The sequence below is a fragment of the Streptococcus gallolyticus subsp. gallolyticus DSM 16831 genome (assembly GCF_002000985.1).
Lineage (GTDB): Bacteria > Bacillota > Bacilli > Lactobacillales > Streptococcaceae > Streptococcus > Streptococcus gallolyticus.
Map to the genome: position 1 here is coordinate 1,980,153 of NZ_CP018822.1, position 57,671 is coordinate 2,037,823.

The 57,671-nt window shown below is 37.3% G+C and carries 60 protein-coding genes and 1 pseudogene (2 of these 61 cut by a window edge); 14 read left to right on the forward strand and 47 right to left on the reverse strand.

Features of this window, described 5'->3' with window-relative positions; genetic code table 11:
* The 4 genes from BTR42_RS09810 to BTR42_RS09825 form a co-directional block, all read left to right on the forward strand.
* On the forward strand, nt 1–285 hold the 3' end of the coding sequence (locus tag BTR42_RS09810) for an ABC transporter ATP-binding protein (protein ID WP_077497523.1). Its footprint begins 498 nt before the window's first position; only the last 285 of its 783 coding nucleotides appear in the window; its start codon lies beyond the left edge, outside the window; its stop codon occupies nt 283–285.
* A gap of 21 nt (nt 286–306) precedes the next feature.
* The gene (locus BTR42_RS09815) at nt 307–1,239 is read left to right on the forward strand and encodes an ABC transporter substrate-binding protein (protein ID WP_012962382.1); all 933 of its coding nucleotides are present in this window, start codon (nt 307–309) and stop codon (nt 1,237–1,239) included.
* A 77-nt stretch (nt 1,240–1,316) separates the two neighbouring features.
* Nucleotides 1,317–2,339: a FecCD family ABC transporter permease gene (locus tag BTR42_RS09820; RefSeq protein WP_077497525.1), complete on the forward strand. Its 1,023-nt coding sequence runs from the start codon at nt 1,317–1,319 to the stop codon at nt 2,337–2,339.
* Nucleotides 2,336–3,337 (forward strand): FecCD family ABC transporter permease, encoded by a 1,002-nt coding sequence (locus BTR42_RS09825; RefSeq protein ID WP_077497527.1) that lies wholly within the window; start codon nt 2,336–2,338, stop codon nt 3,335–3,337. The genes BTR42_RS09820 and BTR42_RS09825 overlap by 4 nt, the downstream gene beginning before the upstream one ends.
* Before the next feature lie 541 nt (nt 3,338–3,878).
* Here the strand turns inward: BTR42_RS09825 and BTR42_RS09830 are convergent.
* Nucleotides 3,879–4,535: a DUF1803 domain-containing protein gene (locus BTR42_RS09830; protein ID WP_077497529.1), complete on the reverse strand. Its 657-nt coding sequence runs from the start codon at nt 4,533–4,535 to the stop codon at nt 3,879–3,881.
* On the reverse strand, nt 4,528–5,043 hold the full coding sequence (locus tag BTR42_RS09835) for a YiiX/YebB-like N1pC/P60 family cysteine hydrolase (protein WP_077497531.1): 516 nt from the start codon (nt 5,041–5,043) through the stop codon (nt 4,528–4,530). Before BTR42_RS09835 ends, BTR42_RS09830 begins: the two co-directional genes overlap by 8 nt.
* A gap of 109 nt (nt 5,044–5,152) precedes the next feature.
* Between BTR42_RS09835 and yaaA the strand changes: the two genes are divergently transcribed.
* A complete protein-coding gene (gene yaaA / locus BTR42_RS09840) occupies nt 5,153–5,884 on the forward strand; it encodes a peroxide stress protein YaaA (protein WP_077497533.1) in 732 nt (243 codons plus the stop codon).
* 78 nt (nt 5,885–5,962) lie between these two features.
* Here yaaA and BTR42_RS12700 read toward each other — a convergent pair whose 3' ends face one another.
* From BTR42_RS12700 to BTR42_RS09860, 5 genes are all read right to left on the reverse strand, one after another.
* Nucleotides 5,963–6,106, reverse strand: a complete 144-nt coding sequence (locus BTR42_RS12700; protein WP_167367614.1) for a hypothetical protein — start codon at nt 6,104–6,106, stop codon at nt 5,963–5,965.
* Between the two features lie 64 nt (nt 6,107–6,170).
* Nucleotides 6,171–7,103, reverse strand: coding sequence for a manganese-dependent inorganic pyrophosphatase (locus BTR42_RS09845; RefSeq protein ID WP_009854777.1), 933 nt, complete (start codon nt 7,101–7,103; stop codon nt 6,171–6,173).
* A gap of 149 nt (nt 7,104–7,252) precedes the next feature.
* A complete protein-coding gene (locus tag BTR42_RS09850) occupies nt 7,253–7,900 on the reverse strand; it encodes a hypothetical protein (protein WP_012962389.1) in 648 nt (215 codons plus the stop codon).
* Between the two features lie 53 nt (nt 7,901–7,953).
* Complete coding sequence (gene pflA / locus BTR42_RS09855; RefSeq protein WP_012962390.1) at nt 7,954–8,742, reverse strand: pyruvate formate-lyase-activating protein; 789 nt, start codon at nt 8,740–8,742, stop codon at nt 7,954–7,956.
* A 73-nt stretch (nt 8,743–8,815) separates the two neighbouring features.
* A complete protein-coding gene (locus BTR42_RS09860; protein ID WP_009854780.1) occupies nt 8,816–10,147 on the reverse strand; it encodes a hemolysin family protein in 1,332 nt (443 codons plus the stop codon).
* A 209-nt stretch (nt 10,148–10,356) separates the two neighbouring features.
* Here BTR42_RS09860 and BTR42_RS09865 point away from each other — a divergent pair, with 209 nt between their 5' ends.
* On the forward strand, nt 10,357–11,145 hold the full coding sequence (locus BTR42_RS09865; protein ID WP_077497535.1) for an ABC transporter ATP-binding protein: 789 nt from the start codon (nt 10,357–10,359) through the stop codon (nt 11,143–11,145).
* A gap of 34 nt (nt 11,146–11,179) precedes the next feature.
* Here BTR42_RS09865 and BTR42_RS09870 read toward each other — a convergent pair whose 3' ends face one another.
* The 9 genes from BTR42_RS09870 to BTR42_RS09910 form a co-directional block, all read right to left on the reverse strand.
* Entirely contained in the window at nt 11,180–13,204 is a 2,025-nt protein-coding gene (locus tag BTR42_RS09870) for a cation:proton antiporter (protein ID WP_231873052.1), read from the reverse strand.
* Between the two features lie 49 nt (nt 13,205–13,253).
* Nucleotides 13,254–13,508, reverse strand: a complete 255-nt coding sequence (locus tag BTR42_RS09875; RefSeq protein WP_012962392.1) for a hypothetical protein — start codon at nt 13,506–13,508, stop codon at nt 13,254–13,256.
* A 5-nt stretch (nt 13,509–13,513) separates the two neighbouring features.
* Nucleotides 13,514–14,077: a tRNA 5-(aminomethyl)-2-thiouridylate-methyltransferase MnmM gene (gene mnmM, locus BTR42_RS09880; protein WP_077497539.1), complete on the reverse strand. Its 564-nt coding sequence runs from the start codon at nt 14,075–14,077 to the stop codon at nt 13,514–13,516.
* The gene (mnmL, locus tag BTR42_RS09885) at nt 14,074–15,015 is read right to left on the reverse strand and encodes a tRNA modification radical SAM protein MnmL/YtqA (protein WP_061458356.1); all 942 of its coding nucleotides are present in this window, start codon (nt 15,013–15,015) and stop codon (nt 14,074–14,076) included. The genes mnmM and mnmL overlap by 4 nt, the downstream gene beginning before the upstream one ends.
* Before the next feature lie 121 nt (nt 15,016–15,136).
* Nucleotides 15,137–15,793, reverse strand: a complete 657-nt coding sequence (locus tag BTR42_RS09890; protein WP_009854785.1) for a phosphatase PAP2 family protein — start codon at nt 15,791–15,793, stop codon at nt 15,137–15,139.
* 121 nt (nt 15,794–15,914) lie between these two features.
* Nucleotides 15,915–16,328, reverse strand: a complete 414-nt coding sequence (locus BTR42_RS09895; protein ID WP_061458358.1) for an EamA family transporter — start codon at nt 16,326–16,328, stop codon at nt 15,915–15,917.
* A gap of 539 nt (nt 16,329–16,867) precedes the next feature.
* Nucleotides 16,868–17,437: an ECF transporter S component gene (locus BTR42_RS09900; RefSeq protein WP_009854787.1), complete on the reverse strand. Its 570-nt coding sequence runs from the start codon at nt 17,435–17,437 to the stop codon at nt 16,868–16,870.
* Nucleotides 17,438–17,873: 436 nt separating this feature from the next.
* Nucleotides 17,874–18,419, reverse strand: coding sequence for a tRNA (cytidine(34)-2'-O)-methyltransferase (locus tag BTR42_RS09905; protein WP_009854788.1), 546 nt, complete (start codon nt 18,417–18,419; stop codon nt 17,874–17,876).
* Between the two features lie 401 nt (nt 18,420–18,820).
* Nucleotides 18,821–19,576, reverse strand: a complete 756-nt coding sequence (locus tag BTR42_RS09910; RefSeq protein ID WP_077497541.1) for an SDR family NAD(P)-dependent oxidoreductase — start codon at nt 19,574–19,576, stop codon at nt 18,821–18,823.
* A gap of 201 nt (nt 19,577–19,777) precedes the next feature.
* Between BTR42_RS09910 and BTR42_RS09915 the strand changes: the two are divergent.
* Nucleotides 19,778–20,139, forward strand: a pseudogene (locus tag BTR42_RS09915) (MerR family transcriptional regulator).
* A 43-nt stretch (nt 20,140–20,182) separates the two neighbouring features.
* Here the strand turns inward: BTR42_RS09915 and BTR42_RS09920 are convergent.
* Entirely contained in the window at nt 20,183–22,030 is a 1,848-nt protein-coding gene (locus tag BTR42_RS09920; RefSeq protein WP_013643353.1) for an APC family permease, read from the reverse strand.
* A 257-nt stretch (nt 22,031–22,287) separates the two neighbouring features.
* Between BTR42_RS09920 and trkA the strand changes: the two genes are divergently transcribed.
* Both trkA and BTR42_RS09930 read left to right on the forward strand, forming a co-directional pair.
* On the forward strand, nt 22,288–23,637 hold the full coding sequence (gene trkA / locus BTR42_RS09925) for a Trk system potassium transporter TrkA (protein ID WP_009854792.1): 1,350 nt from the start codon (nt 22,288–22,290) through the stop codon (nt 23,635–23,637).
* A 3-nt stretch (nt 23,638–23,640) separates the two neighbouring features.
* Nucleotides 23,641–25,080 carry a TrkH family potassium uptake protein gene (locus tag BTR42_RS09930; RefSeq protein WP_009854793.1) on the forward strand — a complete coding sequence of 480 codons (1,440 nt, stop codon included), beginning with the start codon at nt 23,641–23,643 and terminating at the stop codon, nt 25,078–25,080.
* Between the two features lie 20 nt (nt 25,081–25,100).
* Here BTR42_RS09930 and yidD read toward each other — a convergent pair whose 3' ends face one another.
* The 14 genes from yidD to BTR42_RS10000 all read right to left on the reverse strand — a co-directional run bounded on the left by yidD (nt 25,101) and on the right by BTR42_RS10000 (nt 35,078).
* A complete protein-coding gene (gene yidD / locus BTR42_RS09935; protein ID WP_077497544.1) occupies nt 25,101–25,364 on the reverse strand; it encodes a membrane protein insertion efficiency factor YidD in 264 nt (87 codons plus the stop codon).
* Complete coding sequence (locus BTR42_RS09940) at nt 25,361–26,086, reverse strand: pseudouridine synthase (protein WP_009854795.1); 726 nt, start codon at nt 26,084–26,086, stop codon at nt 25,361–25,363. Before BTR42_RS09940 ends, yidD begins: the two co-directional genes overlap by 4 nt.
* Nucleotides 26,087–26,167: 81 nt before the next feature.
* Nucleotides 26,168–26,734, reverse strand: a complete 567-nt coding sequence (gene scpB / locus BTR42_RS09945; protein WP_009854796.1) for an SMC-Scp complex subunit ScpB — start codon at nt 26,732–26,734, stop codon at nt 26,168–26,170.
* A gap of 55 nt (nt 26,735–26,789) precedes the next feature.
* Entirely contained in the window at nt 26,790–27,494 is a 705-nt protein-coding gene (locus tag BTR42_RS09950) for a segregation/condensation protein A (RefSeq protein ID WP_009854797.1), read from the reverse strand.
* Nucleotides 27,494–28,234 carry a site-specific tyrosine recombinase XerD gene (gene xerD, locus BTR42_RS09955; RefSeq protein WP_077497545.1) on the reverse strand — a complete coding sequence of 247 codons (741 nt, stop codon included), beginning with the start codon at nt 28,232–28,234 and terminating at the stop codon, nt 27,494–27,496. The genes BTR42_RS09950 and xerD overlap by 1 nt, the downstream gene beginning before the upstream one ends.
* A complete protein-coding gene (gene cbpB / locus BTR42_RS09960) occupies nt 28,227–28,694 on the reverse strand; it encodes a cyclic-di-AMP-binding protein CbpB (protein WP_009854799.1) in 468 nt (155 codons plus the stop codon). Before cbpB ends, xerD begins: the two co-directional genes overlap by 8 nt.
* A complete protein-coding gene (locus BTR42_RS09965) occupies nt 28,691–29,212 on the reverse strand; it encodes a metallophosphoesterase (RefSeq protein ID WP_061458362.1) in 522 nt (173 codons plus the stop codon). Before BTR42_RS09965 ends, cbpB begins: the two co-directional genes overlap by 4 nt.
* Nucleotides 29,194–30,210 carry a nucleoside-triphosphate diphosphatase gene (locus BTR42_RS09970; RefSeq protein WP_077497547.1) on the reverse strand — a complete coding sequence of 339 codons (1,017 nt, stop codon included), beginning with the start codon at nt 30,208–30,210 and terminating at the stop codon, nt 29,194–29,196. The genes BTR42_RS09965 and BTR42_RS09970 overlap by 19 nt, the downstream gene beginning before the upstream one ends.
* A gap of 17 nt (nt 30,211–30,227) precedes the next feature.
* Complete coding sequence (gene racE, locus BTR42_RS09975; RefSeq protein WP_013643356.1) at nt 30,228–31,037, reverse strand: glutamate racemase; 810 nt, start codon at nt 31,035–31,037, stop codon at nt 30,228–30,230.
* Between the two features lie 172 nt (nt 31,038–31,209).
* On the reverse strand, nt 31,210–31,452 hold the full coding sequence (locus tag BTR42_RS09980) for a YneF family protein (RefSeq protein WP_012962405.1): 243 nt from the start codon (nt 31,450–31,452) through the stop codon (nt 31,210–31,212).
* Between the two features lie 172 nt (nt 31,453–31,624).
* Nucleotides 31,625–32,869 (reverse strand): diaminopimelate decarboxylase, encoded by a 1,245-nt coding sequence (locus BTR42_RS09985; protein WP_061458364.1) that lies wholly within the window; start codon nt 32,867–32,869, stop codon nt 31,625–31,627.
* Between the two features lie 124 nt (nt 32,870–32,993).
* On the reverse strand, nt 32,994–33,686 hold the full coding sequence (locus tag BTR42_RS09990; RefSeq protein ID WP_009854805.1) for a Bax inhibitor-1/YccA family protein: 693 nt from the start codon (nt 33,684–33,686) through the stop codon (nt 32,994–32,996).
* 48 nt (nt 33,687–33,734) lie between these two features.
* Complete coding sequence (locus BTR42_RS09995) at nt 33,735–34,238, reverse strand: HD domain-containing protein (protein WP_012962407.1); 504 nt, start codon at nt 34,236–34,238, stop codon at nt 33,735–33,737.
* Nucleotides 34,239–34,337: 99 nt separating this feature from the next.
* The gene (locus BTR42_RS10000) at nt 34,338–35,078 is read right to left on the reverse strand and encodes a TrmH family RNA methyltransferase (protein ID WP_077497549.1); all 741 of its coding nucleotides are present in this window, start codon (nt 35,076–35,078) and stop codon (nt 34,338–34,340) included.
* Between the two features lie 35 nt (nt 35,079–35,113).
* Between BTR42_RS10000 and BTR42_RS10005 the strand changes: the two genes are divergently transcribed.
* Both BTR42_RS10005 and yidC read left to right on the forward strand, forming a co-directional pair.
* A complete protein-coding gene (locus tag BTR42_RS10005) occupies nt 35,114–35,392 on the forward strand; it encodes an acylphosphatase (protein WP_009854808.1) in 279 nt (92 codons plus the stop codon).
* Between the two features lie 89 nt (nt 35,393–35,481).
* Nucleotides 35,482–36,402 carry a membrane protein insertase YidC gene (gene yidC / locus BTR42_RS10010; protein ID WP_009854809.1) on the forward strand — a complete coding sequence of 307 codons (921 nt, stop codon included), beginning with the start codon at nt 35,482–35,484 and terminating at the stop codon, nt 36,400–36,402.
* Nucleotides 36,403–36,492: 90 nt separating this feature from the next.
* Here yidC and greA read toward each other — a convergent pair whose 3' ends face one another.
* The 15 genes from greA to BTR42_RS10085 form a co-directional block, all read right to left on the reverse strand.
* Nucleotides 36,493–36,975 carry a transcription elongation factor GreA gene (gene greA / locus BTR42_RS10015; protein ID WP_003066170.1) on the reverse strand — a complete coding sequence of 161 codons (483 nt, stop codon included), beginning with the start codon at nt 36,973–36,975 and terminating at the stop codon, nt 36,493–36,495.
* An 83-nt stretch (nt 36,976–37,058) separates the two neighbouring features.
* Complete coding sequence (mltG, locus tag BTR42_RS10020) at nt 37,059–38,780, reverse strand: endolytic transglycosylase MltG (protein WP_039694029.1); 1,722 nt, start codon at nt 38,778–38,780, stop codon at nt 37,059–37,061.
* 97 nt (nt 38,781–38,877) lie between these two features.
* On the reverse strand, nt 38,878–39,372 hold the full coding sequence (locus tag BTR42_RS10025; RefSeq protein ID WP_077497551.1) for a GNAT family N-acetyltransferase: 495 nt from the start codon (nt 39,370–39,372) through the stop codon (nt 38,878–38,880).
* Between the two features lie 52 nt (nt 39,373–39,424).
* On the reverse strand, nt 39,425–40,756 hold the full coding sequence (gene murC / locus BTR42_RS10030) for a UDP-N-acetylmuramate--L-alanine ligase (protein WP_009854812.1): 1,332 nt from the start codon (nt 40,754–40,756) through the stop codon (nt 39,425–39,427).
* Nucleotides 40,757–40,790: 34 nt separating this feature from the next.
* Entirely contained in the window at nt 40,791–41,387 is a 597-nt protein-coding gene (locus BTR42_RS10035) for a divisome accessory protein ZapJ (protein ID WP_077497552.1), read from the reverse strand.
* Nucleotides 41,388–41,656: 269 nt separating this feature from the next.
* Nucleotides 41,657–44,746 carry a pilus expression-regulating Snf2 family helicase gene (locus BTR42_RS10040; protein WP_077497554.1) on the reverse strand — a complete coding sequence of 1,030 codons (3,090 nt, stop codon included), beginning with the start codon at nt 44,744–44,746 and terminating at the stop codon, nt 41,657–41,659.
* A 143-nt stretch (nt 44,747–44,889) separates the two neighbouring features.
* Entirely contained in the window at nt 44,890–46,200 is a 1,311-nt protein-coding gene (gene der / locus BTR42_RS10045) for a ribosome biogenesis GTPase Der (RefSeq protein ID WP_077497556.1), read from the reverse strand.
* Between the two features lie 151 nt (nt 46,201–46,351).
* Nucleotides 46,352–47,254: a primosomal protein DnaI gene (dnaI, locus tag BTR42_RS10050; RefSeq protein ID WP_009854816.1), complete on the reverse strand. Its 903-nt coding sequence runs from the start codon at nt 47,252–47,254 to the stop codon at nt 46,352–46,354.
* Between the two features lie 10 nt (nt 47,255–47,264).
* Entirely contained in the window at nt 47,265–48,422 is a 1,158-nt protein-coding gene (locus BTR42_RS10055) for a DnaD domain protein (RefSeq protein ID WP_074658080.1), read from the reverse strand.
* Nucleotides 48,406–48,903 (reverse strand): transcriptional regulator NrdR, encoded by a 498-nt coding sequence (gene nrdR / locus BTR42_RS10060; RefSeq protein WP_009854818.1) that lies wholly within the window; start codon nt 48,901–48,903, stop codon nt 48,406–48,408. Before nrdR ends, BTR42_RS10055 begins: the two co-directional genes overlap by 17 nt.
* 189 nt (nt 48,904–49,092) lie before the next feature.
* On the reverse strand, nt 49,093–50,577 hold the full coding sequence (locus BTR42_RS10065) for a sensor histidine kinase (RefSeq protein ID WP_012962415.1): 1,485 nt from the start codon (nt 50,575–50,577) through the stop codon (nt 49,093–49,095).
* Complete coding sequence (locus tag BTR42_RS10070) at nt 50,577–51,269, reverse strand: response regulator transcription factor (protein ID WP_009854820.1); 693 nt, start codon at nt 51,267–51,269, stop codon at nt 50,577–50,579. The genes BTR42_RS10065 and BTR42_RS10070 overlap by 1 nt, the downstream gene beginning before the upstream one ends.
* Nucleotides 51,270–51,506: 237 nt before the next feature.
* Nucleotides 51,507–52,043, reverse strand: coding sequence for a YceD family protein (locus tag BTR42_RS10075; protein ID WP_013643366.1), 537 nt, complete (start codon nt 52,041–52,043; stop codon nt 51,507–51,509).
* A 141-nt stretch (nt 52,044–52,184) separates the two neighbouring features.
* Nucleotides 52,185–53,087, reverse strand: coding sequence for a zinc metalloprotease HtpX (gene htpX, locus BTR42_RS10080; RefSeq protein ID WP_009854824.1), 903 nt, complete (start codon nt 53,085–53,087; stop codon nt 52,185–52,187).
* A 126-nt stretch (nt 53,088–53,213) separates the two neighbouring features.
* On the reverse strand, nt 53,214–53,765 hold the full coding sequence (locus tag BTR42_RS10085; RefSeq protein WP_012962418.1) for a LemA family protein: 552 nt from the start codon (nt 53,763–53,765) through the stop codon (nt 53,214–53,216).
* 330 nt (nt 53,766–54,095) lie between these two features.
* Between BTR42_RS10085 and rsmG the strand changes: the two genes are divergently transcribed.
* The 3 genes from rsmG (at nt 54,096) to ktrA (ending at nt 56,935) form a co-directional block, all read left to right on the forward strand.
* On the forward strand, nt 54,096–54,809 hold the full coding sequence (rsmG, locus tag BTR42_RS10090; RefSeq protein WP_043913877.1) for a 16S rRNA (guanine(527)-N(7))-methyltransferase RsmG: 714 nt from the start codon (nt 54,096–54,098) through the stop codon (nt 54,807–54,809).
* A 69-nt stretch (nt 54,810–54,878) separates the two neighbouring features.
* Nucleotides 54,879–56,252: a TrkH family potassium uptake protein gene (locus BTR42_RS10095; RefSeq protein ID WP_013643370.1), complete on the forward strand. Its 1,374-nt coding sequence runs from the start codon at nt 54,879–54,881 to the stop codon at nt 56,250–56,252.
* A gap of 11 nt (nt 56,253–56,263) precedes the next feature.
* Nucleotides 56,264–56,935, forward strand: coding sequence for a potassium uptake transporter gating subunit KtrA (gene ktrA, locus BTR42_RS10100; RefSeq protein WP_012962420.1), 672 nt, complete (start codon nt 56,264–56,266; stop codon nt 56,933–56,935).
* A gap of 52 nt (nt 56,936–56,987) precedes the next feature.
* On the opposite strand, the gene BTR42_RS10105 is transcribed toward ktrA, so the two are convergent.
* Nucleotides 56,988–57,671 carry the 3' portion of an energy-coupling factor transporter transmembrane component T family protein gene (locus BTR42_RS10105; protein ID WP_077497558.1) on the reverse strand. The gene runs 147 nt beyond the window's last position, so 684 of the gene's 831 nt are visible here — the last part of the coding sequence; the start codon falls outside the window, past its right edge — the gene reads right to left on this strand; it ends in the stop codon at nt 56,988–56,990.

Sequence of the window (57,671 nt, forward strand, 5' to 3'; positions counted from 1 at the left end):
ACAACTTATCTAGATATGAACCACCAGCTGGAAATCTTGGAATTACTCCAAGAACTTAACCAAGATACCCAGAAAACTATTATTATGGTTTTGCACGATTTGAACTTATCAGCACGTTTTTCTGACGAATTGATTGCCATGAAAGCTGGCGCGATTAAATATCACGGTAAGGTTCAAGACATCATGACAGCAGACATTTTACGTGATATTTTTAATATCGAAGCCCATATCGTTCAAGACCCTATCCACAATCATCCTATTTTGCTGACTTATCAGCTAACATAGATTTTTATTAGGAGAATAGACATGAAAAAGTTTTTCGCCGTTTTAACGACTTTTCTAGCAACATTTTTACTCGTTGCTTGCCATAATACATCATCGACTTCAGATGATACCGAGTTATCTAGCATGCCTAAAATTACTGGATTTTCTTATGAAGGAGATATTCCTAAAAATCCTCAAAAGGTCATTAATTTTGCCTACTCATACACAGGTTATTTATTAGAACTCGGTGTCAATGTTTCAAGTTATTCACTTGATTTAGAAAAAAATAGCCCTGCTTTTGGTGATCAATTAGCTGACGCTGTCCAATTAACATCAGATGATACCGAAGCTATTGCTGCCCAAAAACCAGACCTTATCATTGCTTTTTCAACAGATGAAAATCTTGATGATTTGAAAGCAATTGCTCCTGTTTTAGTCATTGAATACGGTAAAAGTGATTATTTGGAAATGATGACTAATCTCGGAAAAGTTTTTGATAAAGAAAATGAAGCACAAGAATGGCTTGATAACTGGGAAACTAAAACTGCTGAAGCTAAAGAAGAACTGAGTCAATACATTGATTCATCAACGACTTTTACGGTTATGGATTTTTACGACAAAGATATCTACCTTTATGGTAATAACTGGGGACGTGGTGGTGAGTTGATTTATGATTCGCTTGGTTATGCTGCACCACAAAAAGTCCAAGATGATGTTTTCCCTGCTGGCTGGTTTGGCATTTCACAAGAAGTTCTTGGAGATTATATCGGAGACTACGTTGTTCTTAATGTTAGTGACGACACTAAAGAAGCGGCAGCTTCCCTAAAAGAAAGCGATGTTTGGAACAATATTTCTGCTGTGAAAAATAATCACGTTTTAGAAGTTGATGAAAGCCTCTTCTACTTCTCAGACCCAATGTCGCTTGATAAACAGCTGGATGCTTTTGTATCAGCAATCAAGCAAGCTAATAGTTAAACTCACTTACCAGCTGAGAACTGCCTGCAATCCATACGCTAGGCAGTTTTCGCTGATTTCTCTGAAAGGGAAAGACAATGAAACAACTGTACCTTCTTTTTCAAAAGAATAAACGTTTAAGAGTGTGGCTTCTTTTTTTCAGCCTATGTTTTCTTTTTATCCTTGGTTGGTATTTAAGCCTTCGCTTTGGTGCGGTAGCTTATTCTAATGCTCAATTAATGAGTGTTTTTAGACACCCTTTAACTGATTCTAGCTTACAAGATGTGATTTTTGATTTGCGGCTTCCAAGAACCATTGCTGCTATTTTAGTTGGGGCTGCCATGGCACAAGCTGGTAGCATTATTCAAGGCGTTACTCGTAATCCTATTGCTGACCCTGGTTTGCTTGGCATTAATGCTGGCGCTGGTTTAGCCTTGATTGTAGGTTATGCCATTTTTGGTAGTATGCATTACAGTTTGATTTTAATCATTTGTCTGTTTGGTGCGATTTTAGCTGCTATTTTAGTATTTGGAATAGCTTATCATCCTCGAAAAGGATACCAACAACTTCGACTCATTTTAGCAGGTGCTATGATTTCAACCCTATTTTCATCACTTGGTCAGGCAATAACGATGTATTTTGATTTGTCAAAAGCAGTTATCGGTTGGCAATCTGGTGGCTTAGCACAAATAAATTGGAAAATGTTGGGAATTATTGCGCCTTTTATTATCCTTGGCTTGCTATTAGCGCAGCTTTTTGCGCGTCAATTAACCATTCTAAGTCTTGATGAAACAGTTGCTAAAGCTCTGGGGCAACGAACTTTTGCCATGACCATGACTTTCCTTGCTATTGTGGTTATCTTATCGGCTGCCGCCGTGGCTCTTGTTGGCAGCATTGCATTTGTCGGGCTTATCATTCCTCATTTTGTCAAAATGTTTGTGGCGAAAGATTATCGGATTATCCTTCCTTTAACAGCATTTGCTGGGAGCACTTTTATGCTTTGGGTCGATTTGATTTGCCGTACAATCAATCCGCCAGCAGAAACGCCAGTTAGTGCGATTGTTAGTATCGTTGGCTTACCATGCTTTCTGTGGTTGGTGCGAAGGGGGGAAAATTTATGACATCTGGAAAGAAGGTAGCTTGTCATTTCAGCGTTCTCATTTTTCTGTTATGTCTTATTTTCCTGCTATCCTTATCTCTAGGATATGCTAATTCCTCACTTCTAGAGGTTTGCAAGGTCTTTTTAGGAAAATCAGATGCAACCATGTCTTTCATTGTCACGCAAATCAGACTGCCGCGCATTTTGGCTTGTATGCTCAGTGGCGGCTCGCTTGCCATGTCAGGTGTCTTGCTTCAAACACTCACTAAAAATCCCTTAGCCGATTCAGGTATTTTAGGAATAAATGCAGGAGCTGGGCTCGTGATTGCGATTATGGTTGGGCTTTTGGATGTTACCAATTCAATGATGATTGCGCTTATGCCATTTTTAGCCATGTTAGGTGGTATTCTGACCATTTGTACTGTTTATTTTGTTTCACGTCAGAAAAATCAGCCGATTAGTCCGACACGCCTTATCATTACAGGTGTTGGGATTTCTAGCTTGCTTTCAGGTATCATGATTTCAATCATTGCTAACCTTGATACGAGTAAGACGGATTATATCGTCTCATGGCTAAGCGGAAAAGTAAGTGGTGGCAATTGGCAGACATTGATGATTTTAGCACCGCTGCTATTAGTCACTTGGCTACTAACTTACATTCAAAGTTATGCACTAAATATTATGAGCCTTAACGAAGAAACAGCTATCGCTTTAGGTTTAAATCTAAAACGAGAACGTCTCTACACACTAATATTCTCGACTGCCTTGGCGGCGCTTAGTGTTGTTCTTGTGGGCAATATTACATTTATCGGTCTGCTTGCTGGTCACATCACGCGCCAATTATTAGGAAGCGACCACCGCATTAGCCTTCCGTCTAGTCTGTTAATCGGAATGATTATCTTTTTAATCGCCGATACGATTGGACGTGTTTTCTTAGTCGGCACAGGAATTCCAACAGGACTTGTCGTTGCCGTTATCGGAGCACCTTATTTTCTCTATCTAATGATAAAAACAACGTGAATTGTCCAATGGACTTAACTCGATTTTTAATTCTCATGCTGAAGAAAAAGTCTTTTTTGATACTTCCCTTAGGTGGTGTGGACGGCAGCGACTTCCTGCGGAATTCCATACCTAAGTTTTGAGCCTAAAGTCTCAAAACTTCCGTGTGGCTGATTTTATCAATACCTTAGCCACTTTCACCACAGCGGTAAGTATCGTCTTGTTGCTCACTTCGTTCGCGAATAATCCTAAAATCGAACAGAGAGACAACAATTGTTTGCAACTTATTTGAGTTAAAAGTAAATTTATCTTCAATCTTTTTTTGTTAAAAAATAAAAAACTTAGGAATACTGTTATATCAGTATTTCTAAAAGTTTATTTAAGTCGATAGACACACTCTAAATTTACAACATTTATACTGCTGAAGAGGGGCTATGCTCTGAACTGTCCACTGGACTTGACTCGCTTTTCTATTTTCAAGCTCGTGAAAAAACAGTCCGCTGGACCTAACTCGCTTTTTTGTTTTCAGGCTCATGAAAACCCTGTCCACTGGACAGGTTTTTTAAGCTTTACTGGTAAAAATCAAGTTTTCTTTGTCAAAAAGCATGTTCAATTCGTACTTGCCTTGGTCATTTTTTCGGATATAATCCAATTTTTCCAACGTTTCTACAAAAATATCTGGGCGTTTTTGGGCAACTTCGTCCTTACGACCAAATTTTAACAAAAAGGTTGTCATATATTTCAAAGCGTATTGTGGATTGACGTCTCCAAGCAAGTCATACAAAGGTGCTTGCGCTTTAGACATTGGTAAATTATCTGCTAATTTGAAGAAATAATTTGACAAGGTTAACTCACTACGAGCGATACTTGTTTTTTCAACAAGCACCAAATCATTAGCCTCATTTGTCAAACGTGTTTCAAAAGTCAGAGCCATCAAGTCCTCATAGATAGCACTTTGGTCATCTACAAAAAGTTGACTGTCTAAACTAACATTTTCTAGGCTATCAAGCAAGTCAAAACCAATCGTATAGCGTTTATTGTCACGAATAATGTAGCCTGCTTGCACGTATTCCTCAATCAAACGGTCAATTTTGGGAACTTCTGGAAAGTTTGCCTTGATTTGGCGTAAGGTCACATCATCTGTTTGATAAAGAAAATTAATCAAGTCTTGAAAAAAAGCTTGTCTGGTTAATTTATCTGGATTAAAAATGTTAATCATGTAATTCTCCTAAATACTGCAAATGCTCAGACTGTGCCAATTGACTAGGGTTAGTCCCAGATTGATTTAGCGGAACAGCCACTCCAAGCTCATCATAATATTGCTGCCAAAACTCAGAAATTGTATGCTTATCATCACCAAACTGCATGGGAATCGTTTCAAAAATCGGCAAAATATCCGCAATATATTGTGAGCAATAATAAGAACCATTATCTGGATAGAAACTGTAATTGTAAGGTCTGCCCAGCAAATGCTCCGCTGCTGCCTGAACCTGCTCAGCCTTAATCCTAGGATAACGGTAAACAAAAATTCTATGCTGCTTCGTTTTCAAAAATTCCCTTAACTGCTGTTTAATAACACCTTTATCCTTGGTCGCGTGATAAATCATTGAGTCAAAATAAATAGCAACGTGGCTATATTGTCCAGTTGCTTTCTGGATAGCTTGCGACATATCGGAAATTCCGCACATAAAAAGCAAATCGCCAGCTCGCAATTCTTGAATATTCATAGCTTTATTGTAACAAAAAACAAGAACGACTGCTATAAGAAGATAAGCTTCACTTTTTAATAAGTTTTTATCTTTGAAGAACTTTTGAGGTCTATGCTATAATGCCAGTATGAAAATATTAATTCCTAACGCCAAAGAATTACATACCAATCAAGATGCTTTTCCAAGCCAACCATTATCTGCCAAGAGCCAAGCAGTGCTCAAAACCTTACAAAAATACTCCGTCGAAAGTTTGGCTAATTTCTACAAAATCAATTCAAGTAAAGCTGACCAAGAATGGACACGTTGGCAACGTCTAGCAGATAAACAAGCCAAAACCTATCCCGCATGGCTATTATATGACGGTCTCATGTATCGGTATATGAAACGAACTCAGGTAACCGAAGCGGAGCGACATTATCTTGATAACCACCTTCGTATCGCTACTGCCTTATACGGTTTAATCAGTCCCATGACGTTAATCGTACCACATCGCCTTGATTTTCAAGGAAATCTCAAGATTGACAACACATCATTAAAACAATTTTGGAGACAACAATACGACGAAGAAGTCCAAGATGACGAACTCATCATTTCATTACTGTCATCAGAATTTGAGCAAGTTTTCTCTCCAAATATCCGCAAACGCATAGTTAAAATTGTCTTTATGGAAAATAGAAACGGAAAGCCAAAAGTTCATTCAACCATTTCTAAAAAAGGACGTGGTCGTTTGGTCTCACTAATGGCTGAAAAACAAATTGAAACCATTGAGCAAATCAAACACCTAACCTTTGACGGCTTCCAATTCTCACCAGAATTATCCCAAGACCAAACCATCACCTTTATCCGTGAACAAGAATAACATCCCAAAATAAAAAAGCAAACCAATCAAACCAACGATTCGTTTGCTTTTGTTTTGTTAGAATTTACCAAAATAACATTATTTCATCAAAAAATAAGCAATGAGTGCAATGAGAATAAGAAGTCCTATTACACCTTCTACCTTTTCTCTTTTTGACGTTTTTGAAAGTGTAATCTCCCAATGTTTTCCTTTTTTATGATAGAGTATTTTTTCGTCTGTCATATTTCGTTTCCTTAACTTCTCAAAAAAAGACGACTCACGTCGCCTTTTTATTATCCCTTATTAATTAAGCGTTGAAGCTTTCTGTTAATTGTGGGACAACTTGTTTTTTACGTGAAACAGCACCTGCAAGGAATGCGTGGTTGTTTTCAAGTTTGAAGTTGAAGGCAGCTTCAACTTTGTCAATGTTTGAACCAAGTGCCAAGATTTCTGAGTTTGAGTTAAGAATATCAGTAATCATAAGTACAAAGTCAGAGTAACCATTTGCAGTATTTGCTGCTGTAATAGCTGCTTCGATTTCTGCTTGACGTTCAAGAACTTCGTTAATATCAACTGTGTTAACTTGTGCTACACGAACTTGGTTTCCGTTAAGTTCAAATGTTTTAGCGTCAATGTCAATCAATTCTTCAGCAGATTTTGTTGCCAAGTTTGTACCAGCTTTAAGCAATGCCAAACCATATTCTTCAAGGTTTACACCTGCGATTTCTGCCAAGTCAGCAGCAACAGCTGGGTCAGTTGCGTGAGTTGTTGGTGATTTAAGAAGAAGTGTATCTGAAATCAAACCAGACAAAAGCAAACCAGCCATTTCTTTAGGAATAACAACGTTATTTTCTTTGTATAGGCGGTAAACGATTGATGAAGCTGAACCAACTGGTTCTAAACGCATGTAAAGTGGGTTAGCTGTTTCAAAGTTTGCAACACGGTGGTGATCAACAACTTCGATAACTTCAACGTCACGAATATCAGAGATTGATTGTTGAAATTCGTTGTGGTCTGTCAAAATAACTTGGTCAGCCCCTTCAGCTTTTGCTGATTCAACAACACGTGGTGCTTCTACACCAAAGTAATTCAAAGCAAAAGTTGTTTCTTCATTAGGTGTTCCAAGAGCAACAGCTTCAGCATCAACACCAAGTTCACGTTTCAAATATGCATAAGCAACTGATGAACCGATAGCATCAGAGTCTGGATTTTGGTGACCAAAAACTAAAATTTTAGACATGTTTTCTACCTCATAATAATTATTTATTCTTATTTTAGCAAAATTTAAGGGAGATAGCAAAGTCAGTAGCTGCTTTTATCGCAATAATAGCACAAAAAGAGCACCTTTATCACTAATTATTGTTAATTACTGATAAAAATGCTTCTATTTTAGTCTTTTTCTGTTGTGTTTTGTGTGGAATCAATGTTGGTTTCTTTGACATCAGGTGTTTCATTATCAGAAGAATCGTCCTTGGCAGCTTCTGCTTTTGCCGTTTTTTCTTGCTCTAAGGCTAAGCGCAACAAGCGTTCTTCCTCCTCACGATTTTCTTGATTACGGATAGCTTCTTGTTCTTTGCGATAAGCCATGTATTTTCGGCTATTATCCACAATGTGCAATCCCTTCACACCTTTGACTAGCAAACGCCAAATAAAGGTAATAAGTGATTCAATCAAGAGTAAGATTTCAATCGCAATGACACCAAGTAAACTCCAAGCCATAAAAAGTGTCACCAATAATTGAGAAAAAATCTTTTTCAGATTACCTAGGTCATTGTTATGGATAGACAATGTTTCAAGGAAAAGGTTCAAGATACCTTGTAAGAGCCCAGATTTTACAGACTTGTCGTCGTTTAAATCCAAAGCTGCCTCATCTTGATTTGGCAAAACAAGGACAATGTCCCCGTCTTGAATATAATCAACCCTATCTCCTAGTTTGATGTCAAAATCAAATAAATCACGCGCAAGCTTTTTTATTTTTCCGTCTTGCGTCAAATAAACGAATTCGTCGTCAAATTTTAAAACTTTGTAACTGTTCATAGATTCCACCTTATGCTAGAGCTTACCAAAGTTTCAAGCTAATGTCAATATTTTTACTGATGAATTCGTTTCATGTATTCGGTGTAAGATTCTGTATGCATCAAGTCTTTGGCATTTTGCACACGCTCTTTCGTTGGAGGTTTAACGCCTTCCAAAGTATATGGAATGCCAAGCTCATGCCACTTAAATTCACCCAAGGTATGATAAGGAAGAATTTCAAATTTATCCACATTTTTCAACGTTGCGACAAATTTGCCAAGTTCAATCAAATCGTCATCAAAATCAGTTAAGCCAGGTACTAAAACGTGACGAATCCAAACAGGAACCCCCTTATCAGACAAATAACGCGCAAATGCCAAAATATTAGTATTTGGCTGGCGTGTCACGACAATATGTTGTTTAGGATTAATTTCTTTCAAATCTAAAAGAACCAAATCTGTTACTGCTAACAATTTATCCACAATTTCATGGTATTCTGGTGTGTCACGAAAAGCAAAACCACAAGTATCTAACGTGCAATGAATGCCCAATTCTTTTGCTTTTGTGAAAAGTGCTGTGACAAATTCAATCTGTAACATGGCTTCACCGCCTGATACGGTAATACCACCATTTTTTCCCCAGAAATGCTTATAACGCAAGGCTTCAGCCAACACATCATCAACTGTGCGTTCTTGCGATTGATTGGTTTCCATAGCCCAAGTATCTGGATTGTGGCAATATTGACAGCGCATCTTGCAGCCCTGCATAAAAATTACAAACCGAATTCCTGGACCGTCCACAGAACCAAAACTTTCTGTTGAGTGAATCATCCCAGTTACTTTTCCGTAATCAATTTCAGTCATTTTTTTCTTCCTTTGTAACCGTTTTTCCTGCTTTCATTATAACATTTTCTAAAGGAAAAAGACTAAGATTAGCTTAGTCTTCTTCAATACTCTGTTCTATATCAGAAAAAATAACTTTCAGTTTTGTAACACGTCCATCTTTAACTTTATCATTTGTCAAAGCAAGGTGTTTTTCTTTCGTATCCACTTCAAACGTTTCACGACTATCTTGGTCTGGAATATTTCCCACACCAGTTAGGTAGTAACCAGCAATAGTATCCACATCATCACTTTCAAGATCGACGTCAAAATAGTCATTGAATTCGTTGAGTGTCATTGTCCCAAGAACAATGTAAGTATGTTCACCGATTTCACGGACAAATTGCTCTGCTTTATCTGTTTCGTCGTCGATTTCTCCGACGATTTCTTCAAGCAAGTCCTCAAGTGTGACAATACCTGCAACGCCACCGTATTCGTCCAACAAAATCGCCATTTGATTTTGGGTATTTCTCAATTGGCGTAACAAATCGTCCACAAAAATCGTTTCTGGAACAAAGAGCGGTTCTTGCAAAATCTTACGCAAGACAATATTGTCAAAACCATCACGGAAACCAGCGTCTAGCAGGCGTTTGGTGTGAAGTACACCAATAATCTTATCCTTATCATCATCATAGACAGGAATACGTGAAAAATTCTGTTTAAGAATTTCTTGGATATTTTCTTGTGTATCATCATTGATGTCAATCATGAAAGCGTCTGTTCTTGGAACCATGACTTCACGCGCCATTAGTTCGTCAAGTGAAAAGACACCTTGTAACATCTCAATTTCTTCAGCATCTAGCGTTTCTTCACTATTTGACAGCATGTATTCAATTTCATCACGAGTCATTTTTTCGTCTGCATCATCAAATTGCATTGGTGTGATACGTGAGAGAAGATTGGTTGACGCTGATAAGAGCCAAACAAAAGGACTGACAATTTTTCCAATAAAAATGATAACAGGGGCAGAAATGACAGCCAAATTTTCCTTGAGATTCATGGCAATACGTTTTGGATAAAGCTCACCAAGAACAATGGAAATATAGGTCAAAAAGACAAGGGAAATAACGCTACCTGCTGTCTGAGCCCAGACAAAATCTCCAAACCAGGAAGCAATAACACTTCCAAGCGAGGCAGACAAGCTAGCCCCTTGTAAAAGACTGATAAAGGTGATACCAACTTGAATTGTTGATAAAAAGTTATTAGGATTTTCCAAAACAGACAATAGACGAATGAATTTCTTATCGCCTTCTTCTGCTTTTTGTTCAACACGTGAACGATTAAGGGAAACTAATGCCATCTCAGAAGCTGAGAAAAAGGCATTTAGCAAGGTCAAAATTAATAATAAAACAAATTGCAAAACTAAATTCTGACTGGGGTCTTCCATATCAATTCTACTCCTATTCTTAAAATATCTATTATGGTAAGATTTTATTCTCCACGACAAAATAGTATAGTGACTACATTATAGCATATTTTTGATTTTATGTAATAGACAAACAGCCTTATCAACCATATTTTACAATGCTAAACTAAAATATCAAAATTTTCAGAAAAATGATATAATAACTATTAAAAACACATGGGGGTCTCCAGATGTTACAAGTAAAACTTAAAAATGTCAGCTTAGAACGTCAACATAAATTATTATTAAAAAATCTTAACTGGGAAGTTAACAAAGGGGAACATTGGGCTATTTTAGGGCTTAACGGTTCTGGTAAGACAACGCTTTTAAAGCTTATCATGGCTGAATATTGGAAAACAGACGGTGAGGTGGAAGTCTTAGGAACACCATTTGGTGGTACTGATATTAGCGATATTCGTACCAAAATTGGTATCGTTGGCTCATTTATTGCTGAGCGACTTCCAGCCAATATGCTTGCCGAAAAAATCGTTTTGACTGGGAAATACAAATCAAGCATTCTTTACAAAGAATACGGTAAAAAAGAACTTGATGAAGCACGACAAATGCTGATTTCAATTGGTGGCGAACATCTGCTTGGACGTATTTATGCTAGTCTGTCACAAGGTGAAAAACAACTGCTCCTTATCGCACGTAGTTTAATGGAAAATCCTGAAATTTTAATTTTAGATGAGGCTACAAGTGGGCTTGATTTGTTTGCGCGTGAAAAACTACTGACACAAATTGAGCAAATCACAAGCCTTCCTAATGCTCCAACAATTCTCTACGTAACACACCATGCCGAAGAAATCACACAATCAATGACTCATGTCTTGTTGCTGAAAAAAGGAGAAATCATTGCCCAAGGTCTTAAAAATGATGTTTTAACTAAGGACATTTTAACCGATTTCTATGACCAAACCGTCTCAATCATCCCACTAGGCGACGAACGCATTTACATCAAACCTGAATTTAAATCATAACAGTAAAACCCCTAGGACATTTTCGTTCTAGGGGTCATTTTATAATAAAGTAATTATATGGTAGTGTTCCGTAATCATCTTTTAACGAATAACTTTCGAGTTTATTGACATTGCGGCGTAGGAAGGTTGCATAGCTTGATGTGATGTCACCACGCATTTCATATTCGGCAATCACTTTGCGCTCAAGATAATACCCTCGCAACATTTCATCAATATTATCAGGTTTCATATGAGCAATGACACGTTCAACAAAGACGCCCGATTCAATGATATTAGCTTCTTGTAGGCGTGACCTTTGAAGAAAGCCAATCAGCTCAGAATTATAAATGCCTTCCAAATCTTGTAACCCTTCTAACACCAGCTCCGTATTGCTTAAATAAAGTTCTGTCAAGCGGTCACGGTTATCTTCTGTCAATTTGATTTCGCGTGATTTTCCAGAAAGAAAGTGACGGATAGTTGGCCAAAAACTGAAGCTTTCACGAACTAAGCGACGAATCACTCGCATGCTAATCGTGAAGAAATAACTAAACGTTGAAATAAAACCGCGATTAATCTGACGTTCCAAATTTTGCAAGTAACGTTGATACAAACGGTATTCAACTAATTCTATTTTGCCTTCTGAAAAAGCATGCTCTAAACCATCGCTTTCAATTCCAAGAATCATCAAGCGCAAGTAAGCCAATTCTTTTTTAACAATAGTCGGCTCTTGTTCCAAAATCAAGTGCTCAATACGCCCATTGTAATTATCAATGGCTGCATAAAGTGGACCTTTGTCCTCGACTTCTTTTAAATCTTGCTCCAATGTCTTAACCACTTCATTTAAAATGGCAATTTGAGTGACATAATCGGTGGTATCAGTATCATCAGAGCTTTGTGCCAAGTTTGGTAAAACAAATACTCCAATTAGAAAACTTAGCAAGGTCACCGCTGCTACGGTAAATAAAATCAAGCTATAAGCGTAACTTTCAAACTGTGGCAATAGCAAAATTGTCGCGATTGATACCGTCCCTTTTACACCAGAAAAAGTTAACAGCAAAACCTCTCTCAATAGTGATTTACTTGAACGTTTTCCTTTACGATAATGGAGAATATAATAAAACCCAACCATGACAAATCGAACTAAAAAGAGCAAAGCTGTCACGATTAACACAATCGCCACAAGACGATAATTATTAACCAAAGGATTGGTCAAAGCAGGCTCAACGATACGTGTCAATTCATAGCCAAAAACGATAAAGACAAAGCCATTCAAGATGAAGCTGACCGTCTCCCAAATAATCTGGCTGACACGGTCCACCTCAGCATCAAATAAGCGAATTCGTTTGAAACGACTGGCTTGTGATAATCCAGCAATCACGACAGCAATGATACCTGATACGCCAAAAAGACTGGCAACAAAGTATGACACAATCGGCAATGATAATTCCAATAAGAGAGCCCCTGTCACATCAGCGACGTCAATTTTTTCAAGAAAAGCCATGACGCCTCGATTTAACAAGGCAAAAAATAGCCCGACCAACATTCCACCAATAATTGCCCAAAACAGACTAAAGCTCGCAGTAAGCAAAGAAAAGGCTCCAGTGGTCAAAGCCGTCACAGCAAATTGGAAAGAAATCAAACCGCTGGCATCATTCCAAAGCCCTTCTATTGTCAAAATGGATTCGACGCGCTTTGGAAATTTAAACCGTTTTGCAATTGATAAAAACGCAACGGCATCTGTCGGAGCAAGCGCTGCTCCCAAGGCAAAACTAGCAGCCAAGGGGACATCAACAGGCAATAACTTACCAGTCACATAACCAACTGTCAGCATTGTTATCAAAACAGTTGGCAAAATCAGATAAGCCACAATCGACTTGTATTTGACAAAGGTCGTCACATCACTTTCTTGCCCCTCTCTAAAATTAAGCGGTGCAATTACCAAAGCCAGAAATAGCTCTGAATTTAAAGTGAGTGTCGTCTCTTTTGCTAAAACACCCACCAAAATTCCCAAAACAATTTGGATAAAAGGTAAAGGCAATTTAGGATAAAGACGATTAATGACGTTGGAAACAATGAGCATTAATAAAAATGCTATAACAAGGATAGAACTCTCGATAAACCATCACTCCTTATCGTTGTTTTTGGCGGCAATAAACAGTAAAACGTTCTTTTTGCTTGGCAATTTTTTGATCAATAGCCGTAACATCTTTACGATCACGAAGTCGTACGCAACGTTCTTTTTCAAGACTGGCTAACTTTTTCTTAATTGTCAAGATTTTCTCTGCATCTTCTTCTGACAACTTGGCACACGGTTTAGTGTTTGCGTCATCTAAATATTTTTGATGCATTTGATGTAATTTTTCACGAACCGTTACGGTTTGCATAATGCTTAACTCTCTTTCGACTGTTTTAATTTTTCAATCATCACTAAAAATGGTGGTTGATTAATTTGGTTTAAAGGTTGATACAGCATGGCAGTAAAAAGCCTTTGGTCTAGCTGATTGACATATTCTAGCACAGCATCTTTTTCCATGTCGCCGCCCTCATGTCCATAGTAAATCATGATAGCTAAGCGACCACCAACCTCAAGCTTTTTTAAAATTTTCTCCACAGCAATCAAGGTTGTGTCAGGTTTAGTGATAACCGTTTTATCAGCACTTGGCAAATACCCTAGATTGAAAATAGCTACGCGAATTGGTTGATTCACATAATGGTCAATATGTTGATGCCCATCCAAAATTAAATGAGCGTTGTGAATTTCTTGTTTTTCTAAACGTTCTTTCGTGCTTTGCAAAGCTTGTTCTTGCACATCAAAAGCATAAACTTCTTTAGCATGCTGGGCAAGAAAAGCTGTGTCATTGCCATTTCCCATGGTCGCATCAACTGCAATAGCTTGTTCATCCAAAACTTCAGCTAAAAAATCATGAGATAAATGCAAAGGACGTTTTATCATAACACGACCTCCTTATTTTCTAGCTTACACCCTTGATAAGAACCACGGCGGTCCATTTCTTGATCAATGGCATTTAAGACTTCCCATTTTTTAAGACTCCACATTGGACCAATGAGCATATCGCGCGGAGCGTCACCTGTAATACGATGAATAATGATATTTTTGGGAATAATCTCCAGTTGGTCACAGATGATATTAACATATTCTTCCATACCCAGCAATTTTAAACGCCCTTCATGGTAATCACGTTGCATTTTCGTACTTGTCATCAAATGCAATAAATGAAGCTTAATCCCGTCAATTTCATTATCTGTCACACAACGTCTGACATTTTCAATCATCATGTCATGCGTTTCGCCAGGCAGACCATTAATCAAATGTGAAACAATCTCAACTTTCGGCGCTAACTGACGCAGGCGTTTAACCGTTTCAACGTAAAGGTCATAAGTATGCGCGCGATTAATGATTTTGGATGTTTCATCATAAGTTGTTTGCAAACCAAGTTCAACCGTTACGTGCATACGATCAGAAAGCTCAGCAATATAAGCAATCGTCTCATCTGGCAAGCAATCTGGACGCGTCCCAATATTGATACCAACCACCCCAGGTTCATTAATGGCTTGCTCATAACGCTCACGAATGACATCTACGGTATCATGCGTATTTGTGAAATTTTGAAAATAAACCAAATATTTCTTAACATCTGGCCATTTGCGGTGCATGAAATCAATTTCCTTGTAAAATTGGTCACGAATCGGTGCGTCAGGAGCAACAATCGCATCTCCTGAACCAGATACGGTACAAAATGTACAGCCACCATGTGCGACCGTACCATCTCGATTTGGACAATCAAAGCCCGCATCGATAGGAACTTTAAAAATCTTCTCCCCAAAAATCTGACGATAATAATCATTTAAAGTATTATAACGCTTTTTCATAGCTTATATTATAACACTTTCCCCAAAACAAACAAACTCTTATCACTTGTCGTAAGCGTATTCTTAGCTATAAAAAAGCTGGGATGACCCCAGCTCATTTGTTATCTCATTCTAATTTATCTCACTCTTGTTTTCCTTGGAAACGCCATTCAAAGCGTTTTTTATCATAAAATGGATAGGTTGCGGCTGCGATAGCAAATGCTAGTAACCAACCTCCTAAAATGTCAGACGGATAATGAACCCCTAAATAAATTCTTGAAAGTGCTGTTGTCAAAGCGATAACCACAACTAAAACTTGTAAGCAACGTTTGAGTGTCGTCTTGGTTAAGTGTTGTTCCATAATCACAACCAAGCTCAAAGCAACAACCATGGTCGCCGCAGCATGCCAACTCGGAAATGACGGTCCCATTGGCTTTGGAATGAGGTACTGAATACTTGGACGCGGACGATTATAAAGGTATTTAAAACCTGTTGAAAAAATGCCCATTAACACTAAATTCCCAGCTAGCAAAATAGCTTCTGCTTTCCACTTTTTCCAGAAATAAAATACAAAAGCAATGGCAAAGACATAAACAAAGATAAAAACTTCATGTCCAAAATTCGTTACGATTTTAAAGAAAGCTGTTGCATTGGCAGGAAGATCGCCACGAACACTTGTTTGAATGCTTGAGTCAATTCCAGCCAAAGTCTCAGGAAAGAATTTAACCAAATAGCCTAACATCATAAAAATGACAAGAAAAAATGAAGCTCCTACAAGATAATTTTGTTTATGTTTCATATTACAATACCTTTTCTATCAAAATGTCATAAGTCTATTATACCTTAGTTAGTTTTCAAATCCCAGATAAATCCTCGAAAAATCTGTGGCAAAATTGTAGGAATTTATCATTCTAAACAGTTTACAAAATCATCAAAAGGCTTCCAACCACAATCAGCAAACACCCAAGCATTGACTTTAAAGTTAGCTGCTCATTTAGAAAAATGAAAGCTAAAATCAAGGTGATGACAACACTTAATTTATCTATCGAAGCTACTTTTGAAGCGTCGCCCATTTGCAAAGCACGATAATAAAATAACCAAGAAGCACCAGTAGCAAGCCCAGACAATATCAAAAACAACCAACTTTTTCGGCTAATATCACCAATACCACTCTGAGCATTTGTGATGAAGACTATTCCCCAAGCCATAAAAACCACGACAACTGTTCTGATAGCTGTCGCTAAATTTGAATTGACACCACTTATCCCAATTTTAGCTAAGATAGACGTTAACGCAGCAAATACCGCCGATAAAATCGCAAATAAAACCCACATCTATTTTTCCTCACTTCAATTAAAACTCACTTAAACTATACCATTTTTAAGCGTAAAGCAAGGGAGTGGGACAAATAAAATCTCCAGTGGAGATTTTATTCATGAGCCTAGAAATTAAAAAGCGAATCGGTAGTTTCGTAGAAACTTGATTTCTCAGCAAGTCTTAATTTCTTGTTGCTGACCTAAAACAGTTCACTGAACTGTTTTTGACACTTACTTCGTAAGTTTTATTTCCCGATTATAAAGGTTCCCCGAACCTTTATAACCCACCCCCGCATGGCTCAAAAGGTTTGGGGAATCTTTCGAGGTGGGAAATGAAGTCAAGCGCAGCTTGATGTCAAATGGGTTGTAAAAGCTGATTTCTCAGCGCATTAGAACCCACTCAGCAGTGATTGATTGGCACTGAAGTGCCTAATCAATTGTGCATGGGAAACTCTAAGTTGACTAAAGTCAACAGAGTTTCTCCAAACTACTGCGCCTTGTAAATAATAACTATATAAATAAAGAAGCTGAGTACTTTTGTCTCAGCCTTTTTCAACTTAATCTATTTTTAAAATTGGTTTAAGGCAACTATATAAAATAAAGAATGTCACCGAAAAGATAATCCCTTCAATTAGGTTAAATGGAATGACCATGGCAAAGAGATAGTTTCCCAAACCTAAAATAGCAGAAATATCAAAATTCGCAAATTTGGCATAAAGTGGCACAGCGTAAACATAATTAAGCACAAACATTGCCACGGTTAAGCCAAGCGTTCCCACGACTGATGCCAGTAGGTAATTTTTCAAGCTTGGTTTTTGGTTCCAAAGAATAGCTAGCGCTACTACAAAAACACCTAGAGCAACGACATTCATTGGCAAACCAATAATCGTTGAAATACCACCGTTATTTAGCAAAAGCTTTAGCAGAGTACGAAGAATTAAAATTCCCAAAGCACTCTTCAAATCAAACATCACAAGCCCAACTAAAACAGGCAAAACTGAAAAATCAAACTGTAAAAAACTAGCTGACGGAATCAGTGGAAACTGAAGATACATCAGCAAAAAAGAAAGTGTTGATAAAATCGCAATATGAGCGATTTTACGCGTATTAGTCATTGTTTCAGGCATAAAAAAGTTCCTCCAATTTTCTCAAATTGAAAGAAGGCGTTCGAGTATGTGGTAGCATAACAAAAACAGCATAGCCAAACTCTTGGTCTTCTCCCATCCAGACTATACTGTCGGTTCTGGAATCGCACCAGATCAGCTGCCCTGCAGCTCGCGGACTTTAAATCACTCTCGTTCGTTTTCTAAACTAATTAAGTTGTTTAATCTTTTGCTTTTAGTCTAGGTGACAACCCGCAGACACAACTGACCTTAGGCAAGGGAAGTCAATGACGAATAAAAGCAAAAGGCAGACAACGAGAGGCAACACCGCCGGTCGGGAATTACACCCTGCCCTGAAGACAATTCTAGAATAGCAAAAAAACAGCATTCGTGCAATATTTTTCGCACAAAAACCTTGCTATTATCAAAAAAACAGCCATTTTGACTGCTTTCATATGATTTATTTTAATTTATCGTGTGCGTAAGTATGACTTAATTCTAAATTCGGAAAAGCTTGCTGACGAAGAGCTTCATAAACAATCATACAAACAGTATTTGATAAGTTTAGGCTACGAACGTGTTCATCATTCATCGGAATGCGAAGAGCTTTTTCAGGATTAGCTCGCATAAATTCTTCTGGCAAACCTTTATCTTCACGCCCAAAAAGGAAATAATGGTGCTTCCCGTCGTTATAATTTTCATCAGAATACACTTTGTTGGCAAATTTACTAATCAAATGAACCTCACCATCGCATTTTTCCATAAATTCATCCAAACTATCATAAAATGTCACATCAAGTTTGTCCCAATAATCCAACCCCGCGCGTTTCATTTTACGGTCATCAATTGGGAATCCCATTGGACGAATAATGTGCAAAGGAGCGTTTGTCGCAGCGCAAGTTCTGGCAATATTTCCTGTATTTTGTGGAATTTGTGGTTGAAAAAGAACAATATGATTCATCGCTTTATTCGGTTCTTCGTGATAGTCAAGCTCTTCAATATTCATAACTTACCCTTTCATTTCGACATAAAAATAAACCACACTGCTCGGAGTCAAGCTCAGCAAACAATGTGGTTGGCGGCGATTCATTAACTTAAATCATAACAGGTTTGATTTAAACTAACGAATTCTTGATATTTATTATAACACTTTAATAACTAAAGTCAACGCATTTGACATGATTTTGTGATGTTTTTGCGTGTTTTTTCAAGAATTTTTGATTCTTTTCCTAAAAATAACGGTTTCAATACTTTTCATTTCAATTTTTTTCAAAAAATATGAAACGCCCATTTTCACAGACGCTTCAGCGAAATATAACATTATTTTCTGTTAACCGATATTTGCTTTCCAACTTTGAAATTAGGTTGGATTTCAGGACAAAGCCTATCGTTATCTATATCTGATAATTAGTGATTAAATAGTGGTTCACTAAGATGAAATTCAAAAGTCTTAACATCCACTAAACCAACTGTTTGATTGCTTTGATATAGTTTAATCAGAAATTGTGCCATTTCTTCACTTGTATGATATTTAGAAAATGCTTCGTCATAATCATACTTATCAGAATCAGTAGCAATTTGTCCAAACTCCGTTTTTGTTGCTGCTGGTGCTAGAACTTTTGCTCTCAATAAATTGCGATTTTCTCTTAATTCTAGCGCTAAGCCTTCTGTAAATGAGCTAACATAAAACTTACTAGCACAATAAGTAACTGCATCAGGTACCATCATATAACCACCTCTAGAAGAAACATTAATAAGTTGAGCACCTTCACAGTTCTTATAATCCCTTACATATAAGCTAGATAGTATTGTCAATGCCTCAATATTTAAGTGTAACATTTCTAAAACTTTTTTTAGATTTTGATGTTCTACACTATCATAGTTCCCAAAGCCAGCATTATTTATCCACGTTTTTATGTGATACGATTTTAAATCTTCGTAAAGTTTAAAAACATTATAACTTTTAGAAAGATCAACAACCTTAATAATCACATCTAATTCTGGAAAATGTGACAAAATAGTCTCGCGTAATTCTTCTAATTTTTCTTGACGTCTAGCAACTAAGATAAGGTTACTTCCCAGCTTTGCAAATTGTTTTGCTGTTTCTGCTCCAATACCAGAACTTGCACCAGTAATGCAAGTATAATCTTTTAGAATTTCCATTATTTTTATCCTCTCTGTACTTTTTTACTAAATATCATTGATAGTTTTTATGTCATAGCTTCACCACCTTACGCTCAGATTGAATCAAATCTCTTTGATGTAAAGTATTTTACATAGTAAAGTTAACTTTATGTCAAGGATGAATAATATTTTTTTATTAATGTGGTAGAATAATCAAAAATACCAGAAAAGGAGAAATATATGACTCACTATTCTATTGGAGAATTCGCTAAAAAGACAGGGTTGCCTATATCTACACTTCGTTACTACGAACAAGAAAAACTTATTTACTCTCATAGAGAAAAAAATAATCGGAGATATTATAAAGAATCTGATATCGCATGGACTCAATTTATTATCAGACTAAAAAAACGGGGATGTCAATAAAAAATATGCAAGAATATGCGAAGTTAAGATACCAAGGTGACTCTACTATTCCTAAACGACTAGAACTCTTATTTTTACAACTTGATGAACTACACAGTCAACAGTCCGAAATTAACCAACATATCAATTTTCTTGAAAATAAAATAAAAACCTATTTAGGTATCAAGACTGATTAATCATTTAACATAAAAAAGCCCTGAAATTCAGGGCTTTATGCATTTATTTTTTCAAATGATAGGAATAAGTTGCGATGATAATATCTTCATACCAGCGTAGGCGAGCACGTAAGCGCAAGCTCATTTGGTTGTGAAGAACATTTTGCCAACTGTGTTTTGGAATGAATTTTGGAATAATCACTGTCATGGTGTGGTTGTTTTTCTTGGCTTCCTGATTCATTTTTTGAACAAATGACATTGTTGGTTTCACAATATCACGGTAGTTTGATTCGATATTAACAAACGTTACGTCTGGGAAATAGGTCTTGAATTCTTGTTCAATTTCCAAATCTTTTTCACGGGTTTCTAACGTTGAGACGTGCATAGCAACAACGGTTTGACCAATACTTTTGGCATAATTAATGGCACGAATACTTGCTTGTGTGATATTCCCAACCAAAATCAAAACCGTATTGCCATCGTAATGAATATTTTTGACATCATCTGTTAAACGCAACTGCATGGCAACATTATTATAATGGCTCTTAATTGAATAAAATAGTATCATCAAGACCACGATAATTGGGAAGAATGGCCAGATTTCACCGATTCTAAAAATCAATAAAATCAAGATAATCAGATAACAAATGATTGCTCCTAAAATATTAGCAACTGAATGTTTCAAATACCCTTTGCCAAATTTGCGTTTCCAGTGAATGACCATACCAGTTTGTGAAAGCGCAAATGGAATGAAAACACCAATTGTATAAAGTGGGATAAGGCGTTCTGTTGAACCATTGAAAATACAAAGCAAAACAATTGCTCCAACTGCCAAGGTAATAATCCCGTTAGAATAGCCTAAACGAGCTCCTTTTTCCATGAAAAGGTGTGGCATGTATTTATTTTTAGCCATGTTGAAAGACAACATTGGAAAGGCTGAAAAGCCAGTATTGGCTGCCACAGCTAAGATAAGAGCTGTTGACAATTGGAAAATATAGAAAAGCGCATTTCCGATTGCTGAATCGCCAAAGATTTTTTGAGCAATTTGCGCCAAGACAGTCACATGTGCTGACGGCATAATGCCCAACCAATAGTTCAAGAAAGTGATGCCTGCAAACATGACACCTAAAATGATTGACATGATAGCAAGCGTGCCAGCAGCATTTTTTTCCTTAGGCTTTTTGAAAAATGGCACCGCATTTGAAATAGCTTCAACACCAGTAAGGGAAGCCGAACCGCTTGTGAAAGCCCTTAGTAAAAGAATCAAAGATACTCCAGGAACAACTTTACCAACATGTGCTGTTGCACTATAAGCAAGGTGCCCCGTTGCAATTTGAATGCCACCATAACCAATTAAAAAAAGGATACTAACAATGAAAAGGTAAACTGGAATCATCAGAGATGTCGCTGATTCACGCAAACCACGCAAATTCATAAACATCAAAATCAAAACCAATACAATGGAAATTTCCAGATTAAATTCTTTAATAGCAGGAAAAGCTGATGTAATCGCATCAGCACCAGATGATACGGATACTGCTACCGTCAACATGTAATCAACCAAAAGACTACCACCAGCTATCAATCCCATACTTGGCGATAGATTTTCAGTTGAAACCATATATGCTCCGCCACCTTTTGGATAGGCGTGAATAACTTGTTGGTAAGAAATTGTCAAACTAGCTAACAATACCAAAACCAATAATCCAATCGGTAGAGACCACCAAATAGCTGCCGCAGAAATCGTTGTTAAAACTAAGATAACTTGTTCTGGTCCATAGGCAATAGATGAAAGAGCATCGCTCGATAACATCGCTAACGCTTGTGATTTAGACAATAAATGTTCTTCATCAGACTCGCCAGCTGATTTTAATGGATTACCGATAAAAACATTTCTTAACTTTTCAAGCATTGAAATTCTCCCTAAAATTAGATAACGATTTATTATAATTCTCCCCTTCTCATTTAGCAAGTATTTTGTAAAAATGTTATATAATTTTAACAATCAATGTTACCTTCTGTAAATTTTTCAAAAATACAGAATCTATCTCAACCATTCTTTTTAAATAGGAAAACAGCTCTATAAAGAAAGGGCTTACAAATGATTAAATAGCTAGTATTTTTAGAAAAAAAAGAGTATTATAGGGGTGATACATTTCGGAGGTAAGAATGAAAATAATTGTTGTCGGCGGAGGTAAGGTTGGTACCGCACTTTGTCGCTCTCTTGTTGAAGAAAAACACGATGTTGTCTTAATTGAAGAGAAAGAATCCGTTTTAAAAAACATCACCAAACGTCAAGATATTATGGGGATTGTTGGTAACGGAGCCAATTTTAAAATTCTCGAACAAGCAGATGTTAGCAACTGTGATATCTTTATCGCCCTAACTGCCAAAGATGAAGTCAATATGATTTCAGCTGTTTTGGCTAAAAAAATGGGAGCTAAAGAAACCGTTGTTCGTGTGCGCAATCCAGAATACTCTAACGCCTATTTTAAAGATAAAGACTTTCTTGGTTTTTCACTTGTTGTCAATCCAGAGTTGCTAACAGCTCGCTACATTGCCAACTCAGTTGATTTTCCAAATGCACTTTCCGTAGAACACTTTGTCAACGGTCGCGTCATGTTAATGGAATTTATGATTGCTGACGGCAGTAAGCTTTGTCAAATGACACTTAGCCAATTCCGAAAGAAATTTGGCAATATTGTCATCTGTGCCATTGAACGCCAAGGTAAGCTGATTATTCCAGATGGTGATGCCGTTCTCAAAACGGGAGATAAGATTTTTGTCACAGGAAATCGTGTGGAAATGATTCTCTTCCACAACTTTGTCAAAACCAAAATCATTAAAAATCTGATGATTATCGGCGCAGGACGAATCGCATACTATCTCCTCAACATCTTAAAACATACAAGAATCAATCTTAAAGTGATTGAAAACAATCAGGAACGTGCTGAACTGTTTAGCCAAGAGTTTCCTGATGTCCATGTTGTTCAAGGTGATGGTACTGCCAAAAGTGTGTTATTGGAAGAAAGCGTTGAAAACTTTGATGCTGTTGCTACCTTGACAGGGGTTGACGAAGAAAATATTATCACTTCAATGTTCCTTGAGACCTTGGGAGTGCAAAAAAATATTACCAAAGTCAACCGTACAAGTTTGCTTGAGATTATTGATACCAGTCAATTCTCAAGTATTGTCACACCAAAAAGTATCGCTGTTGATACCATGATGCACTTCATTCGCGGACGTGTTAATGCACAAGATTCAAACCTTGATGCCATGCACCACATTGCCAACGGACGCATTGAATCCTTGCAATTTGAAATTCGTGAATCCAATAAAATGGCTGGTAAGAGCCTATCGTCATTGAAATTCAGAGATAATATTTTGATTGCTGCCATCATCCGCAAAGGAAAAACAATCTATCCTACAGGTGAAGATGTTCTACAAGTTGGTGATAAAATTGTCGTTGTTACCTTCTTGAAAAACATCACACGCATTTATGATTTGTTAGCGAGGTAAGTTATGAATAGAAGTATGGTTCGTTACCTCCTTTCAAAATTACTCTTAATTGAAGCGGCGCTTCTACTTGTACCAATGTTGGTCGCCATTATTTATAGTGAGCCATTGCGTGTGCTCAACAGTATTGGCATTACAATTGGTATCCTTCTTATTCTTGGTTTGCTGGGTTCTGCTTTCAAGCCTAAAAATTACCACATTTATACCAAGGAAGGGTTATTGATTGTCGCTCTTTGTTGGATACTCTGGTCTTTCTTCGGAGCACTGCCTTTTGTCTTATCTGGGCAAATTCCAAGCATCATCGATGCCTTCTTTGAAATGAGCTCAGGATTTACAACAACGGGAGCAACCATTTTACCTGATGTCAGCGTCTTAACGCACTCACTTCTTTTTTGGCGAAGTTTCGCCCACTTAATCGGTGGTATGGGAGTGCTTGTTTTCGCGCTAGCCATTATGGAAAATAGTAAAAATAGCCACCTCGAAGTCATGCGAGCTGAAGTCCCTGGACCTGTTTTTGGTAAAGTGGTTTCCAAATTAAAAGAAACGGCACAGATTTTATACATTATTTACCTGACAATGTTCGTTGTACTTGCTATTATTTTAAAAATAGCCGGCATGCCAATATATGATAGTATCGTTACAGCCATGGGCTGTGCAGGTACTGGTGGCTTCGCTGTTTATAATGATTCGATTGCTCACTATAACAGCTCACTCATTACCAATATTGTCTCTGTTGCTGTTCTTCTTTTCGGAATCAACTTCAACTTGTATTATTTCCTACTCCTTCGTAAATTCAAAGCATTCTTTAAAGATGAAGAACTAAGAACATATATCGGCATCATTGTCATTGCTACGGCGCTTATTTGGCTCAATGTTGGTGGGCTATATGCAAGTGCTGGTAAAGGATTGGAAAATGCACTATTTGAAGTTGCTAATGTAATTACGACAACAGGATTCGGAATTACTGATTTAACCGTCTGGCCGCTCTTTTCTCAAGTTATCTTGCTCATTCTGATGGTTATCGGTGGGTCGGCTGGTTCTACAGCTGGTGGGCTCAAAGTTATGCGAGCATTGATTTTAACCAAAATCTCAAGAAATCAAGTTTTATCAACGCTTTACCCTAATCGCATTATGACTCTCCATGTCAATCATCAACCACTTGACAAAGAAACGCAACGTGGTGTCTTGAAGTATTTTTCACTCTACATCACACTGTTGGTTGGACTCATTTTAATCTTATCGTTAGATAGTAATAACTTTATGGTCGTTGTCAGCGCTGCTGCTTCAACCTTCAATAATATCGGACCAATGCTTGGTACTAGTGACACATTTGCTATCTTTAGCCCATTTTCAAAATTAATCATGTCTTTTGCTATGATTGCCGGGCGTTTGGAAATTTACCCAATGTTACTACTCTTCATTCCAAGAACTTGGTCAAAATATTAAATAACGAAAAGAGGAAAGCTTTAGCCTTCCTCTTTCTTTGTGCGAAAATCTTTATTGCGTCGAAGCGTAAAATAGTCTGGAACTGGGTCATCGCCACCTGTCACAAATGGATGACAACGTAGAATACGTGCAATTCCCATTAAAATACCTTTTAAACCATGCTTTTCAATCGCGCCAATCATGTAATTAGAACACGTTGGGCGATAGCGACATGACGGCGGTGACATGGGTGAAATCCGTTTTTGATACCATTTCACAAGAGCAATAAGACTTTTTTTCATCATTTTTGTTTATTGACAGCCAGATTATGCAATTGACTGATTTCCTTTTTGTTGAGACGACGTGATTCGCCTGGACGAAGTCCTGCCAAATCAAGCGTTCCAAACTGTGTACGAGACAATTTATCCACCAAAAGTCCAACAGATTCAAACATTTTCTTGACTTGGTGATTGCGTCCTTCGTGGATAGTTAACTCAACGACTGAACGATTTTTTTCAGGGTCAACTTTGACAATATTGTAGCGTGCTGGTTTTGTCTTTTTACCATCAATCACCACACCACGTGTCAATGGGCGCAAGTTTTCCTTCGTTGCAATGCCTTTAACACGCGCCAAATAGACTTTGTCAATTTCATTACGTGGGTGAATCATTTCATCTGTAAAATCGCCATCATTAGTCAAAATCAAAAGCCCAGTTGTATCCCAGTCCAAACGTCCAACAGGATAAATGCGTTCGGTAACATTTGGCAGCAAATCAACAACTGTTTTACGACCTTTTTCATCTGAAACACTTGAAATGACACCACGAGGCTTATTAAGAAGGTAATAAACCTTTTCCTCATTATAAATCGGTGAGCCCTCAACCTCAACAACATCGCCAGATTTGACCGTTGTTGCTAGTTCTGTAACCACCTTACCATTAATCGTTACCAAGCCTTTTTTGATAAGCTCCTCAGCTTTTCGACGACTAGCAACTCCCGCATGGGCAATATATTTATTAATTCTCATTCTCTTTCCTTTACTACATGCTATAAAATACCAATTGATTTTATTGTTATTTTACAGTATTTCGTTATTTTTAGCGACTGTCTAACCTTCTTCAGGCAAGCCAGAATTATCAAAAAGGGTCATTTCCTCATCGACCAACTCAATATTGGAAACGTCGATTAATTCACTCAAGTCGTTAATGCCCATGAAATCTAAGAAATAATCAGTTGTCGCATATAGATTTGGACGACCAATGACTTCTTTTTTCCCTGCTTCTGTAATCAGTCCCAAAGCCATTAGTTTGCTAATAGCGCTGCTTGAATTCACCCCACGAATATCATCAACTTCAATACGTGTAATAGGTTGCTTATAAGCAATAATAGATAGAACTTCTAAACTCGCACGTGATAAACTTTGGTTGACAGGTGCCTTAGCAAACTCTCGTAGTAAGTCAGCAAAGATTTCCTTCGTTACAATTTTATAATTACCTGCGGTTTCAATCAGACAGAGACTTGATGTCTCATCTGTTTCATATTTTTGGGCTAATTTTTCCAATTGTTGTTGGAGAGCTGTCGGTGTTAAATTAACCATACTAGCCAAATGTCGCAAGCTCAATCCCTCTTCACCTGCCACAAAAAGGAGGGCTTCAATCTGAGCTAAATAGTTCATGTAACTTCCTTTCTTAATCCTCTTTTGCTAAATACCTTCTACAAGATTTGACAACTTAGCTAACACTTCGTAAAACAATGTCACCAAAATTTTCTTCTTGTTCAACCTCAACTTCGTGAACTTTGATTAATTCCAAAGTTGCCAAAAAAATGGTAATCATTTCAGGAAGTGTCTGGCATTCACGAAAAACGGTTGTCAACACTAGTTTTTTTGTCGCATTAAGACGCTCCACAATGATTGTCATCATGTCCTCAATGCGATAATCATCACGTTCGATAACTGTATTGCTATTTTTTAATTCTTTTTGTTTTTCAGCCATGACATGCGAAAACGATAAGAACAAATCCATGACCGTCTTATCGTGTGTTAACACAGCATCTTCAAAAATTAATTCTTGCTTTGGTTTTGAATAGAATTTAGCACGTTCGTCGTGCTGCGCTGACAGCTCCTCACTAATCGCTTTAAAACGGCGGTATTCCTCAATTTGGGTCAGCAATTCTTGTTCAGGGTCATTTTCTTCTGGCTCTGCCTCGACAACTTTTGGCAAAAGCTTACGGCTTTTAATCAACATCAGCTGACTTGCCATAACCATATATTCACCAGCCACTTCCAATTTCATGGCTTGCAAGGTTGAAATATAAGCCAAATATTGCTCAATAACTTCTACAATTGGCACATCATAAATATCCATTTGGTATTTTGAAACCAAGTGCAAAAGCAAATCCAGAGGCCCTTCAAAATCTTTTAACTTAATATCCATTATTTATAAAATTTCTCTAAAGTCACTGGACTTTTAAGGCCCAGATTACGACTAACCTCCAATATTGATTTACCTGCTGCTTTTTGATGCAAAATGTATTGCTGGCGAATTGCCTGCGCAGATAAGTAATCTAAATCCAAGGTTGCTAAAAATGATTTTAGTTGATTGAAAAACCATTGACGTGAATAAGTTTTCCCTTGATTGTCAAAAAGATAAAGCTGATTCTCTGAAGAACCTGCTGCCACATAAGGCAATAATTTTTCAGGAAGCTCTAAAACCCTCACTAAACCAGCTCTTTGCACGCGCAAAACAGCAAAAGTCAAATCAAAATCAGCAACTTTTAACTGTTGAATGTCACTTGGTGATAAACCAAGCTCAATCATCAAAAGCGCAATTAGCTGCCCTATTTGACAATTCGTTTCCTGATAAAAAGAACGATAATCCAAAAGCGCCAGTTCAACTGATTTTGTTGTTATTTTCTCTTTATTACTCAACTTGTAAAAATGGTCCAGTCGGTCTGTTTCGTATAAGAAATACAGAAACTGATTGACCGCTGAAATTTTTCGTTTTTTAGCCGAAGCTTTTAAAGGTGACAAAGAGTGTTCATACAATGCCAGCTTTTCTTTGCTAACTTTGCCATCAATAGCTTCAACGAATTGTTGCAAATCGTAAAAATAGGCATTCTTTGTATTTTCAGATAAGGGCTTGCTATCAATAAAATCTTGGATAAAATCAATCATCTTTCGGAGTAATCGTGTAATAATCAGTGAAATCGTGTAAAAGGCTATTCACCGCCTTTAGAATCGATTTACGAGTGATAATGCCCAAAAACTGGTCATTTTTATCTAAAACAGGTAAAAATGGATAATCTACCAAAAGGTGCATGATATCCGTCAAATTCGACGTTTCACTAATCGTTTCCATTTTAGTATTTACCATTTTACCAATATCTGTTTGAGCTAGTTCCCAGTCTGTCAGCTGATTTTTAGCTTGATAAGACATAATATCCGCAATACTAATGGTTCCAACATATTTTTTATCTTTGGTAATAACTGGAACACGCGAATAACCATTGTTAGCTAATAAAAGCATGGCATGGTCAGAATTATGAGTATCAATAAAAATAGCTAAATCCTCTGCTGGAATCAAATAATGTTCCAAATGACTGAGAAGAAACTCTTCAAATTCTTTTGCTATCATCTGTCAAATTCCTTAGAAAGTGCAGGGAAAAGGTCGTGATTACGTGTGTAATAATTTACCTTAATCTTATCATCAGTAATGTCAACTTTGGCATAGAGTTTTTCTTTCACATCACCACGTGGTTGTAAAACACTACCTGGGTTGATAAAGATTGTTTTACCATTGCGCCAAGCTGCTGGACGATGTAGATGACCATAAAGGCAAATATCAGCATCCGCTTCTTGGGCAAATAAATCCAATCTATCCCACGTAAAATTAATATTATAAAGATGACCGTGTGTTTGTGCCACAACAACATCACCGAGATAAGTGATTAATCTTTCAGGATAACCATTGTCATAATCGCAGTTGCCACGAACCACCTTGATACCTTCCCAAATCGTGTCCGAACTTGGCAATTCAGAATCACCATTGTGGAAAATAGCATCTACTTCCCCTTGGTATTTTGTCTTAATATCATTGATAATCTCACGGTCGCCATGAGAGTCACTCATTACAATTATTGTTTTGTTTGCCATACTGGGAATGCCTCCATTAATTTCTTAACAGCCAATCCTCTGTGCGAAATATCATTTTTTTCTTCAGCAGTCAATTCAGCTGCGTGACGTCCAGTTTCACCGACCATAAACAATGGGTCATAGCCAAAGCCGTTATCGCCTTTTGCTTCCATTGCAATGTATCCTGGCCAGTCAGCTTCAACAACTAAACTGTCTTTGTCTGGTGCTGCAACCACCAAAGTAGTATGGAATTGTGCAGAACGGTCTTTATGGTCAAATACCATAGCCAACTCATGAAGTAATTTGGCATTATTTGATTCATCTGTCGCATCTGGTCCAGAAAAACGAGCTGACCAAACCCCAGGAAGTCCACCAAGAGCATCAACTTTCAATCCTGAATCATCTGCCAAGACCATTTTTCCTGTCAATTTTGAAATGGTTTCAGCTTTCAAACGTGCATTTTCCTCAAAAGTCATGCCAGTTTCTTCAACTTCTGGTAAATCAGGATAATCATTAAGATTTTCAACCTTGATACCGATTTTTTCAAACATCTTACGGAATTCTTTGGTCTTGCCTTCATTACGTGTTGCAATCAAAATCGTATCACCAAAGGCAGTTTCAGAAGTTTGTCCAAAGAAAGCCGCTGCTTCAACACCGTTTTCTGGCAAATGAACCAAGAGCAATTGTTCAGCTTCCGTAACAATCACTGCTCCCGCACGTTGTGTCACTTCAAGCTTGCGATTTGTTTCTTGATTAATCATATCAGCGACAAAACGAATCAATTGAAAATCTGATGATTTTTTCACAACAGTCACATTATAACCATTTCTATCATCGGAATGACAATCTCCGTGGCAATTGCCACAACACTTGCTTGTGTTCAATTTAGCCAGTTGTTGACTTAATTCATACACGGCATCATTGCAAACATTTCCTAAACCTGAAATGGCATTAAATCCGCCCCATTCACCAAGAAACCAATTTTCTGCATCTTTATACTCATAAATTTTATCAGTCATTTATTACAATCCTATTTCTATTTGTTCAGCTTTTTCAAATCAACGTGTTGCACATCAATATCTTTAGCGAGCCAATTCACAGCAATTTCTTTGAAACTCTGGCTACTTGCTGTTGTGTAAAACGCATGAGTCACGTCATCTTGTGTACGACTGCGATTAATTTCAAAGTAATTTAACAAAACCGATACATCACGAATACATTCAGCCCCACTATCAATAAGTTTGACATTCGGTCCCATTACGTTTTGAATAATCGGACGAAGCAAAGGATAGTGTGTACATCCGAGCACTAATGTATCGACTTTACCAACAAGCGGTGCTAACGTTTCATAAACAACTTTTTTAGCAACACTTGATGTCATTTCGTTAGATTCTACAAGAGGAGCAAATTTAGGACAAGAGAGGCTTGTAACGTTCATTTGCGGTGCCAATGATTTTATTTTTTGATGATAAATACCCGACTTGATTGTCATCGGCGTTCCAATCACACCGATTTTTCCATTACGAGTTGATTTAATGGCTGCGCTAGAACCTGGCAAAATAACTCCCAAAACAGGAATATCCAGTTTTTCCTTAACTTCTTCCCAAGCGACTGCTGTTGCGGTATTGCAAGCAAATACAATCATCTTAACATTTTGTGTCAAGAGAAAATTAACCAATTCCCAAGTGTATTCGCGAATCTGTTCAGCAGGTCTAGGACCGTACGGCGCTCTAGCCGAATCTCCAATATATACAATTTCTTCATGTGGCAGCTGACGCATTAACTCACGTACAACTGTTAATCCACCAACTCCAGAATCTAAAAAACCAATTGGTCTATTATCCATAGAATCTTCTTTCTAATCATGGACTTAGAAAAAACTCAGTTGGTGAGCCAACTGAGTCATTCATTTCTGAGCTCTGTGCTCGAAAATCTTAGCCAAAAGACTGACTTTTTGGAATATCAACGACACCAATCACAGCAATTGACAATTATTTTTTCAAACCAAAGCTTAAAGATTATTTTTTAGCTTTTGCTGCAGCTGCTTTTGATTGTTTGATAATGTTACGATAAGTTTGTTGAATCTTAGCTTCGCTAGGTTTTTGACCCATTTGGCTCATCATTTCACGGATCGCATCAGGCGTCAAACGTGGGTGTTCACCAATTTCCTTTTCAAACTGTTTACGAGCAATAAAAACGCCGCCAACAAGGCCACCAAGAAGGGCAACCAAAACTAACAAAATCCAAAGAAATGTTGTCATGAATATTTTTCTCCTAAGTTTTTCTACAACACCCATTATAGCAGAAATAGAAAGAGTTTACAAATTCTTGGATGGTTTTTATCAAATGAATTGTAACTCTTTTTAACTAAAAAACACCCGCTTTATGTCAATCGATACTTTGATTGCACAAGCGAGTGCTTTATGGTGTTATTTAGTTATCAAAATCAAATCCTTTGATAGTTGCGAAGTAATCTTCTGGTGTTTCTGCACGGCGGATTAAGCGAGCACTACCGTCTTCTTGATAAAGGATTTCAGCCGAGCGTAGGCGACCATTGTACTGATACCCCATTGAAAAACCATGCGCACCAGTATCATGAATCACAAGCGTATCACCAACACGCGCTTCTGGCAGTTCACGCTGTTTCGCAAATTTATCATTGTTTTCACAAAGTGAGCCGACAACGTCAACCACTTCAAGTTTGCCATTAGGATTAGACACGTTAGTGATATGATGATAAGCATCATACATGGCAGGGCGCATCAGGTTAACCGCTGACGCATCAACCCCAATATAAGTTCGATAAGTTTGTTTACGATGACGAACTTTGGTTACAAGTAAACCATGCGGTGCCAACATAAAGCGACCAAGTTCGGTGAAGATTTTGACATCACCAAGTCCAGCTGGAATCAATACCTCATCAAAGACACGGTGAACGCCTTTACCAATCACAGCAATGTCATTTGGTTCTTGTTCGGGACGATAGTTGACCCCAACACCACCAGACAAATTGATAAAGCTGACAGCCACACCTGTTTTTTCTTTAACCTCAACTGCCAATTCAAATAATTGACGCGCCAATTCAGGATAGTAATCATTTGTGACTGTATTTGAAGCAAGAAATGAATGAATACCAAAGTTTTTGACGCCTTCTGCCTTCAAATCTTTGAACCCTTGAATCAATTGGGCTTTAGTCATCCCAAATTTAGATTCTTCGGGGTTATCCATAATATCTGTTCCAAGAGCAAAAACACCTCCTGGATTGTAACGAAGCGAAACGGTTTCAGGAAGTCCAGCCACTTCTTTCAAGAAAGCAATATGCTCATAAGCATCAAGATTAATCGTTGCTCCGATTTCTTTAGCATATCTAAATTCACGCGCAGGAGTATCGTTCGATGAAAACATAATATCGGTAAAACCAAGCTTGTGACTCATCAATAATTCCACTTCTGTCGCACAATCCACACCACAATTTTCCTCTTGAAGAATCTTCAAAATCGCAGGTGTCGGTGTTGCCTTAACCGCAAAATACTCCTTGAACCCCTTATTCCAAGCAAAAGCTTTGTTTAAGGCGCGAGCTTTTTCACGAATACCCTTTTCATCATAAAGGTGAAATGGCGTTGGAAATTCATCAGTAATTTTTTGGAGCTCTTCAGCTGAAATAAAAGGTGTTTTCATATTTATCCCTCGAATTTTCAAAATATTAGGACTATTATAACACAAAGCGCCAAAATCACCAATGGAAATCCCCTAAAAATAAAAGAAGCCGATACAGATTTAACTGTACCAGCTCTTTTTCATCTTAATCGTCACTTCCAAAAATACGAAGCAAACTCAAGAACAAGTTAATAAAATCAAGGTAAAGACTTAATGCCATTGAAATTGCCCAGCCGTCACCAACATTACCACCAGTGCTCTCATAAACACGTTTAATCATTTGATTATCATAAGCAATCAAACCAGAGAAAATCAAAACTGAAATGATACTAATGATATAACTCATTGTGCCTGAACCAATAAACATATTGACCAAGCTAGCAATAATGATACCAATCAATGCTGCCATAAGTGCCTTAGCCATTCCAGACAAATCTCTTTTAACAAAAGTTCCGATAATAGCCATAACACCAAAGACTAAAGCTGATGAAACAAAGGCTTGAACAACCGTTGTTTGCGTGTATGCCACAATAACAAAACTAAGCGTAAAGCCATTTAATGCCGAATAAAATAGAAATAACGGCAACGCAGCAGGCGTATTTTTACGAGCAGCATTACTAGCTAAGAAAACCAAAGCAAGCTCTAAAAAGATAGCACCGTAATAAACAAATGGATGGTAAACAATAATATTAACCATATTATCAGTAAACACATATAGCATCAAAAATGATACCAAAGCTGATAACCCGATTCCAACGCCGACCAAACCGTAAATCTTAGCAAAGAAACGATTCAGTGCACTATCTGTCTGTGTGTAAATAACATCGTTATGATTCATGAAATCTCCTCTCTTACTATCAGAAAATCCTTCTAAACTCAATCTATTCTAGCGATGATTACTAGGTAAAATTTTACGACTGTAACGTCTTCTCTTATTAAAACGATTACGAAATGGGGTAATGGCTTCTTTGACAGCCCAATATTTATCCACCATTGTCACGATATAACCTTCTTTATAACGCGGCGGAGCAATCGTTGCTCCCCACATATGTTTCAAGATAATATCTTCCTCACGTTTATTTAGTGTAGTCAATTTTCTGGCATTGCGCACAGCAATTCTCGGATGTACCCAAGCATGACCTTTATTAAATTTCGTTTCTCGCCAATCGTAATAAAAGAAATCGTGTAAAAGTCCTCCACGCGCCGTGGATTTTTCATCCCAACCAAATTTTTTGGCAATCTTGTAGCTCGTATAAGCCACATTAATAGAATGTTCCATACGCGTCGAATAGTGATGCTGTGGAATATTATTTAATTTTTGAAAACGAGGGTGTTGGATAAGATGACCAACAAGCTCCATAAATTCTTTATCTTTTTTATATGCTTCCATACAGAACCACCTTCTTTCAACCTAATTATAGCATATGACCTTAAATTAGACTGAAAACAAGTTCTCAAAAATTACTTTTCTTGCACCACATTTTTCAAATTAAATCAACTGAAAAAGGACAATTCCTGTCGCCACAGCAACATTTAAACTTTCTGCTTGCCCAGGCATGATAATATGTGCCAAAATATCAGCTTGCTTTGTCATTAACTCTGAAATACCATTTCCTTCATTTCCCATGACAAGCGCAAAATTTCCATTGTGCTCAACGGTCTTGTAGTCCACAGACTCTTTAGAAAGCGTTGTGGCAATCAGCGATACATCAAGATTTTGTAGCTTCTGACAAGCCTCATACACATCAGTACGCCAAATCGGTAAATGGAAATGGCTTCCCTGCATGGAACGTAGCGTTTTTTGATTGTAAATATCAGCTGATTTTTCCGAAATCAAAACACCGTCCAAACCAGCAGCATCTGCCGTACGAATCATTGTTCCCACATTCCCTGGGTCTTGAACATCTTCCAGTACCAAATATCGCCCTGCTTTTAAATCCGCTAAAGGCAAACTCGGCATAGCAAGTTCAGCAATGATCCCCTGCGGTGTCTTAGAATCCGTTAATTCTTTTAAAACCTCAGGCGTTACATACGTTACCATTGAAAAATGGCTGACGCGGTCAGCATAGTCCTCAAGAACAAAAATATTTAAAAATTCTGCCCCTGCTTTTTCCGCTTCTTCAAAAAGATGCCAACCTTCAATTAGATAAGAATGGTCACGATACTTTTTTTTCAATAATTTTTTAGTCTTTTTAATGAGATTATTCGATTTTGAGGTTATAATAGTCATAAGAAGATTATAGCATATAAAAGGAGGAAAGTGAGATGAAAAAAGTACGCTTAATTGTCTCAGGGCGTGTTCAAGGTGTCGGATTCCGTTACTCAACTTATGCCCTAGCCCTTGAACTCGGGGATATTTATGGTCGCGTTTGGAATAATGACGATGGCACCGTAGAAATTCTCGCTCAATCCGAGGACTCAGCTAAAATAGCTAAATTCATCCAAGAAATTCGCAAAGGTCCTTCACAATGGTCAAAGGTTACCTATGTTGATGTTAAAATTGCTAATTTCGAAGATTTCACTGATTTTCGCATTGCCAACTAATACACAAAAAAATAAGACCACAGATGTATTGAGAAATTAACCAAAAAACAGTAAAATAGTAGGGTATTATAATAAAAGGAAATAATCTATTGAAAAAGAAACTAAATCGTGTCCTCTTTTCAGGACTCAGCTTATCATTATTGTTCTTACTAACTGGTTGTGTCAGTCGTGATTCAAGTGGTAATCCTACTGGTACTATCTGGCACATTCTTGGTGAACCAATGGCAAAACTTATCCAATATTTTGCTAATAATGTTGGACTTGGCTTTGGTTTAGCCATTATCTTAGTAACTATTATTGTTCGTTGTATTATTCTACCGCTCGGACTTTACCAATCTTGGAAAGCAAGCTATCAATCTGAAAAGATGGCTTACCTTAAACCAATCTTTGAACCAATCAATGAGCGTATGCGTAATGCAACAACACAAGAAGAAAAATTAGCTGCGCAAACAGAATTGATGGCTGCCCAAAAAGAAAATGGCATCAATATGCTTGGTGGTATGGGATGTCTCCCACTTCTCGTCCAAATGCCATTCTTCTCAGCAATGTATTTCGCTGCGCAATACACACAAGGTGTCTCTGAAAGTACTTTCTTAGGAATCGACCTTGGTACACGTAGTATCCCTCTGACAGCTGTTATCGCCGTCTTGTACTTCTTCCAATCATGGTTGTCTATGCAAGGTGTTGCTGAAGAACAACGTGCTGCTATGAAAGGTACGATGTACGTTATGCCACTTATGATGGTATTCTTCGGTATGAGCATGCCAGCAAGTGTTCTCCTTTATTGGTTAGTCGGTGGTTTCTTCTCAATTATCCAACAATTGATTACTATGTTCATCATTAAACCAAGACTTCGTAAGAAAATTGCTGTTGAATTTGAAAAAAATCCACCAAAAACTTACAAGTCAAAAGCTCGTAAAGACGTAACGCCAGCTGCTAACAACGCACAACTTAGCAACAAACCTAAGAAAAGCAACCGCAACGCCGGTAAACAACGTAAACGTAAATAATTAAACCAAAAGGAACAGGAAGTTTATTACTTCCTGTTCCTTTTTAATTTTTAACATTAAGAAAAAGCCCCACAGAGGGCTTTTGGTTTATTAAGCTGTTTTTTCAACACTAACGATTTTAACGTCGTAGCTTCCTGCAGGTGATTCGATAGTAACGATGTCGCCTGTTTTTTTACCGATTAAAGCCTGCGCAATTGGGCTTTCATTAGAAATACGTCCTGAGAAAATATCAGCACCAGCTGCACCAACGATATGGTAAACGTCTTTATCAGTTGTACCAACCTCTTCAACAGTAACAGTTTTACCAATCGCTACTTCATCTTTGGCAACAGCATCGCTGTCAATGATTTCAGCATAGCGAATTTTAGTTTCTAAGATTTGGATTTGTCCTTCAACGAAAGCTTGTTCGTCTTTAGCAGCATCGTATTCTGAGTTTTCAGAAAGGTCACCATATGAACGTGCGATTTTAATACGTTCAACAACTTCTGGACGACGAACTAATTTTAATTCTTCTAATTCTTGTTCGAGTTGTTCTTTTTCAGCAAGGGTCATTGGATAAGTTTTTTCTGCCATTTTCTATCTCTTTTCTAAAAATTTATTTGGATAATCTACAAATACAAACATGATGTGAACCACACCATGTTTGTCAGTATTTATTATTCATCTAATTGACTATTAACGTATTTTTCAACATTTGCTTCGTGATCTTCGTAGGTTTCTGCGTAATAAACAGTTCCTGTGTTCACATCAGCTACAAAATAGTAGTAATCTGTTGAAGCTGGATTAACAGTCGCCTCAATAGCTGATAAGCTTGGACTATCAACTGGACCAGGCATCAAACCAGTATTGGTATAAACATTATACGGTGAATCAATGGATGTGTCAATACTTGCATCCGCTGATAATGTCGTTTCTTCACCAAGTTTGCCCATAGCGTACAAAATAGCAATATTACTTTGAAGAGCCATGTTAGCATTTAAACGGTTGTAAAAGACACTTGCAATATTGCGACGGTCATCATCTGTTGAACCTTCTTTTTCAACCAATGAGGCTAGCGTAAGCACTTCATTGACAGTCATGCCTTTTTCAGAAATCGTATCATAGTAACTGGACATGTACGAATCCATTGTTGAAATCATTTGCTCAACCAAGTCTTCCATGGTTGTATCTTCATAGTAGCTATAAGTAGCTGGGAAAAGGTAACCTTCTAATTGATACGTCGCTTCATCTGCACTTGGTAAATTCGCTAATAATTTCGGATATTTTTCAACCATTTTTGAAATGAATGATTCATCTTGAACAACTGACAAAAAGTCATCTGCTGTGAAAGGTGTTGATGAATCATCATCCGCTGTATTTTTCGTAACAGCTTCTGAAATTTGTTTAATGGTATAACCTTCTGTCACCAGAATTTTTCCTAGAGAAGGTTCTTCTGGCTCTGCTGTTCCACCTTGTTTAAGGAGCTTACAGATTTCCTCTAAATCCATACTAGCTTGTAGATTATAGTAGCCACTTTGGAAATTACTATAATTTTTGAACTTTGTATAGTAATTAAAGACCGTTGCGCTCTTGATAACGCCAGCTTTTTCTAGAATTTGTCCGATATATTTGTTCCCCGAACCTTCTGGAATTTCAACGGTAACGTACTCTGTTGATGTGCTATCAAGTGCTCCGACAGCGCTATCAACATAGCGATAAACAAAAAATCCAGTTGCTAACAAAGCAATAATAATAGCTGTTATCAAGAACAAGGCAATGCGTCGTGCCAAACTATCTGTTTTTTGGCGTTTTCTTTTGCGTTTTGTTCCCACGTTTTTCTCCAAGTCTGTATTAGTCTCTGCTGAGCTATTCGCAGCGCTTTCTTCAGCCTGAACATTTTCTTCAGCTTGCATATCAGAATCAGCAATTTGAGAATCATCGCTTGTAATGTCGTCAGGAATATCTGGAATACCAGCAAAGCCGACACCATCTGTTGCTCGGACAAGATAACTTTCTTGTTCGTTTTCAGCATTATCCTCTGAATCTGAACCGTTGGGATTGAAAGTTTGATTAATATTTCTCAAAACATCATTAATCTCTTTGTCATCTACCGTCGTTTCAATTTGGTTTTCAGCAAGAGCTGTTTGAGCTTTTTCTTCAAGGCGACGCTTTTCTTCACGAATTTCCGCCTCTTGGCGCTCTTTTCGCTCCTCGGCTTCGTATTCTGCCATCAATTCTGCTGTCTTACGCGCAAATTCTTCTGCTTCTTTTTCTTTCTGCTGAAGTTCTAAATCGTGTTGCTTACGCAAACGGTTGGCTTCTTCTAGCTCAGCTAAAATTTGCTCCTTGAAACTTTTTTCTTTTTGAGTTTTTGGCTTATCGTCGTTAAATTCGGTCAAAGCTTATCCTCCTAATCTTAGTCAATCGCCATTATAACCTAAAAATAGCGTAAAATCAACTGACGGGGTGGTTTGTTATCTATTCTTAATAATGTCATCACTCAATCATTGGTGATTCCCAAACCATGTTATACCAACTAGAGCCACCATGGGTAGATTCTGATTCACCTTCATCACTGAAACCATTTCTTTCATAGTAAGAAATTAAATTTTCATGACAAGTAAGTGTAATCCCTATCCGTTTTTGGGCAATTGCTAAATCTTTCATTGTCGCTAGTAAAGCCATTCCAATGCCTTGTCCTTTAAAATCTGGAGCTACCGAAAGGCTTGTGACTGCGATAAATCCGCCGTTAGCTGGATTTGAAACAACCTGATGGAATAAATCATCTGTTAAATAGCGTTGAAAAATGGCAGGTCCTTCAACATAGCCACAAATCTTTCCGTCAATCTCAGCTACTAAAAAAGTATCTGGAATAGTCAGAATGCGTTCCTTCATATCTTTTAGGCTTGCTGCTTCTTCTGCAGAGAAATTCTCGCGTTCAATATCTATAATATCTTGCAAATCCTCAAGACATACATTCCTTATCATCATAGAATCACCTTCAAAAGAAAAAGAGCTGTTTGCTCCTTTTCATCACAGTTTTTTATTGCGTATTATTAGCCAAGTTTGCTAACAATTCTTCAAAAGAACGTTCATACATTTGGATATCACCAGCCCCCATGAAAACATAAACAGCATTATCATGGTCAAGTAATGGTGATACATTTTCAAGACTAATCACCTTAGCTGATTTTTGGATTTTACTAGCCAAATCTTCGACTTTAACGTCACCGTGGTCAACTTCACGTGCTGAACCATAGATTGGTGCCAAGTAAACAGAATCTGCTTGGTTTAAAGCATCCGCAAATTCATCCAAAAGGGCAATTGTACGTGTGAATGTGTGTGGTTGGAAAATCGCTACAATTTCCTTGCTTGGATATTTTTGGCGAGCAGCATCAAGTGTCGCAATGATTTCAGTTGGATGGTGTGCAAAATCGTCGATAATAGTCGTGTTATTAATTACTTTTTCAGTGAAACGACGTTTAACCCCTGCAAATGTCTTCATATGCTCTGCTACCAATTCCATATCAATACCAGCGATATAAAGATTGGCAACAACAGCAGTCGCATTCAAAATATTGTGGCGACCAAACGCTGGAAGATGGAATGAACCAAGTTCTTCATCGCCGTGTTTCACTTTGAAAGCAGAACCGTTTGTTGTACGAACAATATCGTAGGCAACAAAGTCATCTGTATCTTTGAATCCATAGTAGTAAATGTCAGCGTCTGACGTGATTTTACGAAGATAAGCATCATCACCATACAAGAACAAAGCTTTTTGAACTTGTTTTGCATAATCATTAAAGGCATCAAAAACATCGTCAATGCTCTTGAAATAATCAGGGTGGTCAAAGTCAATATTTGTAATAATAGAATATTCTGGGTGATAAGGCATGAAATGACGTTGGTATTCATCAGACTCAAAAACAAAATAGTTGCTGTTAGCAGACCCACGACCAGTACCATCACCAATCAAATAAGAGGTATCTGTAATATTTTTTAATACATGTGACAATAAACCTGTTGTTGATGTTTTTCCGTGTGCACCTGCAACACCAAAACTTGTGAATTGGCGCATGAAATCACCTAGGAATTCGTGATATCTTTTGAATTTAAAGCCATTATTAACGGCATAGGCAATTTCAACATTATTATCTTCACGGAAAGCATTACCGGCAATTAATTCAACGTCTGATGTGATATTGTCTTCAGAAAATGGCAAGATTTTAATGCCTGCTTGTTCTAAACCACGTTGTGTAAAGTAATATTTACTAACGTCACTCCCTTGAACCTTATGTCCCATTTGGTGCAACATTAAGGCAAGGGCACTCATACCAGACCCTTTAATTCCGATAAAATGATAGGTTTTAGACATTTTTTCTCCTCTATATTAATAACTGCTAGGCAGTTTAATTAGCGTCATCAAAGCGTGTCAAATTTAACTCTTGAGCAACTTTGTGCTCTCTTTGGCTTTGTTGAGCTTCCTTATTGTAAATTTGGCTACGTTTCAAGAAATCATAGTTATTTTTCTTTGGTTTTGGTACAGAAGAATTATCTGGCTCTTTATACGTTACGGGAATCTCTGCCAAGATATAGTCTTCTTGATGCATTTTTTCTGTTAAATGGCTAAGTTTATTAGTCGGTTTAGCAGGAGCTTTAGGCAGTGTCGCCTTTAATTGTTGCTGAAAAGTTGCTTTTGACGGCATCTTTTTAACGTCGTTAGATAGGTAAGCTTGACGTTTTTTCTTAATATCTCGTCTTGCTTCATCACGCGCTAATTCCGCATAAGATTTACCTTCGCTAACTGTTTTTATGCGCTCTGCATCTTTTTCTGTCTTGCCAACAAAATTATAGTCTCTAGTAACGTCGTCGTAGTCTTTGTCATGATACGTTCCATGAATATTGGTAATTAAATCTTCGTTTTCGTATAAAGCCATTGCTTTTGGTGGATTACTTACTGGCTCACCATCAGCAACTAAGGGAAAGCGTCTTACAGTTTTACTCACAGCGTCACTTCCTTTCTTAACGCACTGTGCTAATTAATTATCATCACTCACTAAGAAATCAAGGTAAATAGTCACTACCATGACCTACGTCCTAGTAACTAAAAGCTTCCATTGCTAATATCGTCTCAAAATAGACTGAGAAGCCAAAATTAGCTCAAATCAAGCCCCAACTTTGTAGCATTTTTATTATAAACTAATTCAGGTATTTTTTCAAAGTTTTCATAAAAGAAAGTCAGTCTTTCATCGCTGAAAAACTGACGTTAAGATGATTAATCGACACCTAAAATTTCTTTAATATCTTCAATGGTCATGCTAGCACGTGTTTCATTGCCGTCAAGTACCGTTGTTACAAGATTTTTCTTGCTTTCTTGCATTTCTAGAATTTTTTCTTCAATGGTTCCGCGTGTAATCAAACGATAAACTTCGACATTTTCTTTTTGACCAATACGATGGGCGCGGCTAATGGCTTGCATTTCAACAGCTGGATTCCACCAAAGGTCAATCAAGATAACGGTATCGGCACCAGTCAAGTTAAGTCCTACACCACCTGCTTTCAAAGAAATTAAGAAGGTATCTTTTGAGCCATTATTAAATGCTCGTGTCATTTCTTGACGGGCATTCGCTGGTGTTGACCCCGTAATCTTATAGGAAGTTAAGCCAAGCTTTTCCATTTCTTTTTCCGCAATATCAAGCATCCCTCTAAATTGTGAAAAGATAAGAGCACGGTGTCCATTTTCCTTGATTTGTGTCAAAAGAGTGCGAAGGCTGTCTAGTTTGCCACTTTCTCCATTGTAATCCATAAAGAGACTTGGCGTGTCACAAATTTGGCGCAAGCGGGTAATTCCTGATAGAATCTCGATCTTACGGCGATTAATATCAGCATCAGATGCTCCTGCAATCGTTTCTTGCATTTGTCGAAGCTGTGCTAAATAAATCGCTTTTTGCTTATGGTCAAGCTCATTAGGATAATTAATTTCTATCAAATCTGGCAATTCTGGAAGAACTTCTTCCTTACGGCGACGCATGATAAATGGCTTAATAAAACGCGCCACTTGCTTAGCTTCCATTTTGAGGAAACGTTTTTTATCTGGCAATAATCCTGGCAAAACAATTTGGAAAATTGACCAGATTTCCAATAATTTATTTTCAATCGGTGTCCCAGAAAGCGCAAAACAATTTTTAACCTCAAATTGGCGCAAATAGTGAGCAATCTTCGTTTGTGTATTTTTCATCACTTGCGCTTCATCCAAAATCAAATAATCAAAATTCAATTGGCTATATTCGTCAAAATCTTGACGGAAAGAGGAATAACTAGTAATCACAACCTGATGATTTTGCGAAATAATATCATCACGCACTGCTTTTAAACCGTAAGCCACAACGACATCAATTTCTGGTGCAAAGCGGGTAAATTCATCCTGCCAATTGTAAATCAAACTTGACGGCGATAGAATCAAAATGCGTGTCTCTGGCGTTAGTTTAGAAGCTAGAAAAGCAATTGTTTGCAAGGTCTTACCGAGTCCCATATCATCAGCTAAAATGCCACCAAATCCGTAATGGTCAAGCATAGATAACCAACGAACACCAGTCATCTGATAATCTCGTAACTGCGTGTTTAAATTTGGAATGGTGACCTCAAAACTTTCTGGGTGTCTCAAATCGTGCGCCAACTGTTCAACTTCTTTTGAAAATGTCACACGGTCATTGTCTTGGAATAAATCTGAAATTTGGAACGCTGAAATAGCTTCTAATTGCAAATGCCCATTTTTCAGCTGCTTAGCTCGTAAATTTTGCAAAGCATTACTGACACGTTGTGTTTCCTCATCAAAAACAACTAATTTACCAGCGTCGTTCACAAAATAAGGTTGATTTTTAAAGAGTGCTTCTAAGGCATCATCAATATCGTTTTCAAAAATAGTTGAAAAATCAAAAGAAATATCCAACAAACCACCATTTGTCTGAACAGAAACTTGTGGGCGCTCAAACTGACGCATTTCTTCAAGGTCATCAGCCAAGGTTACCTTACCCAAACGTTCCAATTGTTCCAAGGTATTGGTAAAGAAGTCGTACAAATCTTCATTTGCCAATGGTGCATGGTAAGATGAAAACGAGGCAGCAAAGCCATTGGCTTCTAAAGTCCTAAACACACGTTCTTCATGCTTAAAATGACTAGCAAATGGTAAGTCTTCAAGTTCACGTTTACTACTGACCTTAACCATACCATAATCAAAAGTCACCTTTAAAGCAATCTCTTGGTATTCATTTAACATTAAATGGAAAGAAGGTACAAAGTCATGAATTTCAAAACTTTTCGGAGCTTCAACCACTCCAAGCTCTTTAAAATCAAGCAAACTAGCAGCTAATTTTGCTTGGTCATCCAAATCAAAGAACAAATGCTTCGCTAAATCAGACTCAATCGGCAGGCTACGAACAGCGGCTAAGATTTTTTGTTGCTTCAAATTCAAACCGTAAATCATACCATTTGTGAATAAGAAAGCATTGTCAAAAAGTGGCTGAAATGTTTTTTCTGTAATAACCAGTTCAATTGATTGACGGTGAACAATGACTTTAAATGACAACAGCCCTTCTGAGCCATCTAATGGTCTAAAAACCAGTTGCCCATAATTCTGATGATTGTGTTCAAATGAGAAATCATAAAGCTCGTTTAACAATGAAATGCCTTCCTCAAATGTCCCACTTGTCAACGCAAGATTTCGACCGTGATTTGGCAAAATATACTCCAAATCAACACGGTCACTATCTGGCAAAACACGCCATAAAAATTGAATCAAGTCTTTACTAGCTTCATCAAATTGAATCAAAGACAAGGGTTCAAAATAATTTTTCCCAATTTGATAGTAGCCCTCGCTTTTAACAACCGCTAAAAAGGCTTTAATATCTCGGACAACATAAGCACGGTCATCAGGCAAACGATTAATTTTTAACGTCCACCAATAATCTGATGAATAGGGACTCTGACTACCATAAGCTGCTAAACGGTATTTTGTTGTGTCGTCATCGTTGATAACCAAGCCGTCCAAAAAGACACTACCAAATGAGGTCACTTTTTTCGTTTCTTGCTGAATTTCTTGATGTGAACTAAGCTCATCTGACAACTCTTTGCCTTCTGTATTATTTTTTAGGAAATACTCTAAAGCCGCCAAATGCTCACAATATTTTTTCTTGGCAAACAGGTCACAATCACATCTCACCTGTTCATCTTCTAAAGCATACTGAAGATGATGTGCACCAACTTTCGCTTGAATTACTTCTTCTCGTTTACTAACAATATCAACCAAACCTTGTTCGTAAAGTTCTATTCCCTGATTGCGAATTCGACCTGGAATCATTCTACCCACTCTTAGCCACCACCTTTTTCCTTATCCTTTTATTATATCAAATTCAGCCTTCTTTAGCTTGAAAAAATAATCCTTTTGATTTTATTTTTAGCGATATTTTCCAAATGCAGCCAAAAAAGCACCACAAACGGTGCTTTTAAGTCTTATTTACGTTTGCGGGCAATCAAATTGATTGGTGTGCCTTCAAAGCCGAAAGCTGCACGGATTTGATTTTCCAAGAAACGCATATATGAGAAGTGCATGAGTTCTTCTTCGTTAACAAAGATAACAAACGTTGGTGGTTTAACAGAAACTTGTGTGCCGTAGAATATTTTCAAACGTTTCCCTTTATCTGTTGGTGTTGGGTTGATAGCAATGGCATCCATGATAACATCATTAAGCACAGCTGATGGAATACGCTTGTTTTGGCTTGCGCTAATTTTCTTAATCATATCAGGCAATTTGTTCAAGCGTTGTTTTGTCGCTGCTGAAACAAAGATAATTGGTGCATATGACAAGAATTGGAATTGGTCACGAATGTCTTCTTCCCATTTTACAACTGTATGGTTGTCTTTTTCAATCGTATCCCATTTGTTAACAACGATAATGATTCCTTTACCAGCTTCGTGAGCAAATCCTGCAATACGTTTATCGTACTCACGAATTCCTTCTTCGGCATTGATAACCATAAGAACAATGTCTGAACGGTCAATGGCACGCATTGAACGCATTACTGAATATTTTTCAGTATTTTCATAAACCTTACCAGATTTACGCATACCTGCGGTGTCAATCATTGTATATTCTTGACCTTCGCTGTCCGTAAAGTTTGTGTCGATAGCATCACGTGTTGTCCCTGCAATTGGGCTTGCAATCACACGTTCTTCACCAAGAATCGCGTTAATCAAACTTGATTTACCAACGTTTGGACGACCAATCAAACTGAATTTGATAATATCTGGATTTTCATCCTCTTCCTCAACAGGCAGATTTTCAACGATAGCATCCAAGACATCCCCCGTACCAATCCCATGAACAGATGACACTGGGTATGGATCCCCAAGACCAAGTGAGTAAAAGTCATAAATATCACTACGCATTTCAGGGTTGTCAACTTTATTGACCACTAAAATCACTGGTTTATTAGTACGATACAAGATTTTTGAAACATATTCATCAGCATCTGTAACGCCTTCTTTTCCTGAAACCACAAACACGATAACATCTGCTTCAGTCATCGCAATGTCAGCTTGGTGTTTGATTTGTTCCATAAACGGCGCATCAACGTCATCAATACCACCAGTATCAATCAATGAAAACTTGCGGTTAAGCCATTCACCTGTTGTGTAAATGCGGTCGCGTGTAACACCTTCGACATCTTCCACAATTGAAATGCGCTCACCTGCGATACGGTTAAACAAAGTCGATTTTCCAACATTTGGACGCCCGACAATAGCAACAGTAGGTAAAGCCATAATTCTTCTAGTACCAGCTTCGTTAAAACAGTCTCAACTATTTTAAGTGGATTTTTCCACACGAAAGACATTTTGATTTCTCAAAAATGCCTTTGTCGAATTTATTCCTTTCAAATTCTTTTATCTATTTATCACTTTTAATGATTTACGATTAGCGACGATTATCACCTTGCAGATGAATTTCACGAGCCAAATAACGAATACGCTCCATAACACGCTTTGCTTGCCACGTTTCATCACCTGAGCGTGATGCTGCAAAGTGTTCTTCAAGTCCTTTAAAATCAAGATTTGATGTAAAGAATGTCAAGAGATTTTCTTGCATTCGATATTGCAAAATAACCTGCAAAACATCATCACGAATCCATGGGCTTTGTTGTTCTGCCCCAATATCATCAAGAACTAAAATTTCAGATTGTTTGATTTGGTCAATTTGCTCTTTCACCGTTCCTGTATTGATAGCATTTTTAATATCAACACAGAAAGTTGGAAAATGAAGCAAAGTCGTTGACTTGCCGTACTTGGCAGATAAACGATTTGCTAGATAAGCCATCAAATAAGACTTCCCAACACCAAAATTTCCAAAAACATAAAGCCCTTTTTGAGTTCCTGTCTCAAGATTTTTTTGATAATCGTTCAAATAATTGTAAATTTCAATACGATTTGGGTCTCCTAAATCAAGATCATCTGTTGAAATGTGTTTGAGACTAGCTGGCAAGCCAATCAAAGTCACACGATTTTTAATATCTTGACGTTTTTTAGCCTCAACTAATTCGCGTGTTTCCAAATAAATGACATCTGCATAGCCCTCATTCATACTAAGAGCAGGCTTGTACCCTTTAGCAATATAGGATTCATCCTGATTTTGAAATTTTTCACGCTCCACCATGAATTGATTAAACTTAGGTAGGCTACGGTTAATTTGCTCCTGAGTCAAGCCATTTGACGTGATAAAATCAGCAATTTCCTTATCTGCTAAAATAACTTGGGTCAATTCATTAAGGTCTGTGCGACTTTGGCGAAGCTGTTTAGCCAAGGTTTGTCCGATTTTTTCCATCACTCGCTCCTTAATCTTCTAACATGCTACGTTTGAGTTCTTCCAATTTCGCTTTTTCTTCAGCAGTAGCAACATGCTTGTATTCTTTTGCTGTCCATTCAGGGACATTGCTTTTAGCAACTTTTGCTTGTGCTTTACGGTCTTTATTGCGTTGGGCAAAGCTGCGCATTTTTAAAACAGCAGCTTCAGCAGTCGTAATGTTTTGATAAGCAAAATCATTTGCCACCTTCATAATGTAAGGTTTATTGAGATTAGCTGACTGCGTTTTATTTAACGTATAAAGCACCATGACATTAATTACTTCATCTAAAAAGCTCATGTTGGCTAATTCTTCCAACAATTTTCGCTCGCTCTCGGTAACCACTGCACGACGTGGTGCCTTGATTTTCTCCAAAAATTCTCTTGCATTAGCTTGCTTGGCTTCACGAATAATCACTTGTTCCTTGGTGTCAAATTGCTCTTTGCTTTGACCTTGTGATTTCAAATTTTTGGGTTGTTCCAACTGAACAGTCATTCGTTGTGGTGAAATTTTACCATTAATAGCCGTGCTTTTTGCCAAATGATAGGTATCAAACCAATTCATGGTGTATTTGTCAGCAAGGCTGTAAATCGAAACAACATCTGCTTTTTCATCTTTAAATTGCAGGCCATCACGCAACATCAAACGCTCAAAGCTATCCAAATCAAAATGATTTTTTGACACATTTGCTTTTGGCTTTGGTGTTCCTTCTGCTGAAAAAATATCCGAGAATTTTTTGGAAATATCTCTAGCCTCTTGCGGAATTTTAATATCCAGCTCAGCCACTGCAACATCACCAATTTCCTGCTCTAACAAGCGACGATAGACAGGATTGCTAAGAAAAGTCTCACGATTCAAAGCTGGCTGCAATTTTAAAACATAAGCATCACGTGTTTGGTACAAAACAAGCAAATCAACAGCAGTCAAAATTGCAAAAGCTTCTTCCACCTGACGCATGCTTAATTGCAAATGATTGAGAATCTCACTAAATTTGTGACGTTTAACACCATCATCAAAAAATGCCAACAAATAATCATAAAGCAAAACCGCGTGATTTCCAATCACTGGGTGATACAGCTGGCTAAGACTATCAGAATCTAATAAAACCTTATTATTTTTGATATAAGAAAACTCATCGATCGGTCTCATTTAAATTACTTCTTTTCTTCTTACTATGAACTCGGTTGGTAATTTGTTGTAGAAGTTCTTCAATCTCATCAACATCTTTAAACGATTTGTAAACAGAGGCAAAACGCACATAAGTGATCTCATCAAGTTCAGCTAACTCATCCATGACAAGATTACCAATGGCTGTACTCGGAACTTCACCTTCGTACTCACTACGAACTTTTTGCTCGATACGTGAAACAACTTGTTCAATATCATCGCTTGATACTGGACGTTTTTGAGCACTTTGGAAAATACCATTTAAAATCTTTTCACGAGAAAATTGTTCACGCGTTCCATCTTTTTTAATGACTAGTAAGGGCAATTCTTCAACACGTTCAAAAGTCGTGAAACGTGTATGACAATTTTCACATTCGCGACGACGTCTAATGGTATTTCCGTCTTCAGCTTGGCGACTATCAATAACACTTGATTTATTATAATTACATTTTGGACAACGCATGCAAACACCCCATTCTACCAATTATTTTAATACTTTATTCTAACATAAAATCAATCATTATGAAAGTAATACCAGTTTGACCATATCAGCCAAAACTTTTCCCCATTTCTTAAACCTTGTCCCTTTTCTAATAAAAAATGACTGTTCAATCATGCTTTATTAGAAAAACGAACAGACCGAGAGAAAAACTCAGTCTGTCTTATCTTGTTTTGTCTTAAGTATCGGAATAACCAATGTAAACTCCGTGCCTTCGTCAACAACACTATTAACGCTAACATTGAGCTCATAAGCATCAACAATCTGCTTAAGAATAGCTAAACCAATCCCAAGACCTCCTTGTGTCGAAACACGATTACGTGATTTATCTGTTCGATAAAAACGTTCAAAAATATATTTTAGGTCTTCTTGAGAAATACCTTCTCCTTCATCCTTAACTTTGACAATAGCATCATCTCCTTGGATGTCCAAAGTCACATGGATTATTTTGCTTCCAGAAGAATATTTTACGCCATTATCAATTAAAATCAAAATTGCCTGTTCGAAATGATTTTTGTAAATTTCTGCAAAGACACATTCTTCCACACTTGTTGAAAATTGGAAATTAAAATCTGGGTGCAAAATACGGAAATTTCCCAAAACAAATTCGATTGATTTTTTCAAATCTGTTTTTTCACCTTTGTGTAAATCAAAACTTCCCTGAACACGAACCATATCTAGCATTTCATTAACCATAATGGACATTCGATCCGTTTCATGATAAGCAGCATCTAAACTTTCTTCAAGAATATGTTGGTCTTCTTTCCCCCAACGTTTCAGTAAACCAAGATGTCCTTTAATAACTGCAATCGGTGTTCGTAATTCATGACTAACATCACTAACAAAACGCGCTTGTCTTTTAGTATACCCTTCAATTTGGTCTAACATTTTATCAAAGTTAGCAGAAATTTCTTCAATTTCATCTCCAGAATGAATATCACTACGGACAGTCAAATCACCAGGATTTTCAGCAATATTACTAACAATTCCTTGAAATTCTTCCAACGGACGTAAAAAGCGTTTTGTTGAAGAGAAAAGAACATGTAAAATTAACCCAATCTCAACTAACTCTGCAATCAAAAGGATTGCCACAAGACAATGTCGCATTAGATAGTAGGAGCTAAAGTGTTGAAAAAGCGTCACATAACCAATAACTTCTCTTGTGTTTTTGGAGTAAACTTTCGCCGTTGAATAGTAACCTGTAAAAGCAGGTGCACGGTAGATTTTTGTCTTGCCAACTGTACCTGTTTTAAAATTTGCAACTGACTTATCAGTCGTTAAAACTAATTGCTTATCCTTGTTAAAAATGGCGACATCTTGATTATCAGAAGTCAAATCATCAATCCCACCACTTTTATCTAGGATATATTGGGCATCATCTTCCTCAACAAGTGACCCCGTAGCATTATACTCATCCAACAGATCCAAAAGATTATCAACTGTCAGTGCACTTTCTTGAGACAAAAAATCTCTCACTACTTCGGCACCTTGCTCAACATCGTAACGTTCTCGTGCTAAAAAGATTTGGGTAGTCCCAAAGTACACGATTAGATTAAAAATAGTTAACACAAGGAGAATCCGAAGCAAAGAGAAAATCGATATTTTTCTAGATAAAGACTTTTCTTCCCATTTTATCATTATTTTTCTCGAATAATGTATCCCATTCCACGAACTGTTTGAATGTAAGATTCTTTACCTGGAATATCGACTTTTCCGCGAAGGTAACGGATATAAACATCAACAACATTTGTCTCAATATCTGTATCGTATCTCCAAACACTGGCTAGCAGTTCTTCACGTGTCATTACACGATTAACATTTGACAAAAGAACACTTAACAAATCGTACTCACGTTTTGTAAGCGAAATTTCATCATCACCTCGAACCGCTGAACGATTTTGAGGATTTAAGCGTAGACCAAGCAATCCTTCTTTTCCTTGACTGTCTTGTTCACGTTTAGATTCAACATCTTGACGGCGGAAAACAGCACGAACACGAGCCAAGAGTTCTTCAATTGCAAATGGTTTGACAATATAGTCATCTGCACCACGATCAAGCCCAGCAACAATATCCATAATAGAGTCGCGAGCTGTCATCATAATAATAGAAGTTTCTTTTTCCAATCGAAGACGACGCGTGATTTCAAATCCATCCATATCTGGAAGCATTAAATCAAGCAAAATCAAGTCAAAATCGTCATCAAGAGCCGTTTGAAGCCCTAAGCGCCCGTTTGTTTCTACAACTACAGAATAACCTTCGTGTTGTAACTCCAAAGACACAAAGCGTGCAAGATTTTTTTCATCTTCAATAATTAAAATCTTTTTACTCATTGTCACCAACCTTTTATTATTTTAAAGATTATAAAATCTCTATTTTGCTAAAGTATACACTCCTATACAGAGCACCTTCTTTGTTTCCCAATGAGAAAAAGATTATAGCATTTTCATCACTTTGTTATAATATCCTCAAAATAAACAATAAAGATAAGTATACTATATCGCTTTAAAAGTATATCAAAGTGTTAACGATAATTCAAGAATATTTTATTTTTTTTAATAAAAATAGTATCAATCTTCAAACAATCCATTTAAAGCAGAAAACGGATTATTTTCTTTTTTCTTCTTATCTTGCAGGGCATCATATTGCTCTTCTGTCAAAACTGACCAGCTATTTCCTGATGGCATTGTGTCAGAATTTTGTTCCTCTTCGCTTAAAACTTGCATTGGAATCGTTAACAAAATATTATCAATAGCGCTCTCTTCTAAATCAATATAATCTTCTTCAAGTACTAAAACAAGATTTTCTCTAACAAGATCTTCTTTTGCATGAATATCCACTGCTTCAATAAAAATTTCTGAGACTTCTTCAACTTGATGTACATCTACAGGCAGCATTGAGCGACTTGACGGTAATGTAATTGTATAATCAAGTGTATAATTTAACAAATATAATCCATCATCGTAGGAAATAGTCCCTTGTACAAAAATCTCTTTAACATCTAGCACATCTTTGTTACGTTCTATTAATTTTTCTTTAATTTCTAAAACAGAATTAAAATTAATTCCATCTGGATTCTTTTTTATTTCCGAAATTGAAAACATCATTATTACTACCTCTTTTAAAATTTCTTTACTATTATACCAACTTTTTACGGTATTGTCTGTACATATTACTACCAATAATAAAGCTTATTGAATAATGTAGCAACAAAAAACTTCACACAAGCGTGTGAAGGAGAAAAATACTTACATTTGACGAAGACGCTCAATACGATCCGAAATAGATGGGTGTGTATTGAACAATGATGTTGTTCTTTCTTCTTTTTTGATAGGGTCATTAATATATAGTGCCGCACTTGCTTCATCAACAGGATGGTGCATTGGAGAAGATTGCTCCAGTTTTTGAAGTGCTTTAATCATTCCTTCAGGGTTGCGAGTGAGTTCAACAGAACTGGCATCAGCAAGGTATTCACGTTGCCGTGAAATGGCTAATTGAACAAGAGTTGCGGCAAGTGGTGCTAAAATTAACGATAAAATCGAAAAGAGCAACATCAAAATACCAAGACCACCCTCATCACGGTTATTCGAACGGCGACGATTGCCACCTCCGCCAAACCACATCATGCGGCTACCGATACTAGCAATCAAAGTCACTGCGCTGGCTAAGGCTACAGCAATGGTAGAAATGCGGATATCGTAATTACGAATATGACTAACTTCGTGTCCGATAACACCTTCCAATTCTTCGCGATTCATCACAGCTAACAATCCTGTGGTGGCTGCGACGGCAGCATTTTCAGGACTTGAACCTGTCGCAAACGCATTTAAAGAATCATCTTCAACGATAAACACGCGCGGCATTGGAATTTGTGCCACCATTGCCATATCTTCTACAATATGATAAAGTTCAGGGGCTTCTTCCTCGCTGACTTCACGCGCATTGTTCATTGACATGACAACATTTGTAGATTGAAAAATCATACTAGCAGCATAGATTCCACCAATGATTAAGGCGATAACCACACCGAATTCTAGACTATCTAACCAAAGATAGCCAACTGCGGCACCAATAGCTGACAAAATCAAGAAGAAAACAAGAATCAAAACAACCGTTCTTCGCTTGTTACTAGAAATTTGATCGTATAACATGATTTTATTAAGAAAATAGAAAGTCTCTTTGAGTTGTTAAAGTCACCAACCATTTCAAGAGACCTTCCATTTTATTCCTTTCTTTATTAAAGGTTGCTTTAAAACAACTTCTCAAAACACCATTTTTTAGAAGTCAAATGATACTTTTGGTGTTTCTTTTTCATCTTCAGGTGTTTCCAAGAATTGGCTTGGTTTAAAGCCAAACATACCTGCGATGATATTACTTGGGAAAGTTTCTAATTTAACATTATAATTTGCTGTTGTTGTATTGAACAATTGACGTGAATAAGAAATTTTGTTTTCTGTATTTGTCAATTCATCTTGCAACTTGATAAAGCTGTTATTAGCTTTAAGTTCAGGATAATTTTCAGCAACAGCAATCAAGCTTGAAAGTTGTTTAGTAAGAGCATTTGACGCGTGCATTGCTTCTGCTGGTGTTTCTGCTTGGGCAACTTGACTGCGTAATTCTGTAATCTTAGCAAATGTTTTTTCTTCATAAGCTGCGTAGCCTTTTACAGTCTCAATCAGATTCGGAATGAGGTCATTACGACGTTTGAGTTGCACATCAATTTGACTCCAAGATTCCTTAGTTTGCATACGACTTTTAACAAGACCATTATAGACAGCAATAATCCAAAGCACTAAAACAACAATAATAGCGATAATAACAAAAATCATAAATTCCTCCTTAGGTATGACATACCCTTCCAAAATCAGTTGCTTTTTGTAACCTACCGCTACACAAAAGCTTTTGATAAACTACTAAAATAAATAGATAAAAATATACTTTCTAGGCTTATTATATCAATTTTCTTTCAATTCTTAAAGTGATTACATAGGAAGTTGGAGGAAAAATAGTTTTTCGGGTGTTATAACCATTTCTAAGAATGTTATTGGGTGGGATTTTATGGTAAAATAAGATGACGTATATTGGAATTGAAAGGATATTAGAGAAAGTTGTGGTGGTTTGTGTTTTGCAGGCTGCTAATGCTTTCTTTACTGATAATCATGACACCTGAAGAATTTTATAAGAAACTTAGTCAACAAGGTTTTGAGTTGACAGATACACAAAAAAAGCAATTTGAACGTTATTTTGAGCTTTTGGTTGAATGGAATCAAAAGATTAATTTGACGGCTATTACGGATGAAGAGGGGGTTTATTTGAAACATTTTTATGATTCTATTGCTCCTGTTCTTCAAGGAAAAATAACAAATCAAGCGATTCGTTTGCTAGATATTGGAGCTGGAGCTGGTTTTCCAAGTATTCCTATCAAGATTTTATGCCCTGATATTGATGTTACTATCATTGATTCGCTAAATAAGCGTATTAATTTTCTTAATTTATTGGCAGATGAACTTGGCTTAGAGGGAGTTCATTTTTACCATGGACGTGCTGAAGATTTTGGTCAAGATAAGCATTTCCGCGCAAGCTATGATATTGTAACAGCACGAGCTGTTGCTCGTCTCCAAGTCTTGACCGAATTGACAATCCCATTTTTAAAAGTTGGTGGGCAATTAATTGCTCTTAAAGCTTCCGCTGCCGAAGAAGAATTGGCAGATGCCAAAAATGCCATGACAATTCTTTTTTCAAAACTCATAGACAATTATCATTATGAATTGCCAAATGGCGATAGTCGCCAAATCACAATTCTTGAAAAGAAAAAAGAGACACCAAATAAATACCCACGTAAGGCTGGGATGCCAAATAAAAAACCTCTTTAATATGTTATGAGCCGTAAGGCTCTTTTAGAAGGCTTTGAAAACCGTTTTGGAGTTTAGGAGGAATACTCTTTGAATAGCATTTTTAAATCTTTAACGAGTACGCGACGGTTAACGTTTAGTTTTGTCATCGTCATTTTTATTGGGAGTTTGTTACTCTCACTTCCGATAGTTCACTATGCCGACGCTCCTAGCACTACTTACCTTGACCACTTGTTCAATGTGGTTTCAATGGTTTGTGTGACGGGATTATCAGTCGTTCCTGTCGCAAGTGTTTATAATGGACTTGGTCAAGTGATTGCAATGTGTCTCATGCAAATTGGCGGACTAGGATTGGTTACTTTAATTGCAATCAGTACCTACCTTTTACGTCGTCGCATGAATTTATCAGAGCAAAGTTTGCTGCAATCAGCGCTTAGCTATGACAATAACAATGACCTTAGGCATTACCTTTTTCATGCTTACAAAATTACTTTTATCATCGAGTCCTTGGTTGCTATTGTATTGCTCTTTGATTTTATTCCACGTTTTGGCTTGTGGCACGGTATTTTTAATGCCATTTTTCTTGCTGTCTCTGCTTTTTGTAATGCTGGGTTTGATAATTTTGGCGATGCTAGCCTTAAACAATTCGTTCTGAATCCCTTGGTTAATGTGGCAATTGCTGCCGCAATCGTATCTGGTGGAATCGGGTTTGCTGTTTGGATGGATTTGAAAAAAGCTATCAAACACTTTATCAAAGACAAACCTTATCGCTTTTCTGCATTTTCTCGCTCATTAAGCAATCAGACACGCTTAGTGCTTGCCACAACGGGAATTCTTTTACTGCTTGGAACAGCATTGACGTGGCTAATCGAATTTAAAAATGCTAAGACAATTGGGCACTACACCATTTTTCAGCAAATCATGGTCTGCTTTTTCCAATCAGTAACCATGAGGACGGCTGGATTTGCAACGATTTCTTATCTTGATACGCATTCAGCGACAAATATTCTTTATATGATTCAAATGATTATCGGTGGTGCTCCTGGTGGTACGGCTGGCGGTGTTAAGGTGACAACAGTCGCAATTGCCTTCTTGCTTTTCAAATCCGAACTTGCAGGGCAAAATGAAGTCACTTTCCGCCACCGCGTTATTGCCAATAAAGCGATAAAACAAACACTGACCGTGCTAATCTTTTTCTTTACTATTTTAATCATCGGCTATCTGTTACTTTTGGAATTTGAACCGAATCATGACCCGCTAGCTTTGCTGTTTGAAGCCATTTCTGCGATTGCTACGGTTGGCGTTTCCATGGATTTAACGCCTAAATTATCGCAAGCAGGGCGATTTGTCATCATGGCACTTATGTTTATCGGACGTGTTGGACCGATTACTGTCCTGCTTAGTCTTTTGCAAAAGAAAGAAAAAGATATTCGCTACGCACAAACAAATATTAATGTTGGTTAGAGGAAATTATTATGACAAAAAAGATTTTTGGAGTTCTTGGATTAGGAATTTTTGGACGTACTGTTGTTGAAGAATTAAGTAAATTCGAGCAAGAGGTCATTGCTTTAGATAGACATGAAAATCTCGTTCAAGATGTGGCTGATATGGCAACTAAGGCAGCTGTTGGTGATATTACAGAGATTGAATTTTTAAAAGCCGTCGGCATTGCGCAATGTGATGTTGTTGTGATTGCAACTGGAAATACCTTAGAATCTTCAGTTCTTGCCATTATGCACTGTAAAAAATTAGGAGTAAAAACCATTCTTGCCAAAGCCAAAAATGCGACTTATGAAGAGGTGCTTTACGGCATTGGGGCGACTAAAGTTATCACACCAGAACGCGACTCTGGAAAAAGAGTTGCTTCAAATATGCTTCGCCACCATATTGAAAATATTATTCACATTGAGGATAATATTGCTATGATTGAATTTTCTATTCCTGATTCTTGGGTTGGAAAAAGTCTGGTTCAGCTGGACCTTCGACACAAATACGACCTGAATTTAATCGGTATTCGTAAAAAATCAACGTCAAGTCTTGATACCCATATCAATCCCAACCAAGCTTTTGAAGCCAATACTGAAGTCGTTGCCATTGCAAATGACAATACGTTTGAAAAATTTGATTATCTTGGTTATTTGAAATAAGAAAAAACGTATAAACCGTTGAACAGCTAATTGTTCTGGTTTATACGCTTTTTTAATGCCAAGGATTGTAAAAACGTCCTTGGTTAAGGTGGAAAAGCCACAAACTAATGATAACTAGTAAAACAGCAATCGCAATGGTCAGCAAATCCGCTGTTGTAAATTTTTGATAAGTGTACCAAGTACGCTTTTTATTTTTTCCAAAACGACGTAGCTCCATAGCTGTTGACACCGTATCAATTCGCTCAAGTGAGCTGAAAATCAAGGGAATGACAATTTGTAGATTTCCTTTGATACGTTTCATTAGTTTTTCTTTTTGTGATAGTTCCAGTCCACGCGCTTCTTGTGACATTCGAATCATGTAAAATTCTTCTTGCACGTCAGGAATATAGCGTAGCGTCAAACTAACTGCATAGGCAACTTTATAAGGTACACCGATTTGATTCAAACTTGAAGCAAATTGACTTGGCTGCGTTGTCATAAGAAATAAGACAGCCAACGGAACCGTGCAAAAATATTTCAAAGCAAGGTTAAACAGGTAAAATAATTCTTGACTGGTAAGATAAAATCGCCCATAGCCTTGTAGCAAAATAGTCTTAGTTCCGTAAATTGTTTCACCATAATTCGGTGCAAACAAATACACCATGACCACATTTAAAAGAGCAAAAAAGCCAATAAATTTGACGACAAAAGAGACTTGCTGCCAACGAATGCCTGCTATTTTAAACAAAACAAGGGA

Excerpts from the sequence above, each read along its gene's own strand:
- greA (WP_003066170.1), bottom strand. The coding sequence starts at position 36,975 with ATGGCAGAAAAAACTTATCCAATGACCCTTGCTGAAAAAGAACAACTC.
- BTR42_RS09845 (WP_009854777.1), bottom strand. The coding sequence starts at position 7,103 with ATGTCTAAAATTTTAGTTTTTGGTCACCAAAATCCAGACTCTGATGCT.
- BTR42_RS09905 (WP_009854788.1), bottom strand. The coding sequence starts at position 18,419 with ATGAATATTGAAGAGCTTGACTATCACGAAGAACCGAATAAAGCGATG.
- xerD (WP_077497545.1), bottom strand. The coding sequence starts at position 28,234 with ATGATTGATTTTATCCAAGATTTTATTGATAGCAAGCCCTTATCTGAA.
- BTR42_RS09815 (WP_012962382.1), top strand. The coding sequence starts at position 307 with ATGAAAAAGTTTTTCGCCGTTTTAACGACTTTTCTAGCAACATTTTTA.
- yidD (WP_077497544.1), bottom strand. The coding sequence starts at position 25,364 with ATGATGAAAAAAAGTCTTATTGCTCTTGTGAAATGGTATCAAAAACGG.
- BTR42_RS09990 (WP_009854805.1), bottom strand. The coding sequence starts at position 33,686 with ATGAATCATAACGATGTTATTTACACACAGACAGATAGTGCACTGAAT.
- BTR42_RS09985 (WP_061458364.1), bottom strand. The coding sequence starts at position 32,869 with ATGAAAACACCTTTTATTTCAGCTGAAGAGCTCCAAAAAATTACTGAT.
- BTR42_RS10025 (WP_077497551.1), bottom strand. The coding sequence starts at position 39,372 with ATGATGATAAGGAATGTATGTCTTGAGGATTTGCAAGATATTATAGAT.
- BTR42_RS09825 (WP_077497527.1), top strand. The coding sequence starts at position 2,336 with ATGACATCTGGAAAGAAGGTAGCTTGTCATTTCAGCGTTCTCATTTTT.
- der (WP_077497556.1), bottom strand. The coding sequence starts at position 46,200 with ATGGCTTTACCTACTGTTGCTATTGTCGGGCGTCCAAATGTTGGAAAA.
- scpB (WP_009854796.1), bottom strand. The coding sequence starts at position 26,734 with ATGAACTATTTAGCTCAGATTGAAGCCCTCCTTTTTGTGGCAGGTGAA.
- rsmG (WP_043913877.1), top strand. The coding sequence starts at position 54,096 with ATGACACCTGAAGAATTTTATAAGAAACTTAGTCAACAAGGTTTTGAG.
- pflA (WP_012962390.1), bottom strand. The coding sequence starts at position 8,742 with ATGACTGAAATTGATTACGGAAAAGTAACTGGGATGATTCACTCAACA.
- BTR42_RS10065 (WP_012962415.1), bottom strand. The coding sequence starts at position 50,577 with ATGATAAAATGGGAAGAAAAGTCTTTATCTAGAAAAATATCGATTTTC.
- BTR42_RS10075 (WP_013643366.1), bottom strand. The coding sequence starts at position 52,043 with ATGATGTTTTCAATTTCGGAAATAAAAAAGAATCCAGATGGAATTAAT.
- cbpB (WP_009854799.1), bottom strand. The coding sequence starts at position 28,694 with ATGATAGCAAAAGAATTTGAAGAGTTTCTTCTCAGTCATTTGGAACAT.
- murC (WP_009854812.1), bottom strand. The coding sequence starts at position 40,756 with ATGTCTAAAACCTATCATTTTATCGGAATTAAAGGGTCTGGTATGAGT.
- BTR42_RS10005 (WP_009854808.1), top strand. The coding sequence starts at position 35,114 with ATGAAAAAAGTACGCTTAATTGTCTCAGGGCGTGTTCAAGGTGTCGGA.
- BTR42_RS09850 (WP_012962389.1), bottom strand. The coding sequence starts at position 7,900 with ATGAACAGTTACAAAGTTTTAAAATTTGACGACGAATTCGTTTATTTG.
- BTR42_RS10085 (WP_012962418.1), bottom strand. The coding sequence starts at position 53,765 with ATGATTTTTGTTATTATCGCTATTATTGTTGTTTTAGTGCTTTGGATT.
- BTR42_RS09835 (WP_077497531.1), bottom strand. The coding sequence starts at position 5,043 with ATGAATATTCAAGAATTGCGAGCTGGCGATTTGCTTTTTATGTGCGGA.
- BTR42_RS12700 (WP_167367614.1), bottom strand. The coding sequence starts at position 6,106 with ATGACAGACGAAAAAATACTCTATCATAAAAAAGGAAAACATTGGGAG.
- mnmL (WP_061458356.1), bottom strand. The coding sequence starts at position 15,015 with ATGAAAAAGCGTTATAATACTTTAAATGATTATTATCGTCAGATTTTT.
- htpX (WP_009854824.1), bottom strand. The coding sequence starts at position 53,087 with ATGTTATACGATCAAATTTCTAGTAACAAGCGAAGAACGGTTGTTTTG.
- yaaA (WP_077497533.1), top strand. The coding sequence starts at position 5,153 with ATGAAAATATTAATTCCTAACGCCAAAGAATTACATACCAATCAAGAT.
- BTR42_RS09920 (WP_013643353.1), bottom strand. The coding sequence starts at position 22,030 with ATGCTTGAAAAGTTAAGAAATGTTTTTATCGGTAATCCATTAAAATCA.
- BTR42_RS09870 (WP_231873052.1), bottom strand. The coding sequence starts at position 13,204 with ATGCTCATTGTTTCCAACGTCATTAATCGTCTTTATCCTAAATTGCCT.
- BTR42_RS09965 (WP_061458362.1), bottom strand. The coding sequence starts at position 29,212 with ATGGCAAACAAAACAATAATTGTAATGAGTGACTCTCATGGCGACCGT.
- BTR42_RS09980 (WP_012962405.1), bottom strand. The coding sequence starts at position 31,452 with ATGACAACATTTCTTTGGATTTTGTTAGTTTTGGTTGCCCTTCTTGGT.
- BTR42_RS09995 (WP_012962407.1), bottom strand. The coding sequence starts at position 34,238 with ATGGAAGCATATAAAAAAGATAAAGAATTTATGGAGCTTGTTGGTCAT.
- BTR42_RS09865 (WP_077497535.1), top strand. The coding sequence starts at position 10,357 with ATGTTACAAGTAAAACTTAAAAATGTCAGCTTAGAACGTCAACATAAA.
- mnmM (WP_077497539.1), bottom strand. The coding sequence starts at position 14,077 with ATGATAAAACGTCCTTTGCATTTATCTCATGATTTTTTAGCTGAAGTT.
- BTR42_RS10055 (WP_074658080.1), bottom strand. The coding sequence starts at position 48,422 with ATGAGACCGATCGATGAGTTTTCTTATATCAAAAATAATAAGGTTTTA.
- BTR42_RS09930 (WP_009854793.1), top strand. The coding sequence starts at position 23,641 with ATGAATAGAAGTATGGTTCGTTACCTCCTTTCAAAATTACTCTTAATT.
- BTR42_RS09900 (WP_009854787.1), bottom strand. The coding sequence starts at position 17,437 with ATGCCTGAAACAATGACTAATACGCGTAAAATCGCTCATATTGCGATT.
- BTR42_RS09970 (WP_077497547.1), bottom strand. The coding sequence starts at position 30,210 with ATGACTGATAAAATTTATGAGTATAAAGATGCAGAAAATTGGTTTCTT.
- BTR42_RS09950 (WP_009854797.1), bottom strand. The coding sequence starts at position 27,494 with ATGGATATTAAGTTAAAAGATTTTGAAGGGCCTCTGGATTTGCTTTTG.
- BTR42_RS09890 (WP_009854785.1), bottom strand. The coding sequence starts at position 15,793 with ATGAAACATAAACAAAATTATCTTGTAGGAGCTTCATTTTTTCTTGTC.
- nrdR (WP_009854818.1), bottom strand. The coding sequence starts at position 48,903 with ATGCGTTGTCCAAAATGTAATTATAATAAATCAAGTGTTATTGATAGT.
- racE (WP_013643356.1), bottom strand. The coding sequence starts at position 31,037 with ATGGATAATAGACCAATTGGTTTTTTAGATTCTGGAGTTGGTGGATTA.
- ktrA (WP_012962420.1), top strand. The coding sequence starts at position 56,264 with ATGACAAAAAAGATTTTTGGAGTTCTTGGATTAGGAATTTTTGGACGT.
- BTR42_RS09875 (WP_012962392.1), bottom strand. The coding sequence starts at position 13,508 with ATGCAAACCGTAACGGTTCGTGAAAAATTACATCAAATGCATCAAAAA.
- BTR42_RS09910 (WP_077497541.1), bottom strand. The coding sequence starts at position 19,576 with ATGGAAATTCTAAAAGATTATACTTGCATTACTGGTGCAAGTTCTGGT.
- dnaI (WP_009854816.1), bottom strand. The coding sequence starts at position 47,254 with ATGGAAAAAATCGGACAAACCTTGGCTAAACAGCTTCGCCAAAGTCGC.
- BTR42_RS10000 (WP_077497549.1), bottom strand. The coding sequence starts at position 35,078 with ATGACTATTATAACCTCAAAATCGAATAATCTCATTAAAAAGACTAAA.
- trkA (WP_009854792.1), top strand. The coding sequence starts at position 22,288 with ATGAAAATAATTGTTGTCGGCGGAGGTAAGGTTGGTACCGCACTTTGT.
- BTR42_RS09820 (WP_077497525.1), top strand. The coding sequence starts at position 1,317 with ATGAAACAACTGTACCTTCTTTTTCAAAAGAATAAACGTTTAAGAGTG.
- BTR42_RS10070 (WP_009854820.1), bottom strand. The coding sequence starts at position 51,269 with ATGAGTAAAAAGATTTTAATTATTGAAGATGAAAAAAATCTTGCACGC.
- BTR42_RS09860 (WP_009854780.1), bottom strand. The coding sequence starts at position 10,147 with ATGGAAGACCCCAGTCAGAATTTAGTTTTGCAATTTGTTTTATTATTA.
- BTR42_RS09895 (WP_061458358.1), bottom strand. The coding sequence starts at position 16,328 with ATGTGGGTTTTATTTGCGATTTTATCGGCGGTATTTGCTGCGTTAACG.
- BTR42_RS09830 (WP_077497529.1), bottom strand. The coding sequence starts at position 4,535 with ATGATTAACATTTTTAATCCAGATAAATTAACCAGACAAGCTTTTTTT.
- BTR42_RS09940 (WP_009854795.1), bottom strand. The coding sequence starts at position 26,086 with ATGAGAATTAATAAATATATTGCCCATGCGGGAGTTGCTAGTCGTCGA.